This window comes from Inquilinus sp. Marseille-Q2685, from assembly GCF_916619195.1.
In the GTDB taxonomy this organism is placed as follows: domain Bacteria; phylum Pseudomonadota; class Alphaproteobacteria; order DSM-16000; family Inquilinaceae; genus Inquilinus.
This window is the reverse complement of record NZ_CAKAKL010000002.1, coordinates 55,336-113,006: the sequence shown is the minus strand read 5'-3', so window position 1 is coordinate 113,006 and position 57,671 is coordinate 55,336. Positions and strand designations below refer to the sequence as shown.

General features: G+C 64.6%; 52 protein-coding genes and 1 pseudogene (2 of these 53 only partly in view). 30 read left to right on the top strand and 23 right to left on the bottom strand.

Annotated features, from left to right (window positions below):
• The 4 genes in view from LG391_RS09435 to LG391_RS09420 are tightly spaced (at most 35 nt apart) and all read left to right on the top strand, a layout consistent with a single transcriptional unit that may run on beyond the window.
• On the top strand, positions 1–2,381 hold the 3' portion of the coding sequence (locus tag LG391_RS09435) for a PAS domain-containing protein (protein ID WP_225767757.1). Its footprint begins 1,243 nt before the window's first position; only the last 2,381 of its 3,624 coding nucleotides appear in the window; the start codon falls outside the window, past its left edge; it ends in the stop codon at positions 2,379–2,381.
• Positions 2,378–3,022: a response regulator transcription factor gene (locus tag LG391_RS09430; protein ID WP_225767756.1), complete on the top strand. Its 645-nt coding sequence runs from the start codon at positions 2,378–2,380 to the stop codon at positions 3,020–3,022. Before LG391_RS09435 ends, LG391_RS09430 begins: the two co-directional genes overlap by 4 nt.
• A gap of 20 nt (positions 3,023–3,042) precedes the next feature.
• Complete coding sequence (locus tag LG391_RS09425; protein WP_225767755.1) at positions 3,043–3,399, top strand: response regulator; 357 nt, start codon at positions 3,043–3,045, stop codon at positions 3,397–3,399.
• Between the two features lie 35 nt (positions 3,400–3,434).
• Positions 3,435–4,115 (top strand): response regulator transcription factor, encoded by a 681-nt coding sequence (locus LG391_RS09420; RefSeq protein ID WP_225767754.1) that lies wholly within the window; start codon positions 3,435–3,437, stop codon positions 4,113–4,115.
• 59 nt (positions 4,116–4,174) lie between these two features.
• Here LG391_RS09420 and LG391_RS09415 read toward each other — a convergent pair whose 3' ends face one another.
• The 3 genes from LG391_RS09415 to LG391_RS09405 form a co-directional block, all read right to left on the bottom strand.
• On the bottom strand, positions 4,175–4,822 hold the full coding sequence (locus LG391_RS09415; protein ID WP_225767753.1) for a response regulator transcription factor: 648 nt from the start codon (positions 4,820–4,822) through the stop codon (positions 4,175–4,177).
• A gap of 14 nt (positions 4,823–4,836) precedes the next feature.
• Complete coding sequence (locus LG391_RS09410) at positions 4,837–5,373, bottom strand: Rrf2 family transcriptional regulator (protein ID WP_225767752.1); 537 nt, start codon at positions 5,371–5,373, stop codon at positions 4,837–4,839.
• Between the two features lie 85 nt (positions 5,374–5,458).
• Positions 5,459–6,970 (bottom strand): cyclic nucleotide-binding domain-containing protein, encoded by a 1,512-nt coding sequence (locus tag LG391_RS09405; RefSeq protein ID WP_225767751.1) that lies wholly within the window; start codon positions 6,968–6,970, stop codon positions 5,459–5,461.
• A gap of 580 nt (positions 6,971–7,550) precedes the next feature.
• On the opposite strand from LG391_RS09405, the gene LG391_RS09400 reads away from it, so the two are divergent.
• Together LG391_RS09400 and LG391_RS09395 are read left to right on the top strand one after the other, a co-directional pair.
• Complete coding sequence (locus LG391_RS09400; RefSeq protein ID WP_225767750.1) at positions 7,551–8,843, top strand: site-specific integrase; 1,293 nt, start codon at positions 7,551–7,553, stop codon at positions 8,841–8,843.
• Positions 8,844–9,275: 432 nt separating this feature from the next.
• Entirely contained in the window at positions 9,276–10,451 is a 1,176-nt protein-coding gene (locus LG391_RS09395) for a Fic family protein (RefSeq protein ID WP_225767749.1), read from the top strand.
• A 65-nt stretch (positions 10,452–10,516) separates the two neighbouring features.
• On the opposite strand, the gene LG391_RS09390 is transcribed toward LG391_RS09395, so the two are convergent.
• The 4 genes from LG391_RS09390 to LG391_RS09375 form a co-directional block, all read right to left on the bottom strand.
• Positions 10,517–12,154 (bottom strand): recombinase family protein, encoded by a 1,638-nt coding sequence (locus LG391_RS09390; RefSeq protein ID WP_225767748.1) that lies wholly within the window; start codon positions 12,152–12,154, stop codon positions 10,517–10,519.
• Positions 12,151–12,426, bottom strand: coding sequence for a hypothetical protein (locus LG391_RS09385; protein WP_225767747.1), 276 nt, complete (start codon positions 12,424–12,426; stop codon positions 12,151–12,153). The genes LG391_RS09390 and LG391_RS09385 overlap by 4 nt, the downstream gene beginning before the upstream one ends.
• A gap of 161 nt (positions 12,427–12,587) precedes the next feature.
• Positions 12,588–12,995, bottom strand: coding sequence for a hypothetical protein (locus LG391_RS09380; RefSeq protein WP_225767746.1), 408 nt, complete (start codon positions 12,993–12,995; stop codon positions 12,588–12,590).
• Positions 12,996–13,224: 229 nt separating this feature from the next.
• Complete coding sequence (locus LG391_RS09375; protein WP_225767745.1) at positions 13,225–13,587, bottom strand: helix-turn-helix transcriptional regulator; 363 nt, start codon at positions 13,585–13,587, stop codon at positions 13,225–13,227.
• Between the two features lie 76 nt (positions 13,588–13,663).
• Between LG391_RS09375 and LG391_RS09370 the strand changes: the two genes are divergently transcribed.
• Both LG391_RS09370 and LG391_RS09365 read left to right on the top strand, forming a co-directional pair.
• Positions 13,664–14,302, top strand: a complete 639-nt coding sequence (locus LG391_RS09370) for a hypothetical protein (protein ID WP_225767744.1) — start codon at positions 13,664–13,666, stop codon at positions 14,300–14,302.
• 37 nt (positions 14,303–14,339) lie between these two features.
• Positions 14,340–14,873, top strand: a complete 534-nt coding sequence (locus LG391_RS09365; RefSeq protein ID WP_225767743.1) for a GIY-YIG nuclease family protein — start codon at positions 14,340–14,342, stop codon at positions 14,871–14,873.
• A gap of 96 nt (positions 14,874–14,969) precedes the next feature.
• Here LG391_RS09365 and LG391_RS34690 read toward each other — a convergent pair whose 3' ends face one another.
• The 5 genes from LG391_RS34690 to LG391_RS09345 all read right to left on the bottom strand — a co-directional run bounded on the left by LG391_RS34690 (position 14,970) and on the right by LG391_RS09345 (position 20,264).
• Positions 14,970–15,092: a hypothetical protein gene (locus LG391_RS34690; RefSeq protein WP_255646508.1), complete on the bottom strand. Its 123-nt coding sequence runs from the start codon at positions 15,090–15,092 to the stop codon at positions 14,970–14,972.
• 132 nt (positions 15,093–15,224) lie between these two features.
• Positions 15,225–15,962, bottom strand: a complete 738-nt coding sequence (locus tag LG391_RS09360) for a PaeR7I family type II restriction endonuclease (protein WP_225767742.1) — start codon at positions 15,960–15,962, stop codon at positions 15,225–15,227.
• A 21-nt stretch (positions 15,963–15,983) separates the two neighbouring features.
• Positions 15,984–17,708, bottom strand: coding sequence for an Eco57I restriction-modification methylase domain-containing protein (locus tag LG391_RS09355; RefSeq protein WP_225767741.1), 1,725 nt, complete (start codon positions 17,706–17,708; stop codon positions 15,984–15,986).
• Positions 17,709–17,997: 289 nt separating this feature from the next.
• On the bottom strand, positions 17,998–18,516 hold the full coding sequence (locus tag LG391_RS09350; RefSeq protein WP_225767740.1) for a hypothetical protein: 519 nt from the start codon (positions 18,514–18,516) through the stop codon (positions 17,998–18,000).
• A 2-nt stretch (positions 18,517–18,518) separates the two neighbouring features.
• Positions 18,519–20,264 carry an SIR2 family protein gene (locus tag LG391_RS09345; RefSeq protein WP_225767739.1) on the bottom strand — a complete coding sequence of 582 codons (1,746 nt, stop codon included), beginning with the start codon at positions 20,262–20,264 and terminating at the stop codon, positions 18,519–18,521.
• 1,112 nt (positions 20,265–21,376) lie between these two features.
• Here LG391_RS09345 and LG391_RS09340 point away from each other — a divergent pair.
• On the top strand, positions 21,377–22,399 hold the full coding sequence (locus LG391_RS09340; RefSeq protein ID WP_225767738.1) for a GNAT family N-acetyltransferase: 1,023 nt from the start codon (positions 21,377–21,379) through the stop codon (positions 22,397–22,399).
• Positions 22,392–23,075 carry a class I SAM-dependent methyltransferase gene (locus LG391_RS09335; protein WP_225767737.1) on the top strand — a complete coding sequence of 228 codons (684 nt, stop codon included), beginning with the start codon at positions 22,392–22,394 and terminating at the stop codon, positions 23,073–23,075. The genes LG391_RS09340 and LG391_RS09335 overlap by 8 nt, the downstream gene beginning before the upstream one ends.
• Positions 23,076–23,108: 33 nt before the next feature.
• Here the strand turns inward: LG391_RS09335 and LG391_RS09330 are convergent, their stop codons facing one another.
• Positions 23,109–23,636 (bottom strand): GNAT family N-acetyltransferase, encoded by a 528-nt coding sequence (locus LG391_RS09330; protein ID WP_225767736.1) that lies wholly within the window; start codon positions 23,634–23,636, stop codon positions 23,109–23,111.
• Between the two features lie 432 nt (positions 23,637–24,068).
• On the opposite strand from LG391_RS09330, the gene LG391_RS09325 reads away from it, so the two are divergent.
• The 4 genes from LG391_RS09325 (at position 24,069) to qatD (ending at position 28,783) form a co-directional block, all read left to right on the top strand.
• Positions 24,069–25,937: a P-loop NTPase fold protein gene (locus tag LG391_RS09325; RefSeq protein WP_225767735.1), complete on the top strand. Its 1,869-nt coding sequence runs from the start codon at positions 24,069–24,071 to the stop codon at positions 25,935–25,937.
• Between the two features lie 226 nt (positions 25,938–26,163).
• Entirely contained in the window at positions 26,164–26,769 is a 606-nt protein-coding gene (gene qatB / locus LG391_RS09320; RefSeq protein ID WP_225767734.1) for a Qat anti-phage system associated protein QatB, read from the top strand.
• Between the two features lie 110 nt (positions 26,770–26,879).
• Entirely contained in the window at positions 26,880–28,043 is a 1,164-nt protein-coding gene (gene qatC / locus LG391_RS09315; RefSeq protein ID WP_225767733.1) for a Qat anti-phage system QueC-like protein QatC, read from the top strand.
• Positions 28,040–28,783 carry a Qat anti-phage system TatD family nuclease QatD gene (gene qatD, locus LG391_RS09310; RefSeq protein ID WP_225767732.1) on the top strand — a complete coding sequence of 248 codons (744 nt, stop codon included), beginning with the start codon at positions 28,040–28,042 and terminating at the stop codon, positions 28,781–28,783. The genes qatC and qatD overlap by 4 nt, the downstream gene beginning before the upstream one ends.
• Before the next feature lie 1,242 nt (positions 28,784–30,025).
• Here qatD and LG391_RS09305 read toward each other — a convergent pair.
• A complete protein-coding gene (locus LG391_RS09305) occupies positions 30,026–30,592 on the bottom strand; it encodes a glycine zipper family protein (RefSeq protein ID WP_225767731.1) in 567 nt (188 codons plus the stop codon).
• Positions 30,593–31,057: 465 nt separating this feature from the next.
• On the opposite strand from LG391_RS09305, the gene LG391_RS09300 reads away from it, so the two are divergent.
• The 10 genes and pseudogenes from LG391_RS09300 to LG391_RS09255 all read left to right on the top strand — a co-directional run.
• Positions 31,058–31,519, top strand: coding sequence for a hypothetical protein (locus LG391_RS09300; RefSeq protein WP_225767730.1), 462 nt, complete (start codon positions 31,058–31,060; stop codon positions 31,517–31,519).
• Positions 31,520–31,695: 176 nt separating this feature from the next.
• Positions 31,696–32,598 (top strand): sterol desaturase family protein, encoded by a 903-nt coding sequence (locus LG391_RS09295; RefSeq protein ID WP_225767729.1) that lies wholly within the window; start codon positions 31,696–31,698, stop codon positions 32,596–32,598.
• Between the two features lie 136 nt (positions 32,599–32,734).
• Positions 32,735–33,250, top strand: a complete 516-nt coding sequence (locus LG391_RS09290) for a sigma-70 family RNA polymerase sigma factor (RefSeq protein WP_225767728.1) — start codon at positions 32,735–32,737, stop codon at positions 33,248–33,250.
• A gap of 17 nt (positions 33,251–33,267) precedes the next feature.
• On the top strand, positions 33,268–33,702 hold the full coding sequence (locus LG391_RS09285; RefSeq protein WP_225767727.1) for a hypothetical protein: 435 nt from the start codon (positions 33,268–33,270) through the stop codon (positions 33,700–33,702).
• Positions 33,699–34,175, top strand: a complete 477-nt coding sequence (locus LG391_RS09280) for a periplasmic heavy metal sensor (RefSeq protein WP_225767726.1) — start codon at positions 33,699–33,701, stop codon at positions 34,173–34,175. The genes LG391_RS09285 and LG391_RS09280 overlap by 4 nt, the downstream gene beginning before the upstream one ends.
• 134 nt (positions 34,176–34,309) lie before the next feature.
• A complete protein-coding gene (locus LG391_RS09275) occupies positions 34,310–35,110 on the top strand; it encodes a DUF4410 domain-containing protein (protein ID WP_225767725.1) in 801 nt (266 codons plus the stop codon).
• Positions 35,111–35,237: 127 nt separating this feature from the next.
• Positions 35,238–35,498 (top strand): cysteine rich repeat-containing protein, encoded by a 261-nt coding sequence (locus tag LG391_RS09270; RefSeq protein ID WP_225767724.1) that lies wholly within the window; start codon positions 35,238–35,240, stop codon positions 35,496–35,498.
• A gap of 364 nt (positions 35,499–35,862) precedes the next feature.
• Positions 35,863–36,669 carry a class D beta-lactamase gene (gene blaOXA, locus LG391_RS09265; protein ID WP_225767723.1) on the top strand — a complete coding sequence of 269 codons (807 nt, stop codon included), beginning with the start codon at positions 35,863–35,865 and terminating at the stop codon, positions 36,667–36,669.
• Positions 36,670–36,722: 53 nt separating this feature from the next.
• A complete protein-coding gene (locus tag LG391_RS09260) occupies positions 36,723–37,571 on the top strand; it encodes a LysR family transcriptional regulator (RefSeq protein WP_225767722.1) in 849 nt (282 codons plus the stop codon).
• An 18-nt stretch (positions 37,572–37,589) separates the two neighbouring features.
• A pseudogene (locus tag LG391_RS09255) lies at positions 37,590–37,807 on the top strand (IS5/IS1182 family transposase); the annotation flags it as partial.
• A 48-nt stretch (positions 37,808–37,855) separates the two neighbouring features.
• Here LG391_RS09255 and LG391_RS09250 read toward each other — a convergent pair.
• The 3 genes from LG391_RS09250 to LG391_RS09240 all read right to left on the bottom strand — a co-directional run bounded on the left by LG391_RS09250 (position 37,856) and on the right by LG391_RS09240 (position 42,949).
• Positions 37,856–41,029, bottom strand: a complete 3,174-nt coding sequence (locus LG391_RS09250; protein ID WP_225767721.1) for an efflux RND transporter permease subunit — start codon at positions 41,027–41,029, stop codon at positions 37,856–37,858.
• A 16-nt stretch (positions 41,030–41,045) separates the two neighbouring features.
• The gene (locus tag LG391_RS09245; RefSeq protein WP_225767720.1) at positions 41,046–42,248 is read right to left on the bottom strand and encodes an efflux RND transporter periplasmic adaptor subunit; all 1,203 of its coding nucleotides are present in this window, start codon (positions 42,246–42,248) and stop codon (positions 41,046–41,048) included.
• A gap of 185 nt (positions 42,249–42,433) precedes the next feature.
• Positions 42,434–42,949: an SH3 domain-containing protein gene (locus LG391_RS09240; RefSeq protein ID WP_225767719.1), complete on the bottom strand. Its 516-nt coding sequence runs from the start codon at positions 42,947–42,949 to the stop codon at positions 42,434–42,436.
• Between the two features lie 590 nt (positions 42,950–43,539).
• Between LG391_RS09240 and LG391_RS09235 the strand changes: the two genes are divergently transcribed.
• Entirely contained in the window at positions 43,540–43,911 is a 372-nt protein-coding gene (locus LG391_RS09235; RefSeq protein WP_225767718.1) for a hypothetical protein, read from the top strand.
• Between the two features lie 59 nt (positions 43,912–43,970).
• Here the strand turns inward: LG391_RS09235 and LG391_RS09230 are convergent, their stop codons facing one another.
• Positions 43,971–44,876: a LysR family transcriptional regulator gene (locus LG391_RS09230; RefSeq protein ID WP_225767717.1), complete on the bottom strand. Its 906-nt coding sequence runs from the start codon at positions 44,874–44,876 to the stop codon at positions 43,971–43,973.
• Between the two features lie 115 nt (positions 44,877–44,991).
• Between LG391_RS09230 and LG391_RS09225 the strand changes: the two genes are divergently transcribed.
• From LG391_RS09225 to LG391_RS09215, 3 genes are all read left to right on the top strand, one after another.
• Positions 44,992–45,447 carry an ester cyclase gene (locus LG391_RS09225; protein ID WP_225767716.1) on the top strand — a complete coding sequence of 152 codons (456 nt, stop codon included), beginning with the start codon at positions 44,992–44,994 and terminating at the stop codon, positions 45,445–45,447.
• Between the two features lie 8 nt (positions 45,448–45,455).
• Complete coding sequence (locus tag LG391_RS09220) at positions 45,456–46,379, top strand: NADP-dependent oxidoreductase (protein ID WP_225767715.1); 924 nt, start codon at positions 45,456–45,458, stop codon at positions 46,377–46,379.
• Between the two features lie 122 nt (positions 46,380–46,501).
• The gene (locus LG391_RS09215) at positions 46,502–47,500 is read left to right on the top strand and encodes an MBL fold metallo-hydrolase (RefSeq protein WP_225767714.1); all 999 of its coding nucleotides are present in this window, start codon (positions 46,502–46,504) and stop codon (positions 47,498–47,500) included.
• Positions 47,501–48,007: 507 nt separating this feature from the next.
• On the opposite strand, the gene LG391_RS09210 is transcribed toward LG391_RS09215, so the two are convergent.
• The 5 genes from LG391_RS09210 to wrbA form a co-directional block, all read right to left on the bottom strand.
• Positions 48,008–49,402: an IS1182 family transposase gene (locus LG391_RS09210; RefSeq protein WP_225767713.1), complete on the bottom strand. Its 1,395-nt coding sequence runs from the start codon at positions 49,400–49,402 to the stop codon at positions 48,008–48,010.
• A gap of 344 nt (positions 49,403–49,746) precedes the next feature.
• On the bottom strand, positions 49,747–51,051 hold the full coding sequence (locus LG391_RS09205; RefSeq protein WP_225767712.1) for a cupin domain-containing protein: 1,305 nt from the start codon (positions 51,049–51,051) through the stop codon (positions 49,747–49,749).
• Between the two features lie 18 nt (positions 51,052–51,069).
• A complete protein-coding gene (locus LG391_RS09200; protein ID WP_225767711.1) occupies positions 51,070–52,116 on the bottom strand; it encodes a class I SAM-dependent methyltransferase in 1,047 nt (348 codons plus the stop codon).
• Between the two features lie 83 nt (positions 52,117–52,199).
• Positions 52,200–54,107, bottom strand: a complete 1,908-nt coding sequence (locus LG391_RS09195; RefSeq protein ID WP_225767710.1) for a hypothetical protein — start codon at positions 54,105–54,107, stop codon at positions 52,200–52,202.
• Positions 54,108–54,183: 76 nt separating this feature from the next.
• Entirely contained in the window at positions 54,184–54,819 is a 636-nt protein-coding gene (gene wrbA / locus LG391_RS09190) for an NAD(P)H:quinone oxidoreductase (RefSeq protein WP_225767709.1), read from the bottom strand.
• Between the two features lie 365 nt (positions 54,820–55,184).
• On the opposite strand from wrbA, the gene LG391_RS09185 reads away from it, so the two are divergent.
• Both LG391_RS09185 and LG391_RS09180 read left to right on the top strand, forming a co-directional pair.
• Positions 55,185–56,237: a class I SAM-dependent methyltransferase gene (locus LG391_RS09185; RefSeq protein WP_225767708.1), complete on the top strand. Its 1,053-nt coding sequence runs from the start codon at positions 55,185–55,187 to the stop codon at positions 56,235–56,237.
• Between the two features lie 16 nt (positions 56,238–56,253).
• Positions 56,254–57,671, top strand: partial view of an SUMF1/EgtB/PvdO family nonheme iron enzyme gene (locus LG391_RS09180; RefSeq protein ID WP_225767707.1) — the 5' portion only. It continues 556 nt past the right edge of the window; 1,418 of the gene's 1,974 nt are visible here — the first part of the coding sequence; the start codon lies at positions 56,254–56,256; its stop codon lies beyond the right edge, outside the window.

Genomic DNA, 57,671 nt, shown 5'->3' with positions numbered 1-57,671 from the left:
GGGACCAGGACGGGCGCATCGTCCAATGGTACGGCCTGTGCCACGACATCGACGACCAGGTGAAGGCCGAGGAGGCGGTGCGGCGCAGCGAGCGGCAGCTGCAGGAGATGATCGACGCGGTGCCGGTCCGCATCTGGAGCGTGGCGCCGACGGGCGGACCGCTCTACTTCAACAAGCGGTACCAGGACCATCTCCGCTCCGTCATCGCGGACCCCGAAGCCCTCGAGGAGCCGCGCATCGAGACGATGCTGCAGGAGCTGATCCATCCCGAAGACGCCCCCGCGGTGCAGCGCACGTTGTGGGGCTGCTTCGAAACCGGCAGCGGCACCGCGATGCGGTTCCGCTGGCGCGAGAAGGACGGCGCCTATCGCTGGGCGGAGTGCCGGGTGGAGCCGCGGCGCGATGAAACCGGAAACGTCGCGCAATGGTACGGCGTTTCCCTGGACATCGACGACGAGGTGCGCGCGCAGGAGGCGCTGCGCGACCGGGAGCGCGAGCTCTCCCAGCTCGTGGACATGGTCCCCGTCCAGATCAGGCGCCTGACGCCGGAAGGCGAGCCGATCTTCTTCAACAAGCGCCTGCTGGATTTCTTCGGCCTGAGCGACCTGGCGCAGCTGGACAAGCCGGAGATGAGCCGGCTGGCAGCAGCGATACGGGGTCTCGTCCATCCCGAGGATGCGACCCGCCTGCTGGACACGGTCCGCCGCGCCCTCGTCACCGGCGATCCCTTCTCCATGAAGTATCGCATGCGCCGCTGGGACGGCGTGTACCGCTGGGTCGACAGCCGTGCGGAACCGCTGCGGGACCAGGGAGGAGCGATCGCGCAATGGTACGTGATCTCCCTCGACATCGACGACGAGGTGCATGCGCAGGAGGCGTTGCGCACCCGGGAGCGGGAGTTCTCGCAGCTCGTCCACATGGTTCCGAGCCTGCTCTGGCGGCTGAACCCGGAGGGAGAGCCGGTCTTCTTCAGCAAACGCATGGTCGAGTTCCTGGGCCTGGACGTCGGGGATTACGACAGGCCCGGGATGAGCGGGCTGGCGGCCGCCATCGCGGCGTTCGTCCATCCCGATGATGCCGCCCGGCTGAGGGAGGCGCTCGACCGCTCCATCGCCACCGGCGAGACCTTCTCCCTGACCTATCGCCTGCGCCGCGCGGACGGGGTCTATCGCTGGATGTCGGGCCGCGCCGAGCCGCTGCGGGACGAGAGCGGACGCATCCTCCAGTGGTACGGCCTGTCGCACGACATCGACGACCAGCTGCGCGTCGAGGAGGCGCTGCGGACCAGCACGCAGCAGCTGCAGCAGATGATCGACGCCGTGCCCGTCAACATCCTGAGCTTCGGCCCCACGGGCAAGATCACCTCCGCCAGCAGACGCTATCTCGAGCAGGTCGGCGCGCCGCCGGAGCACATCGAGGACTTCGAGGCGCTGGCCCGGCACCTGGCCCACCCCGACGACCTTCCGAGAATGCTCGAGAGGGCCTTGGACGGCTTTGCGACCGGACGGCCTTTCGTGAACCGGTTCCGCCGCCTCGACAAGCGCGGCCTCTATCCCTGGATCGAGGCGCGCGCGCAGCCGCTGCGCGATGCGGACGGCACGATCGTGCAATGGTATATCGCGTCCATCGAGATCGACGACGAGCTGCGCGCGCAGGAGGAGCTGCGCCTCGCCCGGGAGACCCTCGCGCGCGCCAGCCAGGCGGCCAGCCTCGCCGAGCTCTCCGCCTCCATCGCGCATGAGGTCAACCAGCCGCTGGCGGCCGTCGTGGCGAACTCGCATGCCTGCCAGCGCTGGCTCACGGCGGATCCGCCGAATCTCGAGCGCGCGCAAAGGACGGTGGAGCGCATCATCCGCGACGCCAACGGCGCCGCCGACGTCGTGAGCCGCATCCGCGCCCTGTTCAAGCAAACGGTCGAGACGAGGCATGCCACGGCGCTGGGCAGCGTCGTCGCGGAGGCGCGCGACCTGATGGCCGGGGAGGCGGCGCGGCGCCACATCCGCCTGGATGTCGAGGTCGACGGGGAACTGCCCCCCGTGGCGCTCGACCGCGTCCAGATCCAGCAGGTCCTGATCAACCTGATCCGCAACGGCCTGGAGGCGATGGACGCCGTTGCCGATGGCGGGGTTCTGCGGCTGCATGCGCACCGGACCGGGACCGCGGTTCAGATCGAGATCAGCGACCGCGGCCGGGGCGTCGAGTTTCCAGAGAGGATATTCGAGCCGTTCTTCACGACCAAGGAACACGGGATGGGCATGGGGCTCGCGATCTGCCGCTCGATCGTGGAGTCGCATGGCGGGCGGCTCTGGGCGGAGAAGAACGAGCCGCATGGATCGACCTTCATCTTCACATTGCCTGTCGAAGCGAAAGCGATGTCATGACGACGGACGACCATATCGTCTTCATCGTGGATGACGACGCGCGCATCCGGGAAGCGCTCGGCGAGCTGCTGGAGTCGCACGGCATGCGCGCGATCGCGTTCGGATCGGCCGGCGACTATGTCGGCGCGCCCAAGCCGGACGCCCCTGCCTGCCTGATCCTCGATGTCGAGCTGCCGGACATCAACGGCCTCGATCTGCAGGGGCAGATCGCGGAGGGCGATCATCCGCCGATCGTCTTCATCACCGGCCATGGCGACATCCCGTCCTCGGTGCGCGCGATCAAGCACGGTGCCGTGGACTTCCTGACCAAGCCCTTCAGCGATGCGGACCTGATGGCCGCCATCCACGCGGCGATCGCCCAGGACCGGACCAACCGATCGGAGCGCGCCGAGCTGCGCGCGCTGAGACAGCGCTATCTCGACCTGACGCCGCGCGAGCGCGAGGTGCTGCCGCTGGTCGTGAGCGGCCTCCTCAACAAGCAGGCCGCCGCCGAGCTCGGGATCAGCGAGGTCACGCTGCAGATCCACAGAAGGAACGTCATGCAGAAAATGGCCGCGGCATCGCTTGCCGATCTCGTGCGCATCGCGGAACGACTGGAAATTCCGATCACCCATTCGCGGCGACCGGGAGGGATCGAGTGAGCAAGCGAAGAAGACCCGTCGTGGCGATCGTCGACGACGATCCGAGGCTGCTCGAATCGGTGGAGGAGCTGCTGGAATCCGCGGGCTATGCGGCCCGCGGATTCCCGTCGGCGGAATCGCTGCTCATCGGCGGATTGGCCGAGCTGGACCTGCTCATCACCGACATCGGGATGCCGGGCCTGGACGGCTTCGAGCTTCGCGACCTGGTGAGGAGGGTGCGCCCGGAGCTGCCGGTGTTCCTGGTCACCGGCCGCCACGAGATCGCGGACCAGGACCGGGCCCAGAGCATCAGCGGGTTCTTCCGCAAGCCCTTCGATGCGGATGTCCTGCTCACGGCCATCGGAGACGCCTTGAACGATCGAGAACATGGAGGGTGAACATGAGAGTTGACCAGCCGCTTCCACGAGGTTCGGTGCCGTCGTCATCGCAGCGCGGGAGCGAGGCGGAGCAGCCGCTCGTCATCATCGTCGACGACGATGCCCGCGTCCGGGAGGCGCTGTCCGAGCTGATCCTGTCGGCGGGTCTCCGGCCGGCCTGCTTCGCCTCGACCCAGGACTTGCTCGACGCCGACGTCCTGGCGGGCCCCGGCTGCCTGATCCTCGACGTGCGCCTGCCGGGAACGAGCGGCCTCGCCCTGCAGCATCATCTGGCCCAGAGCGGCAACCCGAAGCCGATCATCTTCCTGACCGGGCATGGCGACATCCCCATGACCGTCCAGGCGATGAAGGCGGGCGCCGTGGACTTCCTCACCAAGCCCGTGCGGGACCAGACGCTGCTGGACGCCGTGAACGCGGCCGTGGCGATGGATGCCGAGCGGCGGGCGAAAGCCGCGGTCGTCACGCGCAATGTCGGACGCCTCGAGACGCTGACATCGCGCGAACGCGAGGTCCTGCAGGGCGTGGCCCGCGGACGCTTCAACAAGCAGATCGCCTTCGATCTCGGCATCAGCGAGGTGACGGTCAAGCTGCATCGCAGCAACGTCATGCGCAAGATGGGCGCCGCGTCGCTCGGCGAGCTGATCCGGGCATGGGAAACGCTGCCCGCGCCGATGCGCGAGACCGGCGAAGCCCGGACCGGGGCCCGCCCGACCTGAATCAAGCCCGTCGACGGAGACGGTGATGGCGCGTCGCCGACGGACCCGGCGTTTCGTGCCTAGGCCGGCTCGCCGTCGCGCAGGTCGGCGGGAAGGGCCTCCCACGCCCGGATCAGCTCGCCGACCGAGGTCGCGTGCATCTTCTTCATCACATTGCTGCGATGCAGCTTGACCGTCACCTCGCTGATGCCGAGGTCGTAGGCGATCTGCTTGTTGAAGCGCCCCAGCGCCACGGCGCGCAGCACCTGGCGCTCGCGGCGGGTCAGGCTCCTGTAATGGTCGACATGCAGCCGGGCGATCCGGGCCTGGGCCCGCTGGGCGACGTCACGCTCGATGCCGGCCGAGACGGCGTCCAGCAAGGTCTGGTCGCGGACCGGCTTGGTCAGGAAATCGATGGCGCCGGCCTTCATGGCCTGGACCGTCATCGGAATGTCGCCATGACCGGTCAGGAACACGATCGGCTTGTTCCTGCCGGTGGAGGCGAGCTGCTGCTGCAGGTCGAGGCCGCTGGTCCCGGGCAGGCGCACGTCGAGGACCATGCATCCCGAGCGGTCCGGCAGCGCCGCCTCCAGCAGCTCGCGCGCCGAGGCGAAGCCGGCGGCATCGAGGCCCACCGACAGCATCAGTTCCTGGAGCGCGGACCGGACGGCCTCGTCGTCATCGACGATCAGCACCAGGGGGCGCTCCGTTGCGGCAACCGTTTTCATGGGCGAATCCGGTTCTATGAGGCGGTTGAGGCAGCGCCGGATCTGCGGCCGCGGCCGCCGACCCGACGGTCGATCCATTCCTGCAGCTCGCCGGCGAATTCCGACGGCGCCTTGCGGTAGACGGCCGTCGCGATATCGGCCAGGGACTGTGCGGCCAGAGAATCCCGCATCGCCTTCTCCGCCCGCAGCATCACGGCGTGGATCGAGCAGGTGCCGGCCAATGCCCAGCCGGGCGGGCTGGCCCCGAACACGGCGCAGCGGCCGCGGATCTCCTGGCAGTCGAACAGCGGCTTGCGCCCCTCGACCGCATCCACCACCGCGAGGACGCTGATGTCCCCCGGCGCCTTCGCGAGCGCGTAGCCGCCGCGCACGCCCTCCGTGGCCCGGACGATCCCCGCCTTCTCCAGCTTGGCGAAGATCTTGGCGAGGAAGGTCGGCGACAGGCCCTGGAGGTCGGCGAGGTCCCGGCTGCTCAGCGGGGTGTCCGCCTTGTCGATCAGCCAGAGCAGGCAGTGCAAGGCGTATTCGACGCCGGCCGTCACGTGAGCCATAACTCGGACTCTAACCGTCCGAGTAGCGAGCCGCAACGGCAAACACGGACAGATCCTGTCTTAGTTCAATTCGACATAGGTCGCTTCAGCCGGCCGGTCGCTTGCGGAAGACGGTGTGGATGGCCCCCAGGAAGAAGTGCGGGCTGCGGCCATGCGCCGGCCCCTCGCCGGCATGCGCCTGGGCCTTCCCGGCCCGCGCGGACAGGCTGAGGGCGAGATCCTCCGCCAGGGCCGGACGGTTCTCGATCAGCGGCCCGAAGGCGGCCTGGTCGATCTCGTAGACGGTCACGCGGGTGAAGGCCTCCAGCGTGCAGGCCTCGCCCATGCCGGCCAAGAGCCCGGTCTCGCCGAAGAAGTCGCCGGGCGCGAGCCGGCCGGCCTCCCTGCCGTCGCGGCGCATGACCACGACGCCGGCGCGGATGATCATCAGCGAGGACAGCGAGTCTCCCTCGCGGACGATCACGTCGCCCTTGCGATAGTCCCGCGGGACGGCCGTGCCGGCGAGCGCCCGCCTCTCCTCGCGCGTCAGCGCGGCGAAGATCGGCATCGCCTCCACCAGCTCCGCCGGCGAGACCTGCGGCGGGCGCGCCGTCTCCTCCGCCGGCAGGTCCCGGGGGGCGATCCCGACGCCCGGCGGCAGCGCCAGCAGCAGCCCGGCCGCCTTGCAATGGCGGTAGACGAGGTCGAGGACCTCGTTCCGGGCCTGCGTCCGCTGCGCCGGACTGGCGACCCGGAAGCTCAGCTCGATCTCCAGCGCCGCCGCGTCCAGCCCCTTCAGCGCGACCACCGGCGGCGGCTCCTTCATCACGGTCTCCGAGCTGAGGAGCGCCGATTGCATGACGTCGGCGATGACCGCCGGCATCCGCGTCGGGGCGAGGCGCATGACGAGCGAGACCGAATGCGATTCGTCGGGGCGGCTGACATTGGTCAGGCCGAGCCCGGCCAGGACGCTGTTCGGCAGCACGACGACGTTGTTCGAGCCGGTCAGCAGATGGGTCGAACGCCAGGTGCTCTCGACCACCCGCCCTTCGGTGCCGTCGCTGAGCACGATCCAGTCGCCGATCGCGAAGGGCCGGCCCAGCGTCATGGCGATGCCCGAGAAGACGTCGCCCAGCGTGTTCTGCAGGGCGAGGCCCAGGATGATGGCGATGACGCCCGAGGTGGCGACCAGCGTGCCGACCGGAATGCCGAAGACGAAGGCCAGGATCGACAGGCCCACGCCGAGATAGACGGTGCCGACGACGAGGTCCTGCAGCAGCCGCGCCTCGCGCGGATGCCGGTCGAGGACGAGAGTGATCCGCACGAAGCCGATGACCGCCCAGGCCAGGTGCACCCACCACAGGAGCCGGGCGGAGACGACGAGCAGGGTGCCGTCCTCCGCCGTCCGGTGCCCTTCGACGATGAAGGGGGAGGCGCCGCTGCGCAGGAGGATCGCGGTCATCGCCGCGAAGAAGCCGATCTGCACCACCAGCCGGGTGTTCGATCGCCGCCGCGGGATCAGATGCCACACCAGGATCCCGGCGAGCCCGACCAGATCGAGATGCGCGAGCGGGGACGCCCAAAGCGCCGAGGCGGACATCAGATCCATCTGCCGCATGCCCTGTTCCGACGCCCGCGTCGCCCGCGAGCCTCGGGAAAGCCTATCGCGCGGCCGCCGCCCGGGGCGATCCGCCCGAGAGGGAGGTCGGCCGATACCGCGGCATAGGTCGACCAGGCCCCGAGGGCGATGGACCGCCGGCCGCCGTGGGACGACGTCGGCATCAAGGCGCGCGCAGCTTGCATCCAGCTGCTTCCCCGCTTCGTGAAGCGAGGCCGGGGAAGCAGAAAACGCCCTTACGGGCGCCTGCCAAGTCTCTGATCGTCCTGGAAGAAAATGGAGCGGGCGAAGGGATTCGAACCCTCGACCCCAACCTTGGCAACGGGTCCAGGCCGTTTTCGCCGCTCCCTGTCTTTATACGCCAGAGCGCGAAAAACCACTACGAATCAGTCGGTTACATTGACAGGCGGGCCGCCGGCGGTACGCTAGAAAAACCGCTGATTTCCGTTCAACTGCTTCCCCCCTGCTTCCCCGCCCATGCTGCACCTGCGTGGGGAAGCAAATCAGGCTTCGCGCAGCCTCCTCCCCTCACCCATCGGACTGATTTCAAACGCGAAATCCGGATGAAGGGCGAGCTGAGATGCCGAAATTGACCAAGCGAATCGTCGATGCACTGCAACATGACCCTCGGCGCGACGTGTTCCTCTGGGACACCGAACTGAGAGGCTTCGGTGTCCGGGCGAAGCCGTCCGGCACCAAGACGTTTCTGATCCAGTACCGCAACGCGGAGCGCCGCACGCGCCGATTCGTCATCGGCCAGTACGGTGTGCTCACCGTCGAACTCGCCCGTGACCTGGCGAAGAAGAAACTCGCCACCGTGATCGACGGCGGCGATCCATCCGCCGAGCGGCGTGCCGCCCGCGAAGGGATGACGGTGGCAGAGATCTGCGACTGGTACCTCGTAGAGGCCGAATCGGGCCGGCTCCTCGGCCGGAACAGACGGCCGATCAAAGCCTCCTCGGTCTCTGGGGATCGGAGTCGCATCGAACAGCACATCAAGCCGCTGATCGGGACGCGGGTCGTCAGCCATCTCCGACTCGCCGACATCGAACGGCTGCAGGCAGAGATTGCGGCCGGCAAGACCGCTCGCTCACGACGGCCGGGACGCGGAGGCCAGACGGCAGGCGGCGCCGGCGCCGCGGCACGCGCGATCAGCACGCTCAGAAGCCTGCTCAATCACGCGCGCCGACTCGGGCTGATCGAACAGAGCCCGGCCAATGGCGTGCGGGTGATCGCCTCCACGAAGCTCAAACGGCGCCTCAGCGCCGGAGAGGTCCGGCACCTCGGAAAGGTGATGCTGCAGATGGAGCGCGAGGGCGAGCACCCGACGGGCCTGGCTGCGATTCGAGCCCTGTTGCTGACCGGCTTCCGGCGGATGGAGGTGCTCGGCATGCGCAAGGCGTGGATCGAGCAGGAGGGCAACTGCGTCGCCTTCCCCGACACGAAGTCGGGGCCGCAACTGCGGGCCGCCGGAGACGCCGCAATGGCCTGCCTCATCGAACAGGCCGGCCGTAGCAACTCGGAGTTTGTGTTTCCGGCCGACTGGGGCGACGGCCACTTTGTCGGCCTCGTCCGGGTGCTCGATCGGGTCTGCGGGAGGGCTGGGCTGACCGACGTCACGCCCCATACCCTGCGGCACACCTTTGCGAGCATCGCGGCCTCCCTGGGCTTCAGCGAGCTGACGATCTCGGGGCTTCTGGGGCATGCGCCGCGCGGCGTCACCCAACGGTATGTGCATCTCGACACGGCGCTCGTGATCGCGGCCGATCAGGTTTCCGCGGAGATCGCGCGGCTCCTCGGCGGTGGACAGGTTCTGTCGGTGCAGGAAGCCAAGATCCTTCGCGCGAAGACGCTGCTTTCGGTTCCTTTGTAGAAGGTGCGAGGCGAGGAGGGTTGCGACTGCCGTCGTGCCCTCCTTGTTGCGCTCTCGTCTGCCCATTCAAGCGGAACATCTCTAACGGCATCCGACGCTGTGCCAGGGAAATTGTAAGCTTTGTGCGACATATTCAGCCAATCGGCAGTGCGAAGATGACAATGGTTGCTCCCCCACAGTCCTCCTGCTGCCGTGCGCACGCGTTGCGCAAGCTCTGGGCGGACATCTACTCCGCGGGAGGGTTGTCGCCTTATCGCCAAGCCCTCTCGCCCAGGAGCGGGAACGTGCCTAGCCAAGCCTGCTAGGAACGACTCCTTGACTAACAGCCACAGCTAGTAAAGACTTCGTTACTACTCGGACCGACAGGGAACGTCATCGTGCCTTGCCCATAGCCGTCGGAACGATGTCGTTCCTGAGTTGAGCCGCCGAGAGATGCCGAAACGCGCCACGGGCCGATACGAAAGCGTTGCCGCCGGCGGGGAGGCGGTCGACGCCTTTATTCCCTTCGACCTGCCGCCCACCCGGCCGGCGCTTGCCATCAACGGTACGCTGGAGCGTCGCCTCCGAGAAGCCGAGCAGGCGCTGCTTCGGCTCGACCTGGCCGGCGAGATGGTGCCTTCGCTCGACTGGTTCATCTACGCCTTCGTGCGCAAGGAGGCGGTGATCTCGTCGCAGATCGAGGGCACACAGGCTTCGCTGGTCGACCTCCTCGCCTTCGAGGCCGAAGAGCAGCCCGCCCCCAATGCCGATATCGAGGAGGTCACGAACTATCTCGACGCGCTCGCCTACGCGCGCGGCCAGCTCGCGTCCGAGCGCGGCCTGCCATTGTCCATGCGGCTCTTGAACGAAGCGCACAAGCGGCTGATGCGCGGCGTCCGCGGCTCCAACAAGCAACCCGGAGAGGTGCGCCGCAGCCAGAACTGGATCGGCGGCAGCCGACCGGGGAATGCGATCTATGTTCCGCCGCCACCGGACAAGCTCCCTGGGCTCCTCAGCCAACTCGAGAAATACATCCACGCGGATGATCCGTTGCCGAAGCTGGTGCAGGCGGGCCTCCTGCATGTGCAGTTCGAAACCATTCACCCCTATCTCGACGGCAACGGGCGGATCGGACGGCTCCTGATCGCGCTGCTGCTGGAGCAGTGGGAGCTCCTGAAGGCTCCCCTGCTCTATCTCAGCCTGTTCTTCAAGCGTCACCGTGAGGAATACTACCGGCGGCTCAATCTCGTCCGGTTGGAGGGGGATTGGGAGGGCTGGACCGACTTCTTCCTCGACGGGGTTGCCACGATCGCCGACGAGGCTGTCGCCTCGGCGCGCGAGTTGTTCAACCTCGTCAGCGCGGACCGGGCGCGGCTGCTCGGCGCCGAGTCCGCTTCCGTCTCGGCCCTACGGCTGTTCGAACAGCTTCCCCGTCATCCGATCGTGACGGTCGCCTCCGCCATGAAACTGATCGAGGCGAGCAAACCGACCGCGACCCGCGCGATCGAAGCGCTGGCCGAGGTGGGAATGCTTGTGGAGACCACGGGAAAGAAGCGCGACCGCAGCTTTGCCTACCGGGCCTATATGGAGCGTCTGCGGACCGGAACGGATTTGGACAGCCGCGGCTGAAGAGGGCAGCATGGATGGCGATCGGACTGGCGGCAGGCCCAACCCATTGTCTTCGCAGGTTCAAATCAGGGACCCGCAACCGCGGTTGTTATTACTTCAGGTCGGGGCGCCGGCCGACGACCTGCCGCGAAGTCGAGGATGGCCATCAACTCGCCGCTTAGGCGGGCCTTGACCGCTCCCCTGCCCTCTCCCGGCGTCAGGACCACCTGCCCCACCAGCGACCGGATCGCCTCCGCCGCCTCGTCCCGGGTCTCCGGATGCGCCAGCGTCTCGGTGAGTTCCCGCACCTTCCGCCGGTAGATCTCGGCCACATTCGGATGCACGTCCGGGATGTCGGCCGGCGCCTCGTTGAGCCGGGCCTCGATCTCGGCCTTCTGCCGCTCCAGCTCGTCCATCCGTGCCTTCATCGACGTCTGGTACATGCCGTCCTCGATCGCCTGCATGATGCCGCGGATGCCGCGCTCGATCCGGACCAGTGCAGCGCGGTCGGCCTCCTCCCGCGCCCTCCGCTCATGGTTCTGGTGGTTGAACCGCTCGACGCAGGACCGCACCGCCTCCGCCACCGCTTCGGGCGAGACCAGCGTCTCGGTGAGCCCGGCCAGCACGCGCTGCTCAATCTTCTCTCGTGTGATCGTCCGGGAGTTGTCGCAGCGCCCACGCCGGAAGTGCGCGAGGCAACCATAGCGGCCCGCGGCCATGATGCCGTACTTGCCGCCGCAGCAACCGCAGATGAGCAGGCCCGACAGCAGGAAGGCCGGACGGCGCAGGCTGTGCATCGTCTTCGCCCGCGCCTTGCGCACCGCGATCGTGGTCGCCTCGAACTGCTTCGCCAGGACTGCCTGCCGCGCCTTCACCGCCTGCCAGAGCTCATCATCGACGATACGCAGGGCCGGCACTTCGGTGCGGATCCACTTCGCCTCCGGGTTCGGCCGCGACACCCGCCGGCCGGTGGTCGGGTCCTTGACGAAGTGAAGCCGATTCCAGACCAGCACCCCCGCATAGAGCTCGTTGTTGAGGATGCCGGTTCCGCGGGAGACATGGCCCCGGATGGTGGTGTCGGCCCACTCCCGGCCGAGCGGCCCGGGAATGCCGTCGGCGTTCAGCCCGGTCGCAATCGCATGCGGCGAGCGGCCGGCGGCGAACTCCCGGAAGATCCGCAAGACCACAGCGGCCTCGGCCTCGTTGATCCGTCGCTCGCCACGGAGCGGGTCGCCCTCGGCATCGGTGCGCTTGACCACGTCATAGCCATAGCAGAGACCGCCGCCGGACCGGCCCTTCTCCACCCGGCCGCGGATGCCGCGGTGGGTCTTCGCTGCGAGGTCCTTCAGGAACAGGGCGTTCATCGTGCCCTTGAGCCCGACATGCAGCTCCGTGATCTCGCCTTCGGCCAGGGTGACGATGCGCACGCCAGCGAAGCGCAGGTGCTTGAAGAGGATCGCCACATCCGCCTGATCCCGGCTGATCCGGTCGAGAGCCTCGGCCATGACGACCTCGAAGCGGCGACGCTGCGCCGCCTGGAGCAAGGCCTGGATGGCGGGCCGCTGGATGATGCTGGCGCCGGAGATGGCAGGGTCCTGGTAGGTGCAGGCGACGACCATGCCCTCACGCTCGGCCTGCTCCCGGCAGATGCGAAACTGGTCCTCGATCGAGGCGGCGTTCTGGCTGTCGTCGGAATAGCGGGCGTAAAGGGCAACCTGGGTCATATCTCCTCTCTCCCCTGGTCTGATGCGTCCGGCCGGTTGTCATTGACGGCTTGGGGCCGGAGCAGTTCCCGCGCGATCTGCCGGCCGATGGCCCTGGCGATCACAAGCAGGCGTGGATCAATCCTGCCGGCTCGGCCGGCATTGTCGTTGGCGGGCGGTGCGTGGCCGGCCCGTTCCCAGTCCGATTCCATCGCCGATCTCCTGCCGCAGCTCGGCATCAGGCGAACATCGAACCGGGAGAACAGCCGGTCAATACGGCTGCCGGCCTTCATGGATACTCAACTCCGCGATCATGCATGATGATAGCAGAAGATCGCAGATCGACGCGCAATCGGCTGAATACTTTCCAGAATATATCCGAGAATGCATCGGTGAATGCATCCGCTCTTCTACCTGCCGGGCCACGCCGAGCGCGGCGCGGCAGCATCGATCTTCACCACGGCGCCTCGGCATAGCCCGGCAGCTTCGTGATCAGCGCCCGAGCTATCTGGGAGCCGAAGTCATAGGCCAGACTCTCTTTCCAGTCATCGCATTCACAGGCCTGATACTCGAAGCAGGCGAAGCGCTTGGCAGCACGACCGGGCGGCACAGCGCGCCAGGTGAAGCGGTAGGCCTCGATAGCGGCCTTGTACTCCGCTGCCTCCTCGGTGCCGGACAGTCGGTAGCGGTGGATGACGGAGCGGACGTTCTCGGCCCAGAGCATCCGGCCGAAATCAGTGGCGTTCTCGTGGCTCACTTGCCGATAACTTCGGTCGGTCGCGAGGCGGGCGCGGATCTCCAGGTCGATGGCAGCCGAGACCAGCTCGTCGATATGCTCCTGGTCGACGACAAAGGCGGACATTGGCAGTCTCCCCTTGCTTCGCGGCAGCGGGTTGATGCCGCTGCATCAACCCCTGCCCGTCCGGCGAGGACCGGGGAGTGGGGGCAAGGGCGGCCGTCAGGCCGGGACCAGAGCCACGCGCAGCCGCACGCTTTGCGGCGAGCATGGCGAGGACCCGCCCCTTGCGGGGCGAGGGGCAGAGCCCTTCGCCCCTCCTGCGCTTCGGAAGACTATGTCGCTCGATCCGCCGCTACGGCTGGTTCGGCTTCTTCAGGCGAACGCCGGGAACATCGCCATTGGTGAACTCGATACCAGCTTGTTCCAGCGCTGCTCGGATCCGGGCTCGCATTTCGCCGCTGACCTTGAGCGCCTGGTCACTGTCACTTTCGCTACGCTTGATCGTGGGAACGGACACGCCAGCAGCACGGGCCAATTCGGCCTGCGAGAGCCCAAGGAAACCACGCGCCGCACGGATCTGACCAGGTGTCGTCAATTTTCTCTTGATCCCAAAAGGATCAACGGGCATGATCCCGTTGGTATCAATCCCGTCATATGGCAGAAGCGCCGTGTGAGCAACAGCTTGCGCGTGCTCGTCGGGCGGATTGACCAGCAAGACTTGAGAGGCGGCCGAACGAGGTGCGGGAACACCTCGCCGGCCTGACCACCATCCAGCTTCTGGGAGCCGGACAATGGCTGACTCGGACGATACCACGACTTTGCCTGCGCTCAGCCGCCGTGACCTGCTCGGCGGCGCGACCGTCATACCGATCGGCGCCGCCGATACCCGGCGCCGCGGCGCTCACTCCGATCCCGTCCTCGACCTCTTCCGTGAATGGCGCGCGCTCGACGCTGAGCTAGATGCTTGGCAGGACGATTGGCAGAAAAAGGAAGGTGTTCTGCTCCGCACCGTCGGCATGCCGCGGGTGCTGGTTCCGGTGCCGGGCGAGGCCGAGCCGGTCTCGGCCTGCGAGCCGGCCGAGATCGACGAACTGCTCGAAGACCTCCCGGGAACGGAGGAGCTTCGGCAAAGGCTGCACCGCGAGTTCGCGGCGCACCGGCGCCGCTGGGAAATGGCCGCGGCGGCGATCGAGCTCGGTCCGGTGGAGGAGCGCGTCAATCAAGCCTGGGACCGCTGGGATTCTCTGACGGAGACGGTATGGCAGGGGCCGGCCGGCACTGTGGCCGGTGCCGTCGCCAAGCTCGCCATGGTGCTCTCCATAGGCCAATCGCGCTCGGATGATGACGAGTTCCCATGGCCACCCTTGCGCTCAATCCTCGCCGATCTGCAGCGGCTCGTAAGCGTGCCGGTGAGCCTGGACCCGGCGTGACCGCAGTGGAGTGCGGCGCCGCACCGGAGAAAAGCCGATGTCCGATCCGCTCGAACATCCATGCCGGCGTTGCGGCGCCGCTGCATACCGGCCTTGTACTGATCGCGCAGGGCGTATCAGACACGAAGTCCATGCCCGCCGAAGGCATACCGCGCAATCAGCCGCGATCGAGTGGCTTCATCACGTCGACAACGCGAGCCTGTGGCGCGCCGACGAGTTGGCAGCCGGGCTCTACGTGACCTACGGGATCCTCGATCCGCGGACCGGCGGGTTCGTCTATGTCGGCCAGAGTGGCAGCTTCGCAGGGCGAATCGCAGCTCACCTAAAGCCACGAATGGAACGGCCACATCACCGCTTCCGTCCAATCCGGGCTTGGATTTGGGACTCGCTCGCCACAGGGAATACACCCAGCTTCAGAGTGCTCGACGTCTGCGAAACCAAAGAGCAATCGCTTGCCTCAGAAGCGCTCTGGGTCGAACGCTTGGCCGCGCAGGGCAACGAACTCCTGAACCGCTGGCAGGAACATCGGTCGCTGATTCAAAAAATCACGCAGGTTCGGCGATCACCGTGAACCTGGAGCAATCCGATCGCACCGCCGGCTCCGGCCTCGAATCGGCTGGCTCCGCTGCCTTACCCAGGTGATCAAGCGCGTCGTAGACCTGAGAAATCAGACGGGCAGATTCGCCGACGCAATGCAGTTGTTCGAGCCGTCCGCCGGTACGATCTGTGCGGTGAGACGGCGCGCCTCATCGAGGGTCTCGGAAACTGTTGCCGAGCGGAACTCGCTCACCCGATGACTCCACTGTCAGACACGCTCTCAATTATTCGACTTCTCACACATACCCCTTAATCCAATATCCCGAGGATCGGCTTTGCCTCTGATTTGGTTGAGCCGCCCTGCCCGGACCGCTCCGGGCTGATCTCAAGACCGCGCCGCCTCCGCCGCGACGTGCCCCGCGAACGAAGTGACGAACGTCTTGAGCCCTGTCATCTCCGAAAGATCGGCGTAATCGCCGGTCTGCGCCGCACTGCGCGGCGAAGCCATGATCGACGCGGTCGTATAGAGTTGCTCCTGGACCAGCCTCTGACAGAGGATGTCGTAGCGCTTGAGGTAGGAAGCGCCCTGAAACTCCGGGAAGACACGGAAATGAGGCGACCGGTCCCGCACCGGGGCGCGGGACTCCTTGGCGTCCTCAACCATCATGAGCCAGCCGACGAAAGGGCGCGGATGTTGGCCGAACGCACCTTCCCTGTATGCCGTCCAAAAATCGTGGGCGGTACCGATCGCTTCCTCGGTCCGGTTGTTGAAGTTGTTGCCGAATGACGGCCCAACCTGGCTCTTGAGCTCGATGGCGGCCACCAGCCTGCCCTCGTTGATGACGAGGAGGTCCCAAAGCTTCGTTGGACGAAAGAATCCGGGAAGCGTCACGACCGCCCGCTCGCGATGAATCTGCGCGTGCCCAAGACCGTTGGCTTTGACGATGTCGATTACAAGGGCGATGAAGCCATCCATGTTCTTGCCGGCGGTGACGCCAGCCCGCTCGCCTTGATCGACGTTGCCGGACTCGATCTGCTTCTGTCTTGCCCTTTCCCTATTTCCCCAGAAAGCCTGAACCGCCTCGCGCGCTTTTCTTTCATAATCGACAAGATCTAAAGACACTTTTCCCCCACATTTCGTGGATTAATTGCCATTTCCCCCGAGGGCCGACCGCTCTTCCGTCGACAGCCCATAGAGCTCGAATACTGCCCGATTGCAGGCGGCAACATCGCCGCTCTTTGCGGCGGAGATGAGAGCGCGCTTGAGCGTCGAGGACACATCGTTCCACCGCGGCAGACGGATCCGCCGGAGATACTGCGCCTGAAACCGCAGGTATCCGCCGCGCATGCGTGTCGAGTATGTCGCAACGAAGAGGCGCGCTATTCCGGACATCAGCACGGCCTGAAGCGCGTGGAGATCCCACTCCTCGGAGGTTATGAAATACAGATTGTGATGCGGGTAGAGCTTTCCGCCCTCGTACACAATGTGTGCTTCGCCCTTAATATCCGGGATCAGGAGTTTGGGCTGACTTGTGAGCTCGGGATAGATCCGGTCGATCGTCCTGTACCAGTTGGCGGGGGCCTTCTGCGCGATATGGCGTTTCGCGATCTGGTCCTTGCGCGCCTCTAGGTAGCGACGCAAGCGAGGAAACTTTCGAAGATCGACAAGGCCTCCAGCATCAGCGAACGGATTGACGATTCCGAGGCCGCGCCACCGCACCGATCCAGTAAGGATATCCCGAGTCGTGGCGAGGGGCAGCTTGCGGTCGTCCTCCACGTCCAGTTCGTCGAACGGCCCGATGAAGGCGTTGTCCGCTCCCGTGGCGACGCCGATGCCTACCCTGCAGCCAGCTTCCTCAATGAGGGGAAAGTCCCTCTCCAGGCGACGGACAAGCGCGAGCTGGTCCGAAGAGTCGAGGATCCAGGGCTCCGCGCCGGCGGCAACGCCGGCCATCTCCTTTACCGGCCCCACCGGATCGGGGATATCTGCGCCGAGCAGGTCCCTGGCAAGGCTCTTCAGCGTAGCGCTGCCAATCTCCGGTCGGTGCGCGATACGGGTCCGTCCGGGCTTTTCCCTCGTGATGACGGTAATTGCCGGGTACGCGATCACGTCGGAGTGGAAAGCGGGCGTGTCGTACATGTCGACATAGATCTTCAGATGGAAGCGATCGGCCACCATCTGTCGCAGCGGCCCGCCATATCGGTTCTTCATCCATCGGTCGGCGCAGATGAAGCCGAGCGCCCCACCCTCTTCAAGAGCGGTTAGCGAGCGCTCTATGAAGGGGATGTAAATGTCGGCGCGGTCGAAAACCGTACTGTATCGGGCGCGGTATTCGGCGATCAAAGCGTCCGGGATCAGCTCCTGTCGGACATAGGGCGGATTGCCCACGACGTAATGGTATTTTTCGGCAAAGGCCGCGAGCAGGAAGTCGCCCCGCGCAAGCCAGGCTGCCGCCAGTTCCCGGGCTTCCGCCAACGCTATCCCATGCTCGAGCAGACAGGCGATAACCCTTTGCCGTGTCTCATTGAAAGACGAATGGTGCAGCTCGACAGCGTGGATACAGGAAGTTAGCGTGAGCGCCGAAACCTCGGGCGCATGGCTCTTCCACGCAGCGACTAATCTCTCGATCGCGGCGATAAGGAAGTCGCCATGGCCGAAGGATGGCTCGAGCAGGCGCTGTTCATGAAGTTTGCGGTCTGCCGTGTAGCCAACCAGATCGAGAATGAAGTCGACGACTTCCCGCCGCGTAAAGACGGCGCCGCGCTCCTCGATGCCGGCCGCCGCGAGCTGTTCAAGCGCGTCCTCGACGGGGCACATGCCCGGAAAGGACGCCTGACGCAGAGACTGGCTACGGAGTGGCTCAGCCATTCCAGGTGCCTCCGGCGGAGCTATGACGCGCGCGGCCAGTCGCAAGCGCATCGGCGCGAGTGCCCCATGATGCGGCGGTGTCTTCGTGCCGCGTCAGCCCTTCGACTGCCGCGTCGTCACGATCGACGATTGCGGATATCCGCTTCATGGTCCTGGGGCTTCTTCCGGTCCGGCATGCACACTGGCGCGAGCACGGCCCGCGCTTTCACCACCTTATCTGGGCCCGGCCAAAAGGCAACCCGCAACATGTTGGAATCCGCAGGCCTGCGGAGCGGGACGCCCGTCCGGTTTAGCCCATCGCTGCCTCGACCTGCTCGGCTGCGTGTCGGAACTCATTTGTCACGTCGCGCACGTCCGGCAGATCGAGGACCTGAGGTCGGAGGTAACAGCGCCAGTACCCCTCGCCGTGAGGTGTGGAAATGGCGACGACCCGCTCATAGGGAATGAGGGCTGCCCGGAAGATCGAGAAGTCCTCATTGAACAGAACGCCGATGGCAGTATCGAACTTCCTGTTCGGGAGATTCTTGAAACTTCCGAGCTGAAGCGACGGATTGGCACGGGTGACGTGCCGGGCTTTGACCTGGTACCGGTGACCGTCAGGCCCCTCGGCGTCGTGGCCGGCGTTGGAGTTGTTCGTCAATGTAAGGCCGAGGGACAGCTTTGCCAGCAGCTCGCCGTAGTCGCCGACCGCGTTCTTCGTCCGGATGACCCCGCGGCGCCGGAGCTCGGCTATGGCGGCCAGTTGCAGCGATAGCAGCGCGCGGGGCGACTGGATCGCAAGGTATGCTGCCAGGTCACGGTCGCTCATCGTTAGAGCCGCCCCCGAGTCACCTCTTCGTAAAATGCGGACACATTGTCGGCGACCTCTTTCGCCGACTCTGGTGATCCACCCAGCAGACCGGCCCGCAGCTCCGGTGACTCGGACGTCAACGTGCGCACGCGATCGAGGCGATCTTTCATTAGGTCACCCTGACGTCGCCAAACGAAATGGCCCACTGGCACCCAAAACCAAAGCCTCTTCTCTTTCACCAATGGGAGCCGCTCGACCCCCGTCTCCATCGCAATCATGAACTCCGCATCATCCCAGACCCGCTCGGCTTCGTCTTTGCCGATGACGATGTCGCGGGCATCAGCTAGGAACACCCGCGAGAAATAAACGCTATGGGGCGCGTAATAGCGCTCATGGCCATCCAGTACTTGCCAATCGACCGATTCCAGGGCCGCGAGGGCCAGTGTGGAGACAGCGGGCAGGTTTCCACGGTTTGGGGCACGGATCATCAGATGCATGATCCTGTGCACCCGGACATAATCTTCGCGCAGGAGTGCCGCCGACACCGCCCAATGGAAGCACAATGACGCGGCCAGCTGGCGCAATGAGACCAGCAAAGTGAAGCCCGCCCTGTCCATGTTCGGAAATGACAGCGCTTCAATGGCGCGCAGCGTAGTCCGAAACGTCTCTTCGTTTCCCCACCTGACGCCGACCAGAACGAGCCGGCGAAGCGCTTCCGACCGCGCGATGATTGTATTAACCAGTGTGTTGACCAGCGGCTTTGTCGGCTGCACTCGCGGATAATCCGCACCCCCGATATAGCTGGAAAATCGCTCGACTTCCCGCGCTAGCAAATCCGACCAGTCGGGAGCAAACCGCTCATCCCGGCAGAACCGCTTCCCTTCGGCGACCGTGAGCGCAATTGACTCAGGATGGGCGCGCTCCATCGCGCCGAGCGCTTCGACTTTGCTGAGGAGTTCAGCGAAGAAGCTGTCCGCGTCCGCGATGCTGATCTCGCGGCCGCCGCGGTGCACGAGCAGATCGCGCCCCCTCGCCGACAGGCTGCCGCGCGCCGCCCAATAGAACGGATATCGGCGGCTGCCGGAGCGCAGGACCGCGTTCCGCAGAGCGGCGTCCCAATCTCCCGACCAGCCGGCGATGATGAGTCCATATTCATCTAGCACCCGGTCCAGCAGCTCATCCATCGTAGGCGAATAGCGCTCGAGCTCGTCTTCGGTGTTCTTGATGCGGGCATCCATATAGTCGCCGTGCAGCTTGATCACCGTGCAGCGCGAATGGACCAGGGGCGTCGCGCCGGCGAGCGCGTCATCGGATGCGATCACGGTCGGCTCGACGCCGGCCTCTCGAAGCGCGCTCTCGAGCAGCCGATCGAAATTCGTGGTGACGATCACGCGCACGGCGCCAAGCGCGACAAGCCGGGCGATCGCGTTATGCGCTTTTGTCGGCTGTCGGTTGTCCTCGCCGTCGCGCGCCTCGATATAACCATGGATGATCGAACGCCGCTCCGCCGGCGTGCTGGCGACGGCGTCGAGGATTTCTGAGTAGCTGGGCTCCTTCGAATATCGGGTCCGATACCAGGACGCCCAATCCGATTCATCGGCAACCCCCTGGACGCTTGCGAGTCGCCGGATGAGATCAAGGGTGATTTCCCAGCCTGTCGGAATTCCGGCCGGCCTCGAAATACCACTTCCCAGGAGCATTGCCTGCACACCCGGGGAGTGATGCACGGTGAGCGCCAGGGCATGCATTGGGTCGAGCTCAATCACGCGTTTAATCCTATAAATCTGTCAAAATTTCTGCCAATTCACAATTCCGCAGAGATTTAGTCAATAGTCGCTTCGCAACAATTTCCGGCCGTGGTGCGGGCTTCAAGCTGCCCTGGGGAAAAGGTGCAGCATCCGAATGGCGATCTCTTCGGCCACCGGAAGCGATCCACGCGCCGAACACGCGGTAGCGCGGCGCCGCGCGGCCCCACCACGAAGCCGGCGTCGGGCCGGCGTGTCCGCGCAATCAACACAAGCGTCTGCAGCGGCGAGGGCCCGAGCTGATGGAGGCTTACTTGCATGTAGCCAAGGAACCGCGGTTATGTACGCTCTATTCGGAGCGCTTCCGCGTCCGTCACGGTGCAGCCGGCGCCAAACTGCGGTTCGACCCTGACGCCGATCAACGGTCAGCCGCCGACGTCGACACCGGGAACACAGCCCCGGTCGCTGCTGGTGATCTGACTGGGCCTCATCGTCGTCACGGCCGGACAGCTGATTCGAGTAGGATTGGCTCACCATCAGCGCTGCCGACTTTCATGAATGCGAGGCTGAGGCGTTGGCCGACCTTGAAGAGCACATGGTGCCGGAATGTCCCATGGCCGAGGCACCTGGCACCAAGAAAAACGATGTGCAGACAATGGCATAGACGAAAGTGTGTGCCAAACCTTTATCTTGCCCTCAGAAAATTAACTGCCCCGCACCCCGACGAAATACTCTCAAGCGCGACCTCATACTACACCACAGCGCGCATATTGGCCATACGAAGTTCGGAAACTGTGTCGCCGCGGGACCTCCCTACACGGAAATTGGGCGCGATTTTCTGCTTCCTGGTGACCGTTCCCCGGCTCTGAAATAGGGTCAATTCAGCGACTTTTGACGGCATCGGAAACGTTTCCGAAACTCGGAGTTCCGGCTCCTGATCGGCGATCCTGACGAGAAAATTGCCTGCCTCGCGAGGAACCCGACGCGGTCTGTGGCAGCTCGGACGGTGGATCTTCGGCCGAGCCGAGCATCGAATGTGCGGACGTAGAGAGACCTTCCAACCGTGCGTTCCCTCCCCCTTGGATCATCCGACCGTGGCTGGAATTATGGCCCATGTCGCTGCGGAGTTCGTCATGGCTGAAGGGCTCGATCCTCGGAAACGTCGCACGATCGAGGTGGTCGACTACGATCCGGCCTGGCCGGCGCTGTTCGACGAGATCCGGGCCGGGCTGGAGCAGCTGCTGGAAGGGCTGGTCCTCGAGATCCATCACATCGGCAGCACTGCGGTGCCCGGGCTCTGCGCCAAGCCGAAGATCGACATCGACATCGTGCTGCACTCCGCTGCAGCGATCCCCGAGGCGATCGAGCGGATGCAGGCGACCGGCGACTACATCTATCATGGCGACAAGTATCGCGACGGGATGTGGACCTTCACCACCGGCCGGGGATCGCGCGGGCTGCGCCTCTATCTGTGCGCGCCGAGCACGGCGACGCATCTGCGCCGGCTGCTGTTCCGGGACCATTTGCGCTGCCATCCCGAAGCGGCGGTGGCCTACGGCGCGCTGAAGCGGAAGCTGGTCTCCGAGACCGCCGACGATTGGGACTACTACACCGGCAGCAAGGGACCGTTCGTCGCCGGGACCGAGCGCCGGGCGTTGGCCGAAAGGATCGAGAGCGTCATCAGCGGACGCGACGAGATCTGCCGGGCCATCGTTGAGGACCTTCCGGAATGGTTCGGCATCCCGGCAGCAAGGGAAGCCTATATCACGGCCGCGACGGCATTGCCGATGCTGGCCTGCATCGCTCCGGACGGGTCGGCGCTCGGCTTCGCCTCCGTGCAGGTCCTGACCGCCGCGGCGGCCGAGATCCACGTCCTGGGCGTTCGGCGTGACTGGCACCGCTGCGGCATCGACCGGGCGCTGGTGGATGCGGCCGACCGGTTCGCGGCGGGCCAGGGATGCCGGTACCTGACGGTCAAGACGCTTTCGCCGGCGAGGCCAGGCCCGGCATACGAGGCCACCCGGCGGTTCTACGATGCCGTCGGATTCGTCCCGATCGAGGAGCTGCCGATGCTGTGGGGACCCGACAATCCGTGCCTGCTGATGCTCCGTCCTGTCCGATCGCCGGCAGGGTCGCAGGAGCAGTCCGATGTATGATTGCGAGGCCCGGTATCGGCGCCTGCGGGCCATCGGGATGCCAGGCTGGGCCGGTCATCAGTACCAGCGCGCGCTGGCCGGGGTGACAGGCACACTGGATAGACTTGAGCAGCAAGGCATCCTTCCGCCGCCGCCCGGCCGGATGCTCGAGCTGGGTTGCGGCAACGGCCTGTCGTCCCTCGTGATGGCCGGCCGGGGCTACGAGGTTCATGGCGTCGATATCGCCGGAACGGCCGTGGCCTGGGCCCGGGAGCGGTTCGCGGCGGCCGGCCTCGCCGGCTCGTTCCACGAGGGTAGCGTCTGCAGCATGCCGTTCTTCGACGACGAGGCATTCGACATCGTATTCGACGGCAGCTGCCTACACTGCTTGATCGGTGACGAGCGTGCTCTGTGCCTGGCCGAGGTCCGCCACATCCTTCGGATCGACGGGGTGTTTGTGGTCAGCAGCATGTGCGGCGAACCGAAATCCGATGACGCCCAAGCCCGCTTCGATCCGGAGACCAACTGCCTGATTGAGGACGGTGAGCCATACCGGACCTTGAAGCCGTTGCCGGAGTTGGAGCACGAGCTGGCGGATACCGGTTTCGAGGTGCGAAGCCGCAGCATCCGCGTCAATCCGTGGTGGGATCACACCACCTTGGTTTGCCGCCGAACCAGCCACATCGACCCGGCATAGTCGAAACGCTCAGCGGACCGGAACGCCTCCCGGTTACATGCTTCGGAGATCGTCCCATGCATACGCGATCTCAGGGACCGTGGCTGATCCCAGCGTGATCGGCCGCTGCGCAGCTTGTCTTCCACCGAGCCTTTCATAGAAGCCGCGGTTGGGATTGTCGGCAAGAACCCAGACGAACATGCCCTCCCGTTCATGTCGTCGATGTTCGGCGACCACCGCTCGAAACAGTCGCTTGCCGATGCCCCGCCCGTGATAGGCGTCGCGAATGTAGATGGCGTAAAGCTCCCCGGCCTGAGGCAGAACTTTCTGCCGGCTCGGCCCGCCATTCGCAAAGCCGACGACCTCGAGTTGCGGTTCGACGACGGCGACGAAGTACGACGTACCGGGTCGGCGCATCATTCGCCCGTGCCGATCCTCCTGATGCGAATAGGACATGCTGTCCAGAAACTCGTTCGGCAGTCGGCCGCGAAAGGTGGTTCGCCACGTATCGACCAAAACTCTGGCGATTGCGCCCAGGTCCTCCTCGATCGCCGTTCGGATTTTGAAGCGCTCAGCGTTCATAGACGCAGATTATCGCGGGCTTGTGCCGGGTCCAGCCGCCTTTGTCCCCATTGCTGATCTTAGGAGCCCTTCTGGCCTGCGCCGAAGCGGACACCATCGGCCACCCAGCGAACGCCGAAACCGGACGCAAGAAGCCGTTAGGCGATCAGTTCCACTGCAGCTGGTCAGCAGCGGCCCCGTTGCCCGCGTGGCGAGCACTCGCCGATTGACTAACCCCGTCGAGTGGCGTTCAAATACCTGCAATTTGCAATGAAACTGTTCAGATTGGGATTTGATGCCGATTATCACGCTGGCGGTTTCCGCCATCCCTCTTGGCGCCTGTCCACCCCAGGGCAACATCGCTCCCGCAAGGCACCGCTGAAGCCATTCAGTACGTGAGCGCCGATGCTGAGGTAGCCGGAGTCGCCGCCAGGAGAGGAATAGACCGAGCCGATGTGGCCCGATAACGAGACCGAACGAGACTTCCTGAACTTCTCCGGGGTCGCCGATACCGTGGCGGAGATCATCGTCCAGGCGCGTGGGCGACCGATCTCCATCGGCGTATCTGGTGCCTGGGGTATCGGCAAGTCTTCGATGATCAAGCTCACTCAGGCATCGTTGGCTGCTCAGCCACGCAAAGAAGGTGAGCGGGAATTTGTGTTCGTCGAGTTCAACGCCTGGCTCTACCAGGGTTACGACGACGCGCGGGCTGCGCTCATGGACGTGATCGCGACTAAGCTGGAGGAGGAAGCAACAGCGCGCGAGACGGCCATCGACAAGGCCAAGGCGCTGGTGAAGCGCGTGAACTGGCTGCGCGCAGCCAAGCTCGTCGTTGGATCCACGGTCGCGATGTCGCTCGGCCTGCCGCCGACCGGGCTGATCGGCGACGTGTGGAGCCTAGGCCATCGCTTCTTTTCGGGCGGCATGGACGCCAAGCTGATCGAGGAGGCAACGGGCAAGGCGGGCGAGGTTACCGAAACCGCGAGCGGACTCCTGAACCCGAAGGAGGGGACGTCGCCACCGAAGGAGATCCAGGCGCTCCGCGACACCTTCGAGGAGACATTAGAAGAACTCGGCGTCACTCTCGTGGTGCTGATCGACGATCTCGACCGCTGCCTGCCCGAGACGACAATCTCGACGCTTGAGGCGATCCGGCTGTTCCTGTTCCTGAAGAACACCGCCTTCGTGATCGCCGCCGACAACGACATGATCAAACACGCCGTTCGCCGGCACTTCGAGGGCGTCCCGGACGATCTCCTTGTCACCAACTATTTCGACAAGCTGATCCAAGTGCCGATCCGGGTGCCCCCGCTGGGGACCCAAGAGGTGCGTGCGTACATGATGCTGCTGTTCGTCGAGAACAGCGGGCTCGATGAGGATGTGAAGGAGAAGATCCGAAAAGGCGTCGTCGCCCAACTCCGGCAGACTTGGGCTGGCAAGCGCGTCGATCGCGCATTCGTCCAATCGCTGCACGAGCCCTTGCCGGCCGAACTGATCGGCCGCTTCGACACGGCGGACCGCCTCGCACCCCTCATGACGACTGCGTCGGGCATCCTCGGAAATCCACGCCTCATCAAGCGGTTCCTGAACGCGCTCGCCATTCGCATGGCGATTTCAAACGCGCAGGGCGTCGGGGTGGACGAGGCCGTTCTCGCCAAGCTCTTGCTGTTCGAGCGGCTCGGAAGCCCCAAAGCGTTCGCCGAGCTCATGGCACAGGTTAGTGCCAGTGACACGGGCAAGCCTATCTTCCTCGCCGAATGGGAGGAGAAGGCGACCGCCGGCAAGGATCAGACCTTTCCAGCGCCGTTCGACGACCCGTTCTTCGCCGAGTGGCTGACGCTGCCACCGGTGCTCGCCGATACCGATCTGCGCGGTGCGCTGTATGTGAGCCGTGAGCACGCGCCGCTAATCACACCGGAGGACCGGCTTTCCTCGGAAGCGGCCGAGCTTCTGACCGCGCTCCTTCAGCACCCGGAGATGGCGTCGAGTTTGAAGGATCGACTTCTCCGTGTGCCGCGGACCGAAACCACCATCATGATGGACCGACTGCTGGACCGCGCCCGGCAGGAGCAGGAGTGGGGCGTGCCAGCCATTCTGGAAGCCTGCCTTGCCGTGGCCGAAGCCGACCCGCCGCAGGGTGCAAGGCTCGCCGCCTTCCTCGGCGAGCGCCCGGTCGCACAGATCCAAGCGAACATCGTCCCGAAAATCGGTGACCAGGCATGGGCGAGTGGGGTTTTCGACGTATGGGATCGGGAGCAGGTTTCACGGCCTGTCAAGACGGCGATCAAGAGGCAGAGGGAAAGTGGGCACATCGCAGTCTAGCGGAGGACCGGGCAGCGGCGTCCCGATGGTGCCCTCAGGGACGCCGGACCCGCCAGCGGGAGAGTCGCCTGGTGGTGAGCTGGGTGCCGACGACGCGCCCGCCAATACCGAGCCGGCGGCCCCGAAAGTCGCACCGCGCACCCCAGCGCCGCTGGCGCCGCCCGCTCGATTCCTCGGCGCACGCCGCGCGCTGGGTGACTTCGCGAGATCGGGCGATGGTCGCGACATGCGGCGCAGCCTCGGCCATTACATCCGAACCGGGTACGGCGGCTCGGCAACCGCGACGCGCCGTTTCGGCGGCACCGCCGCAACAGCTGATGCGCTCGGCGGCGCATTGGCGCGGGTTGCATCCGGGCAGCCTGCCGCGCCGGGCAGTCCGCTCGATCCGGCGCTTCTCGGAGGCCGTAACGTACAGGAGGTGATGGACGCCGTTGTCGAGGCGGTCCGGCCCGTTGACGGCACTCAAGACGCCGAAGCGGAGCGAGTGGCAATCCGCGACGCGATGTCCGAGCTTCTCACTCGGTTCCCGGATGCGGATCTCCTGAATCTCGACCCGGAGCAGCGCACCTTCGCCATCGAACGATTTACGGCGATTGACGTGTTCCGACGCTTCGAACTCGACGTGGGCAAGACGATCGTCGAGAAGGCGCCCAGCGCTGTGACGGCCCTCTCGCGGCTCAAGGAAGTTCGGGAGTATGTAAAGCAGAGCGTGGCGGCGTCATTTCGCAAGCTTCGTGATGCCGGGCGCGGCATCACGAGCGACCGCATCAGCCAAGTGGTCCGAGACGCCCTGAGGGAGACGTTCGAAGTGTTCGAGGGCTACGCGGAATGAGACTGGCTTGCGCCCCGAATGGAGCAGACCTGCCAAGCGGCGATGGCGTCCTGCGCGTCGTCCTTTACGGTCAGCCGCGGCGGGAGGGAGAGGGAAGCGCCGGAGACGCCGTGAAGGCGGAGATTCAACGTCGGCGGCTTAACCCGGCACCACGAGCGTGGGATCTCCTTTCCATCGCACTCAGCGTCGTCACCGCCGATTTTGCGGCCCGACGGGATCAGAGCCCGGACGGGTGGACGCGCGAGATCGAGATCGACATCGCCGTTGCGGACGCTCCGTTCTGGAGCGGACAAGCCGCGGCCCTCGCCGAAGCGCTGGCCTTCCTGACAACAGACCGCTGGACTCTGCGCTTTCACGAAGGTGGGTTCCTACCGACTCCGCCGCGCGAGACGGTCCGACCCACAGATGACTGCGTCGTTCTCCTTTCCGGAGGGCTCGACAGTCTCGTCGGGGCGATCGACCTCGCAGCCAAGGGCCGCAAGCCCTTCGCGATCAGCCAGACGGTGCGCGGGGACGCAGATAAGCAGGTGGACTTCGCCGCGAAGATCGGCAGTGGTCTTGTACACCTACAATTGAATCATAACGCGAACACGCCGGGCATTCAGGAGACGTCCCAACGGGCGAGATCGCTAATCTTCATCACGTTCGGGGTGCTCGCCGCCACCGCTCTCAAGGCCTATCATGATGGTCAGGAGGTGCCGCTCTTCGTCTGCGAGAATGGGTTCATCGCCATCAATCCGCCGTTGACAGGCGGGCGCCTGGGAAGTCTCAGCACTCGCACGGCGCACCCGGAGTTCTTCGCCCGCCTGCAGGATGTGCTCGACGCCGCTGGCGTACGGGTGAAGCTCACCAATCCGTACGCGACGAAGACCAAAGGCGAGATGCTCAAGGCGTGTGCGGACCAGACGTTGCTTCGCACAGAGGCGGCTCGCTCGACGAGTTGTGGTCGATTTCAGCGGTTCAATTATCACCAATGCGGGCGTTGTGTTCCCTGCCAGGTGCGACGGGCGGCGTTCCTCGCATGGGGCACCGTCCCGGACGCAACCGACTATGTGTACAAGCCTATCGGAAAGGACGATGCGGAGCACGCCGGCTTCGACGACGTTCGTTCAGTGGCGATTGCGCTTGCTGCTGTAAAAGCCGACGGGATCGATAGTTGGCTTGGGCATGCGCTCGCATCGCCCTTCATCCAGGATCGCGCTGCCCTGCTTGGGATGCTTGAGCGCGGGCTCGGTGAGCTTCGCGCGCTTCATCAAACCTACGGGGTCAAGTGATCGACTTCCACGCGCACCTGGATCTATATCCGGATCCGCAAGCCACAGCTCGCGAGTGTGTGGCCCGGAATCTCTATGTTCTATCGGTTACGACGACACCGTCCGCGTGGACCGGCACGGCTGCGCTGTCAAAGGACGCCCCTAGGATTCGCACTGCGCTTGGGCTCCATCCTCAGATCGCGCACGAGCGGAAAGGTGAGCTGCCACTGTTCGAGCGCCTGCTTCCTCAAGTGCGATACGTCGGCGAAGTCGGGCTGGACGGCGGCCCGGAGTTTCGGCGACATTGGCCAGATCAGGAGCAAGTGTTCTCCCAGGTGCTCGATCTGTGCGGGCGGGCGGGCGGGCGAATAATGACAATCCACAGTCGGCGCGCGGCGACGCCGGTTCTTGATGCGCTAACAGCGTGGCCCGCCGCCGGCATTGCCATCCTGCACTGGTTCTCGGGAACGCAGAAAGAACTTGCGCGCGCAATTGACCTCGGCTGCTGGTTCAGCATTGGGCCGGCGATGTTGGCTGGTGACAAGGGCCGAGCCCTGGCGGCGAAGATGCCGCGCGACCGCGTTCTAACCGAGTCGGACGGTCCTTTTGCACAGGTCGACGGAAGAGCAGCATGGCCGTGGGATGCCGATCGAGCAGTGGAAGCGCTAGCGCAGATTTGGTCTGAACCCGTCGATGAGGTACGCCGCCAATTACTCAACAATTTTCGGCGGCTGATTCAAAAAATCCCCGCCAGGAGCTGATCTTTCGGAATTCAGGTCAGAGTCGTCCAAGGGTGACCGGGAGTGGCCCGGCACCGAGCAAGGTGAGACCCGCGATGAAGGTCTTCTTGACCAAAACCTGGGGATTCGACGAACCATGCGGTCCTCTGCAGTTCGGCGATTCAGGTCGAAGGGAGTCGGCTCGAAGGGACCTCCGGACGGGTGACCTTGTCGTGATCGTTGGCACGAAGGGGGAGCCAACGGCAGAGCGCGATCGGGGCATGGTTCTCGGATTGATGCAGCCATCTACGATCCCCGTCCCGTCCAGTGCCTACCGTCTCAGCGTTCGGCAGATCGACTTGGTCGGCGACCGGTACCGCTGGCCATTTGCGCTGAAGATTCATCGGGCATGGAGGTTCGACGAACCACGCTGGAAATTGGAGGATATCACAGCGAGGCGATTCAACATGGATGCCGCCAGCGGCATCGTCGAGCTCGAACAGGCTGAGGCTGCTGCCATACTGGCCTTGCCGCGGACTGAGATTGAGGTCATGCAGGAAGGCGCCGTAGACGATCACCCGATGGGTGTCGCGAGAAAGCGAGCCCCTCCTCCGTGGACAACGCGGCGTGGAGTGATGCATCTGCGCAATTCCAGAGCGTTTACCTATCTTATGAGCGTTACTACACACCGGTCCCTGGCTTTTAAAATTGGCTGGGCTTTCGATGTGGCGCTCCGCGTGCGCCAATTTAACCGGGCCTCGATGCCCTCTCTCGGTGGGGCAGCGTATAAGGCAATTCTGGCATGCGAGTGGCCAAGTGCGCGGAGAGCTTTCCACATGGAGCAGACACTTTTGAGACGCTTCGACTCCAGGAGGCATGAGCATAATTCGGAGATTCTGCATCCTGTTACACACGGTGACATCATGAGAGCTTGGATTGAATATGAGAGATCCCCGCCTCCATTAGCGTTCTAGATGTCGGGCGACACGTAAAACTGGATGCCTCTCGCCTTGAGGATCTGGCCCCTCCTCCAGCGCGAGGAGGTTCTGATGGACGAGGATATGATGAGGTTCTGTCCCGATCACTGTGGATCGGGGGGAGCAGGTGAGGGAGCCGGACGAGGGCTGGCTCACCGAGCGTCTCCGCCAGCACCGGGGCAACGCCAGCATGGTGCGCCAGGAGTTGATGCGCGAGCACGGCCTTGTCATTAGTTTAGCAACGTCGCACCTCGAGCTGGCCCCGGCGGACGGTGCAGGGCCAAGGATACGGCCCTGCCCTGTCCCGTCAGTATCGCCTTGCATAGACAGCCCCAAAGGAGACGGTCGGCGCCGGCGCATAGACCGGGGCGTAGGCATACGGATAGGCCGGCGCGACGTAGACCGGGGATGCGTAGACGGGGGTTGGCGGCGGGGAAGACGGGCCTTGGACCGAATTGCCCTTCGCCACCATGCATTGGGTGTAGGCGATGTCGTACCGGTTCTGGAGGTCCGCCGCGGAGGCGCGGTTCGCCTGCCCTCCGAGGACCGATCCGAACAGCAATCCCGTGCCGGCGCCGACGGCTGCACCATCTCCGGCGTTGCCGCTGGCCGAGCCCCGCAGCGCGCCGGCCGCCGCCCCAATCCCGGCGCCCGCAGCCGCATGGCCCAGGCCGCTGCTCTTGACGGCTTGGTTCGGGTCCTGCGGCGTTGTCCGCTGCTTGGCGAACAGACGGCACGTCGTGTCGTCGTTCTGGAACTGGGCGAAGCTCTTGCCCTGCGACGGCAGCGCAAGAACCTTCGGGCCTGCCGGAGGCGCGACGGCGCAGCCTCCGAGCAGGATTGCCCCCGTCAGGGCGCACCAGCGGGCATTCATCTCCAGACGACCGGTCCCCGGACGACAACGCCCGGCCGGACGGCAACGGGCCGCCGGTAGACGACCGGCGGCCGGGTGACCACGACGGCAGGCCGCGGCACGACGACCGGCAGGGGCGCGACCACGACCGGCGGACGGGCAACTCCCACGGTCAGGCTGACCGAGGGCGCCGCGACAACGGCCGCAGGCACCACCAGCGGCGGCGGAGCGACAACCATCGGCGCGGGCGCCACCACGGCCGCCGGAGCTGGGACCGTTGCCGTCACCGATACGGCCGCCGCGGGTGCCGGCGCCACGACCACTGGCCGCGGGCGCGGAACGACCACGGCCGGCGGCGGAGTGACCACGACCGCGGCTGGTCCGCCATACAATGGCGGTGCCACGACACCGCCCCTGACGACGACGGAGCCGTCGGCCGGGCCGGTCACCACGCCCGCGTGACGACAGACACCTCCGGCGCAGCCGGTGACCCCGGTGGTGGAGACCGTGCCACCGTTCGGGCCGGTCAACGTCCCGGAATTGGTGAACCAACGCGGCGCCGTCCGTGTCACGGTGCCGGAGTGGCTGACGCTTTGGCCATCCGGGCCGGTCACCGTGACGTCGCGCGTGCAGCTGCCGTCGGAGCAACTGGTGCTGCCCGAGCGCGAGGCGGTGTTGCCGTTCGGACCCGCGATGCTGCGCGAGGACGAGATCTGGCCCGGCGCGGTCCGCGTGATGCTGCGTGTGCCGGTCGCGGTGCTGCCGTCGGGGCCGGTGACGGTCCGGACGCCTGAGCAACTGCCCGCGGCGCAGCTGCCGGAGCGGGAACCGGTGAACCCACCCCTCCAGGCTCCGACCGCGCCGTGGGTCTCCCAGGCGCTGGCGCCCGGCATCGTCAGGAGCGTGATACCGACCAGCCCCGGCACCAGAATGCCGAATCTCATCTGAGCAACCTTTCGTGTGGAGGCGCCTGGCCGATCGGCCGGCGGGATCCCTCACACGCTGGTACGGGCCTCGGCCCGGAAGTTTCCGCCCAAGACCCGATCATCGCGACGAACACTCCCGCCGGGCGGTCCGTATCAGGTGGGACCGGGCCGCATCGGACCCGGGACCAGACAGGGCTCATGTCCATGCATGTTGTTGAGTCACTGCTTCCGTTCAGGCTGTACTGGCTCGTTCTCGCGGCGGTCGCCATCGAGATGATCTGGTATCTGGCCGTGCGCCGAAGGGCCTATCCGTGGCGGGAGTTGCTGGTTTCCGTCGGCGTGATGCTGATCCGGATCCCGGGGCGGCTTCTCCTGCCCATCGTGGTGTTGCCGGTGGCCTTCTTCGTCTACCAGCATCGGATGGCGACGGTTCCGGTCGACACATGGTGGGCGCTGGCGCTGCTCTTTTTGGGCGTCGAGTTCTGTTACTACTGGGCGCATCGGCTGGGCCACGAGGTCCGCTGGCTGTGGGCCTCCCACTCGGTCCATCATTCGCCCGAACATCTTCACCTCGGCAGCGCGTTCCGGCTCGGCGCGACCGAGGTGATCTCGGGCGGCTGGCTTGTCTTCCTGCCGCTCTACCTGCTCGGGTTCCATCCGCTGGCGGTGGCGGGGACGATGGCCCTCAACCTCTTCTATCAGTTCTGGATTCACACCGACCTGGTCGGCCGGCTCGGACCGCTCGAATGGGTCCTGAACACGCCCTCGCACCACCGCGTCCATCACGGGAAGAACGAGATCTATCTCGACCGCAATTTCGGGGGTGTGCTCATCATCTGGGATCGCCTCTTCGGCACCTTCACGGCCGAGCGTGACGACACCCCAGTGACGTACGGCCTGTTGGGCGTCCCGGCCAGCAGCAACCCGGTCAAGGTCACCTTTCGGGAGTGGCTGGAGATCGCCCGGGATCTGCGCCGGACGCGCGGATGGCGGCAGCGCCTGCGGCTGGTGATCGGGCCTCCCGGCGCCACCCCGGTGACCGCCGCGCCCGACGGCGCCGACATCCGCCCGCAACCAGTCCGGCCGATGACGGCGCTATGACGGTCAACCGAATAGGTGGTTCGTGGAGAAAGGGTCATGATCAAACCGACATCCAGGGTTCGGCCCGCCGATGACGACACACTCTGCTCCCCTTCTCGCCACGGCGGAGCCGGAGGCGCCGGACGACGAGGCGCTGATGGCACGGGTGATCGCCGGAGACGAGGCCGCGTTCCGGTCCCTGGCCGAGCGGCAGTTGGGCCGGATCCTGAGGCTCGCGCAGAAGATGCTGGGATCGGCGGCCGACGCGGACGAGGTCGCGCAGGAGGTGTTGCTGCGGGTCTGGCTCAACGCCCGACGCTGGGATCCGCGCAAGTCGCGCCTGTCGACCTGGATCTACACGATCACCTATCGGATCTGCCTCGACCGGCTCAGGGGCCGGCGGACCGAAACTCTCGACGAAGCCATGGACATTCCCGACCCGACACCCGGCGTCTATGACATCCTGGCGCGAAAGGCCGATTTGAACCAACTGCGCTCGGCGCTCGACGCTTTGCCGGCGCGCCAGCGTGCGGCGCTGATCCTCTTCTACCATGAGGAGCTGAGCGGACAGGAGGCGGCGGACATCCTCAACGTCCGGCTGCGCGCCTTCTGGTCCCTCCTGCACCGCGCCCGGCAGGCCGCCGAACGCTTCCTGAAACCATCCGCACCGTGACAGAGGGGCTTCGAGCCATGGACCTGGATGTCTTCACGCACCTGATCAGGCAGCACGGACCTGAGCTCGAAACCTGGCCCGACAAGTACCGGCGCCCTGCGCTACGGCTTCGAGACGAGTCCCCCGAGGCGCGGACGATCTGGGAGCAGGCGATGCGCGCCGACTACCCGTTCATGCCCGATCACGATCACCCGGTGGACCCGATCCGCGCGAATGCGATCGTCGACGCCGCTCTGCGCCGGATCCGCAACGAGACTCCGTCGGTCCGGACCTGGGGCTGGCTGCTGTCGCGACCAATCGGCGCCGCCTTCGCCGGGATGCTGGTCGCGGGCTGGTTCACGGGCTACGTCCTGATGCCCTCACCTCGGCCGCAGAGTCCGCCGGGCACGACCTCTCCGCTCGTGGCCGTGCTCGACGCTTCCGCCGTCGACATCACGTGGTTGATCCAATGAAGCCGTTCTTTACCCAGGGGCGGGTCGTCAAGATCGCGCTCGCCGCATCCCTCGCCGTCAACGTCTTCTTCGTGGCGTTCGTGGGGGCCCAGCTGTGGCGTTCCCGAACGGATCTGCCGTCCTTCGTCGGCGATTCCGCGCAGACACCCGGGCTTGCGATTGCCCAGATGGCTCTGCAAAGAGCAGCCGACGCCCTGCCGGCGAACGACCGCGCTGCCCTCCGGCAGGCCCTCATGGCCCGGCTTCCGGTGCTCCGGGAAGCACAGGAGCAGTACTTGCAGGCTGCCGAGGCGGCGCGGAAGGAGGTCTCCCGAACACCAATCGACCCGGGTGCGCTCCGATCCAGCATCGACGCGGCGGTCGTCGCCCGCCAGAAGATCGCACCGATCGTCGGTGATCTGCTCGCCGATGCCATCCTGCACATGTCCGATGAAGGCCGGCAGAGTCTGAGCACCTATCGTCCCAAGCAGTGAACACGCTCCCCGGCCGCACTGTCGCAAGAAGGGAGAAACAGCCGCCAGGGCCGGAAACTCCGTGCTGACGGGCCCGTATCAGGGGCGCCATCGCCCGATGGCTGGCGAGATTTGCTCCAGCACGGAAAGAAACCATGGAAACGCAAGTCGAAGGGCACGCCCCCGCGGCAGCGTGGCTGCATGCCGTCCGGCCCTCTTGGCGGAGGGAGGGGCACGGCCTGAAAATCCGACGATCGTCGGGCCGCGTCCTACCCAGCCCGATCATCCTTCTCACCCTGCTTCTCGCGGCGTGCGGCGGGGCTCGCGTCTCCGATATCCAGTACGGCGCGGTCCAGCCAGCTCGGCAGCCGGAACAGGTCCTTGTCCGGGCGAGCGTCGCCGAGACCCCAGGAGAGGCTGCCAGCGCGGAGGCGGAGGAGGCAGCGAGGAGTCTCGCCCGACAGATCGCCTCCGATCTCTGCAATTCGGGAGTGCCGGCAGAGCCAATCGGCCACGGGGCCTCTCCCGTCAGCGCGGCCATCCTGGACATCAGCCTGACACAGCTCGACCAGGGCAGCACGCTGCAGCGGATCGTCGTCGGCTTCGGCATGGGCCAGTCCAAGCTCCAGGCTGCAGTCAAGCTCGTGCTTCCCGATCTCATGGCTCCCGAGCCGGCGGTTGCGTTCGACACCAGCGCCGACAGCGGCCACAAGCCGGGCCTGCTCCTTCCGGCTGGAGTCGGATATGCGACCGGCAATATCGTGAGATCCGCAATCGCCGGGGGCGCCGGACTCGCTCTCAACCTGCGGGGAGGATCGAGCGCCGATATCGAGCATGCGGCATCGGCCATCACCGAGCAGGTCCAGGACTATTTCCAGGACGTCGGCTGGTCGCAATGGCCGCCGGCGGCTACGCCAGCCGGCAGCTGTGCCGCCGGGGCGGCCGCGCGATCATGAGGCGCCTGTCGAGATAATACCCCCGCCATCCGAAAACTCGACCGCCTCCCCCTCGTATCAGGATCGGTGACCGAGTGGATCGACAGGATCGGCGTCACCTCGCAACGACCACCAAGGAATCGAACCAATGCCTTCTTGGAGCCATATCGCGGCCGCCTACCTGGCCCTTACCGTTGTCATGATCGGCGCTGTCGCGGCGCCGGGCGCTGCCATGGCTCAGCAGAGCCCTGCGGCCCAGCAGGCGATGCAGGCCTGCCGTGCTGACTATCAAGCCTTGTGCTCCGACGTCCAGCCGGGTGGCGGCCGGGGCCTCGCCTGCCTCCAGCAGCACGCGGACAAGGTGTCCGACGGCTGCAAACAGGCGCTGGCCTCCCTCAAGCAGAAGTGACGCCCGCCGCACGGCAAGCTACGCGCATTGACGGACAGGAGCCGTCTGTGATCGCCGATTGAGAAGGGCGCACCGGCGCACCCCGACCGGCAACTGTTCCTGCCCGCGCATCATCGGGACCGTGAGCTGCCAAACGGGGCTGAGCCTGTTGGCCCTCTGAAAGCCGGCCGGGCGCCCTGCGGCACCCGGCCGGAGCGCGGTCAATAGAGTCGACAGGCTGCATTGATGGGAAGACGGCCATGCCCCTTCGGGCCGGCGGCCGCGCCTCACTATTCCAGCTTGCGCTCGCGATATTCCCAACCCGACTTGGACGGCTCGTCTACCCCGCGGCTATGGAAGGAGACGCACCACGCCGGACAAGCCGATGAAGCAGGTTCTGTTTTCTCTCTCCGCATTTCTTTCTCTGCTCACCCTCCCGTCTTGGGCGGAGACGCGCACGATCTGCACGATCGTTCTGACGGCGGAGACAGGGGAAGCCGTCGTCGATCAAGGCGATTGCGGGCGGCGGATGTCGCCGGCCTCGACCTTCAAGATCGCGATCAGCCTCATGGCCTTCGATGCCGGCATCCTGACCTCGCCGAGCCGGCCGGAGCTGCCGTTCAAGGAAGGCTACATCGACGCATGGCCCGAATGGCGGCGGCCGACGACCCCGGCGACGTGGATGCGGGATTCCGTCATCTGGTATTCGCAGCAGGTCACGCAGCGGCTGGGGGCGGACCGGTATTCCGCCTATGTCACCGCCTTCGACTACGGCAACCGCGATCTGGCGGGCGACCCCGGGGCCCGTAACGGGCTGACCCACGCCTGGCTGAGTTCGTCCCTGCAGATATCGCCCGCCGAACAGGTGGCGTTCCTGCGCAAGCTGCTCCGGCACGAGCTGCCGGTCAGCGACGCCGCCGTCGAGAACACGGCGACGATCATGGACCAGGGCGTCCGGCCCAGCGGCTGGCATGTCTTTGGCAAGACCGGCGCCGGAGCATCGCGAGGCGCCGATGGCGAGCCGGCCAGACCCTTCGGGTGGTTCGTGGGTTGGGCGGAGCGCAACGGGGGCACGGTCGTCTTCGCGCGGCTGATCCAGGACAGCGAGCGCCAGCCCTCGCCCCCGGGCTTTCGCGCCCGAGATTCTTTGCTTGATGATCTATTCTCGGAGAACGGCATTCTGAGCCGGTGAAGCCGTGCCGGGCAACCAATGTCCCGGCCGGGAAAGCCGGGATACGACACGACATGAATATCGAGCTTCTGCGCGACTTCCTCTGCGTCTCCGAGAGCATGAGCCTGACGCGGGCGGCAGAACTGCGGAACACCACGCAATCGAACCTGAGCAAGCGACTCCGCGCTCTCGAGATGTGGCTCGGCCGCGACCTGATCGACCGCCGCGGCAGGCCGCTTGCGCTGACGCAGGCGGGAGAGGACCTCGTGCCCAAGGCCCGCGGCATTCTGGCGGAGCTCGACGGGTTCCGCGGCGCTGATCTCCCCTGGAGCGTGAAGGACGGCGCGGTGAGCATCGCAATGCCGCACAGCGCGACCGTAAGCGTCTTTCCGGCTTTCAAGAAGCGATTGCTGCGGCGCCTGCCCAAGGCGAGCTTCGCGCCCCGCATCGCCAATCACGACATGGTGGCGAGGATGCTCACTCGATCGGAGTGCGATCTTGCCCTCGTCACGCGTCACCCCCGGGTGCCGCAGGCCGACGAGTTCGCCGTATTCCGATCCGTCGATATCGCCCGCGATCGTCTCGTGCTGGTCGCGCCTCCCGGTGCGAGCAAAGACGAACCACTGCCGCTTCATGTGTCGGATTCACGGACCTACATCGGCCAGATCTGGCAAGCGTGCAGAGTCGCCGTCCCTGCGACCAAGGAGGTGGAGCACGGCATGGCGGCCGACATCCGGGCGCACTGTCTCGCGGGCGACGGACGCGGTGTGCTGCCGGAAACTATGGTCGAAGCCGATATCGCCTCCGGCCGGCTTGTCGTGTGCGACTGCCGGGAGGATCTCGGCTACGACGTCTCGCTGTTCTGCGCCCCGAAAGCCAGCCCTCAGGCAAAACGGATCTGGGCGCTTGCATCCGCTATCTGAAGGCGAGCTCCATCCGGAAATAAGGCCGCCTACCTCGACTTCGTGATCGAGGTCGTCGTCGCATCAGCCGCGAGCCCGACTTCAGAATCCGGCCGCGGCGCTGGGTCGCCGAGCGGACCATCGGGTGGATGACATGATGGCGACGGCTGGTCCGCGACCACGAAGCCCGCGTCGCTGTCTCCAAGGCCATGATCCACGTCGCCATGGGCTGCCTCCTCCTCCACCGAGTCTCTCATAAAGCTAAGCTTCCAAGCGGTCTCCAAGGTCGCGCGCCGATTAACACCTCACCCGTGGTCGATCGGGAGTCTCGCGGTGGAGGCGGATCTGACCGCAAGGCGCCGCAGGGACCACCACTCCTCGATCGCCCGCAGCACGATGAAGAAGGCTGGGACGACAAAGACGCTGAGCACCGTGGAGATCAGCATCCCGCTGACGACCGAGATGCCGATCGATCGGCTGGCGTTGGCGCCCGCGCCCGTCGCGAAGACGAGTGGAACCATGCCGAGGATGAAGGCGATCGAAGTCATGATGATGGGGCGGAAACGGAGCCTGGCGGCTTCGGCGGCCGCTTCGACCAGCGGCTTGCCTTCCTTGATGCGGAGATCACGGGCATACTCGACGATCAGGATTCCGTTCTTGGCCGCCAACGCCACGAGCAGGATCAGGCCGATCTGGGTGTAGAGCGTGTTCGGCAATCCGAGCGCCAGCAGTACGAAGACTGTGCCCAGGAGGGCGAGCGGCACCGACAGGATCACGGGGATCGGCCCGAGCCAGCTTTCGTACTGCGCCGCGAGCACGAAATAGACCAGCACCAGCGCCAAGCCGAAGGCGATGTAGACCTGGCCGCCGGCCAGTTTCTCCTGAAAGGAGATGCCGGTCCAATCATAGCCGCTTCCGGCCGGCAGCGTTCGTGCGGCGACCTGATCCATCAGTGCCATGGCTTCACCCGAACTCAGGCCCTCCTGCTGCCGTCCGATCACTGTTGCGGATGGATACAGGTTGTAGAGGCTGATCAGCGCAGGCCCGGCCTTGGCGCGGATCTCGACGAGGGTCGCGATGGGCACCGAATTGCCCGATGCATTCCTCACCTTCAACGCACCGATATCCTGCTCGATCCGCCGGAAGGAGTCGTCAGCCTGTGTATAGATCTGGAACGTATGGCCGAAACGCGTGAACTGATTGACGTAGCTCGAGCCCAGATAGCCCGACAGCGCACTGAAAACATCATCGACGGATGCGCCCATTGTCGCCGCCTTGATGCGGTCGACGGACAGTTCCAGCTGCGGAGCGAGGGAACCGGAGGTCATCTGGACCTGCTGAAGCCGGGACTGGGAGACCGCGTTTGCGGCAAGCGTCCTGCCGAGCTCGTTGAGCTTGGCGAAATCGAAACTGCCGTCACGGAGCTCCACCTGCATGTTGAAGCCGCCGACATTGCCGATGCCTTGAATCGACGGCGGCGGCACGACGATCGCCAGGCCGTCATCGAGCGATGCGAGCTGACCCGACAGTGCCTGATAGGTCTGGAGCAGGCCCTCCGCCTTGCCGCGCTCATCCCATGGCTTCATCACCACATAGGCGAGGCCCGCGCTCGACAACGATGCATTGCCCTCCAGCGCCGACACGCCGGCGATGGTTATGACATCCGCCACGCCCGGGATCGTTCGTGCAATCTGCGACACGCGCTCCAACGTCTTGTCCGTTCGGGACAGTGCCGCGCCGCCGGGGAGCTGGACGGCGACGAGCAGATAGCCCTGATCTTCAAGCGGCAGGAATGCACTCGGCACCCTCGTTAGTCCGAATCCAGCGACACCGATGAGGACGAGGCCTGTCGCCGCACTGAGCAACTTCATACGCAGCACGTGGCGGAGCGCGCGCTCGTAGCCTCGTTCAAGGGCACCGAATGCCCGCTCGAACCCTCGAAAGACGATACCGCGCCGGGCCAGGGGCTTTGGTGGCCGCATCCACAGAGCGGCCTGGGTGGGTTTGAGGGTCACGGCGTTGATCGCGCTGATGACGGCGGTCGCCGCGATGACCAGCGCGAACTGCTGATAGAGGCGGCCCGTCAAGCCGGGCAGGAAGGCGGCCGGGAGGAAGACGGCAACCAGAACAAGCGTGATGCCGACGATCGGGCCAAAGAGCTCGCCCATCGCCTTCTCGGCCGCGGCCGGACCCGACAGGCCACGTTCAAGGTGCCGCGCGGTTCCCTCCACGATGACGATCGCGTCGTCGACGACGATGCCGATCGCCAGCACAAGCGCGAACAGCGTCGACATGTTCAGGCTGAAGCCGAGCATCGCCATGGCGGCGAATGCTCCGATCAAGGTGACGGGAACCGTCGTCGCCGGGACCAGCATCGCCCGCCAGTCCTGAAGAAAGAGCAGGATGACGGCGAGCACGATGAAGCACGCCTCGATCAGGGTCTTGTAGACCTGGTGGATCGCGGCATTGACGAAGGCGGTCGTGTCGAAGGGGATGCTGTAGGCGATGCCGTCGGGAAAGCCCTTGGCGAGTTCGGCCATCTTTGCGGCGACGGCATTGGCCACGTCGAGGGCGTTTGCGTCCGGCAGCTGGCTGATGGCGATCGCGGCTGCCGGCGTGCCATTCATCCGGAAGATCTGACCATAGGATCTGGATCCGAGCTCCACCCGCGCGACGTCGCGCACGCGGGTGATCCTGCCGCCCGCGTCGGGCTCCGACTTGACGACGACATTCTCGAACTGAGCGACCTGGTCGAGCCGTCCGGTCACGTCGATCGTGTATTGGAATCCCTGGCTGGCTCCGATCGGGGGCATGCCGAGCTGGCCGGCCGAGACATCCCGGCTTTGCTGGCGCAGCGCCGCCACGACGTCGCTCGGCGTCAGACCGCGCGCCTGCAGCAGGCCCGGATCGAGCCAGATCCGCATGGCATAGTCGCCCGCGCCAAAGATGCTGACGTCGCCGACGCCGGGCAGGCGTGCGAGCTGGTCCACCATGTTGATCTTGGCGTAGTTCGCCAGGAAGAGGCTGTCGAAGCGATTGTTCGACGAGGTGAGAGCGACGAATTCGAGAATCGACGTCGATCTCTTTCTGACCGTGATGCCTTGCGACTGCACGGCATCAGGAAGCTGCGCCTCCGCCGCGCTGACCCGGTTCTGGACCAGGATCTGTGCCTGATCGGGATCGGTGCCGATCTCGAACGTCACCACCAGGGAGTAGACACCATCGCTCGCGCTGGTGGACTGCATGTAGAGCATGCCGGGCACGCCGTTGACCTGCTGCTCGATCGGCAAAGCGATCGTGTCCATGACGGTGCGTGCGCTGGCACCGGGATAGCGGACCGTCACCTGCACCGTCGGCGGCACGATGTCGGGGTACTGCGCGACAGGAAGCTGAAGGAATGCAACGCCGCCGATCAGGAGCGTGACGAAAGCGATCACATTCGCCAGGACCGGCCGCTCGATGAAGAATCTGGAGAACATCGGATTGTCCGATCCATCAGTGCTCGGCGGCCGCCGAGACCGCAATGGGTGGAGCGTCCTGCGGCGCGACCTTGCTGCCGGGCACGGCCCGCTGGATGCCGCCGGTCACGATCCGATCCTCGGCGCTCAGTCCCGAGGTGACGATTTGAAAGCCATCTTCGCCGCCTGATATCTCGATGTGACGCTGCTGGACCACGTTGTCCTTGTCGACGACGAGCACGTAGGATCCTTGCTGGTCCGTGCCGACCGCGGCATCCGGCACGCGAAGGGCCCCTTTGATCACATCGACGGGAATGCGGATGCGGACGAAGAGGCCCGGCAACAGTCGTGCATCCTTGTTGTCGAGGATCGCCCGCGCCGCAAGCGTGCCAGTTGCCGCGTCGACCAGCGGCGCCACATAGTCGAGCGTTCCTCGATGGGGATACCCGCTTTCGATCTGTGTACCGATCTCCACTGGGATGCGGCCAAGGTCGACGAGCTTCTCCTGCCGCTCGCGCAGCTGGCGACGGATCCGCAACAGGTCGATCTCGCTGACGGTGAAGACGACATGGATCGGGTCGAGTTGGACGATCGTTGCAAGAGTGGTCGGGCTCCCAGATCCCACCAGCGTTCCAATGTCGGCCAGATGATCCGTCACCGCGCCGTCGAACGGCGCCGTGATCCGCGTGTATCCGAGATTGATCGCGGCGATCTGCCGGTTCGCCTCCGCCGCCTCCAACTGCGCGCGCGCCGTATCACGGTCCGCACGCGCCGTATCGACATTGGCTACTGCTGCCGCCTGACGCGCGACGAGTCGATCCTGCCGGTCGAACTGCGCTTCCGCGTTGGCCAGGGCCGCCTTCGCCTGTGTGATGGATGCCTCGGCCTGCGCCAGTTGCGCCTTGTACTGATCGGGCTCGATGACAAAGAGCAGATCGCCCTTCCTAACCCTGGCCCCGTCCCTGTAGTTGATTGAGGTCAGGAAGCCGGGGACACGCGCGACGAGAGCCACACTGTCGACGGCAGCGGTCGTGCCGGTGAGATGCAGGTAACGCGTCACATCCCGAACCTCAGGATGTGCGACGCTCACCTCGGGCGGCGGCGGGGGCGCGTAGGTGTTGCCCTTGTCGTCGCAGCCGCTCAAAACCAGCGTCGTCCCGAGCAGTAATGTGGCGATATGTCTGCGGACATTCTGCCCGGATGCTTGCACGCGTCCACTGAACCGTGGCGGAATTGACATGCAGATCTGCCTCTGTTTGGAAGAGACGGCAGCCGACGACCTGAATCGAACAACTCTCGGCCCGCTGTGCAGTCGCCTCAGTGGAAGGCGTCTTGCCTGCGAACTGTCCGCTCATGACGCTTCCGCAGGACCGCCCCGGGAAGCCACACCGCCGGATCGGGACGCTTGGCGACGCACCGGACATCTCAATCCCGCTCGATCACGCCATGATGGGTGGTGGTGCCGAGCGGACCGCGTCGGACCGTGCCGTAGCGGCAAGCCTCCGATCCACATACGACGCCGCCTGCCCGCTGCGTCGTCGTGCGGTGGTAGTCGCCCCATCGACCGTACCACGGCCGCCCGACATAGTGGGCCTGCCAGTATGCGTGGTCGAAATTGACGATCGTCAGACTGATGCGGGGGCCGGCCGCCGGGGTGACGATCACTGGGCTGCCCTGATAGGTGACCTGAATATAGCCGGCAGCCAGCCAGCCTCGGTTAGCGCCCCACGAGACGTCGCACCAGGAATAGTCGGAGAGGCATCCGTAGGTGGTCATCGGTACGCCGGCCGGCACCGTGGTGATCATGGGATAAGCGGTTCCCGGCCCGGCTCGCATGTTGACGTTGGCGACGGCGACAGCCTGACTGGCGGCATGAGCGGTCGCGACGGCGAGGACGGTCAGGACCGCTCCCGAGACCGCGGCAAGAATTCTCTTCGGCAACAGTACCTCCTTGTTAGGAAACCACACCCGCAGGAAGCCCGGACCGCCACAAGTCCGATCGGATGGCGGGCCACATCCCTCACGCGCTGATACGCGCCACGATGCGAAAGTGTTCGGCGCGATCCCATGCTGCGCGAACGAACACTCCGGCCGTGTGGCCCGTATCAGTTTCCGATCCGGTCACGACAATGGTGAGGCTTGGCGGAGAGGTTATGGTCGCGGTTCAATCACTCGTCCCATTCAAGTTCCGTCTCGCTGGCGCTGGTCGCGACCGGATTCGAGGTCGGGTGGCACTTGGCCATGCGCCGGCAGGCCTCCCCTGGCGGGAGAAGCTGATCTCGGCCGGTATCCTGCCGCTTCGAGTCTCGGCAGGATGCTGCTGACCGTCGTGGTCATACTCGAACCACAGCCGGCTGACGGGCAGCGGATGACGGTGCGGCTCATCGCTCTGCTTTCTGACTTCGTTGAATAGGCGCTGCGTCGAATTCTCCATGCCGACGTGGCGCCTCCCCCGGGGGCGTTCCCCCCACGCGCCCCCGGGGGCCCGTGCCAGGGTTTCACGTCATCCAGCATACCGATCGCAGTTCGGCGTGGTGGAGTGTCACGGTCTCGAACCGCGAACCCACCCGGCGCAAAGCCCTGGTGTCGGCGATCCGCCCGGCCGCGCCCTGGCCGATCCGCCTGCCGACGATCTCGCGGAGATCACCGCGGGCGATGTCGACGCGATCCTCGCCTGCATCGCCGCCCCGTCGGGCCGGGGCGGATCCATCCCACAAAGCGACCCGACCGGCATCGCCGCCATGGCGGGCGCCGCAGTCGGCGCCTTCGCGGCAGCCGGCATCGTCGGCAGCGTCCCGGTCGTCCACTTCGAGCAGACGACGGGCATGATCTCGCCGCGCGGACTGTGGTTCCAGGAACTCCTCGGACTGCCCGCCGGGCTGATCCTCGACGGCGGCATCTAGCCTCAAGAAGGCTCGCCACGCAGTTGCCGTAAGGCCCTTCCCCAGCAGTGCCGGTCCGATCACTCGGGACGGCGCTCCGGCTCGGATGGAAACAGCGCGGCAATGCAGTCACGGAACCATCGCTGCCCCGGATGTGCGTCATTGCGGCGATGCCAGGATAACGAGAACTGGACCGCATCGAGGTCGAGCGGCGGCTGCAGCACGCAGAGCCGGTCGGCCTGGCCAGAAGCTGTCACCACCCCTGTCATCAAGGTGGCGATCATGTTGGACGACGCGATCAGCAGCGGCGCCGCATACATATACGGAAGCGTCACAGACAGCCGTCGCTTCAGGCCCTGCTTGGCGAGCGCGGCGTCGACCACGCCGGACCTCTCATTCTCGGGGGATACCAACAGATGCGACAGGGAGAGGAACGTCTCCATGTTCAGCGGTCTGTCGGCCGCCGGATGATCCTTGCGCACGATGCTCACGAAGCGCTCCTCGAAGAGCGGGCGCGTTAGAATCCGGCCGACCGGGCTCGAAGGCACACCGATGGTCATGTCGGCTTCGCCCGCGTCAAGCATGGCGATGGCGTCGTCGCGATTGGTGAAGTTGCGGATGTTCAGCGTGAGGCCCGGGGCTTCTCCCCTGAGCGCGACCAACAATTGCGGCAGCAGCACGAATGTCGGATGGTCGGATAGCCCGAGCTTGAACGACGCCGTGGAAGTCGCCGGAGTGAACTCCTGGGTGAATTCGAGCGTGCGCTGAATCTCGGCAAGCGCGTGCGCCAGCGGCTCGGCGAGATCGAGAGCCCTTGGCGTCGGCTCCAAGCCGTTCGGGCCGCGCACGAATAGCTCATCACGCAACAGCGCGCGCAGGCGCGACAGCGCGGCGCTCATGGCCGGCTGTGTGCGGCCGATCCGTATTCCCGCCCGCGTCACACTACGCTCCGCCATCAGCGCGTCGAAGGCGACCAGCAGGTTCAAATCTATGCCGTATAAATCCATCACATGGATGGTTGCGTATACCGCATATCGATTTCAAGCATGTAAGCCCGATTGGCTAGTTTTGGGGCATCCGCCTTCCGCATAGGACGCCCGCATGATTGACACAGCCACCCCGCCGAAGGTGTTCGGCCTGACGCCAGTGGAGCGCCGCGCGGTCGAGACGCTCTACCGCGCCTTCAACGAGGCCGATCCCGATCTTCTCGACACGGCCGTCACCGAAGACTGGCAAGACACTCCGCTGGCACCCCATCAGAAGCCGGGACGGGATGGAATGAAGCCGCTGATCGGCGAGTTCGTGGCGGCCTTTCCGGACGTGAGGATCACGCTTTTCGAGATCATCGGCGCCCCCGGCCGTGCGGCTGTGCGCGGCCGCATCTCCGGTACCCACACCGGCGAATGGTTCGGCATCGCGCCGACCGGCAAGCCGTTCGAGATGCCGATGCACGAATTCCACCACATCGCCGATGGCAAGCTGACCCACACCTGGCATCTCGAAGACTGGTTCGGGTGGCTCTTCCAGGTCGGCGCGTGGCCGGCCGGCGCGCGGTAGGCCGCCCGATGAAAGCTGCCCGCATCACCGGCTACAATGCCGTTCCAATGCTGGAAGACATCGCCGTGCCAACACCCGGCGCCGGCGAGGTCTTGGTCCGCGTCACGGCCGCCAGCATCAACCCGCTCGATGTGAAGCTGCAGCGGGGCTACATGCACCAATTCTTTCCACTGGTCTTCCCCTACACGCTCGGCACCGATCTCGCCGGTGAGATCGAGCAGGTCGGCCCACAGGTCGAGGAGTGGAGGCCGGGCGACAAGATCGTCGCGCGCACCGATCCGACCGCGGGCGGCGCGTTCGGCGAATATGCCGTGGTGCCTGCGGCCTATCTGGCGAAGCCACCGTCCACCATCTTGCTCGACGAGGCAGCTGGCATTCCGACAGCGGCCGGGACGGCTTGGCAGGGCCTGTTCGAAACGGCCAGCTTGACGCGCGGCCAGACCGTGCTGATCCACGCCGGCGCCGGCGGTGTCGGCAGTTTCGCAATCCAGTTCGCTCGCAACGCTGGCGCCCGCGTCATCGCCACTGCATCGGGGGACGGTCTCGATATTGTCCGTCGGCTCGGTGCCGAGAAGGGCGTCGACTACCGCTCCAGGGACTTCGCCCAGCAGGTGTCGGACGTCGACGTCGTGCTCGACACGATCGGCGGGGAGACCCAGCAGCGATCCTATGGCGTGCTACGCGCTGGCGGCGTGCTGCTCGCAACCTCTGCGCCGCCTGATGAAGCGCTTGCCAAGGCACACAATGTCACCGCCTCGTTCGTCTTCCACTCCTCAGAAGCCGGGCGGCTACAGCGGGTGACCGAGGCGATGGACAAGCATGGAATGAAGGTCTTGCTCGATCGCAAGACGACACTGCGCAGCTTCGACCAAGCCTTTGAGCATCAGGCATCAGGTCGCGCCCGCGGCAAGATCATCGTCGCTCTCCGATAGTGCTCCTGACAGGCAGCCGGCGCCCGCGCCGGCTGCCGGCTCAATCGCGATATTGCCTGTGAGCAGCCTTGGCTCGGTGACGTTGCCTGCCGTCTGAACCGCCAGCCGCGAGGAAAGGTCCCATGGAAATCGAGGACATCACCAGCGCCGACAGACGGAAGCTGCTGAAACTGCCAATCTTGGCCGGACTGGTCGGGGCGCTGCCCATTGAGGCCGCAGCACAGGAACAGAAAGCGGATCCCCTCTTGACCGCACGGCCTATGCCGACCGTCGATGCCCGCTTCCCAGCCGAGATGGCGCCGGGAGTTTTCATCCTGCCGGACAAGCGGATCCCGCTGGTGCCCAATATCGGCATCGTTGTCGGCACGCAGGCCGCGCTGGTCGTGGACTGTGGTCTGGGCATCGACAGCGCCGAGAACGTCCTTCGGCTGACGCGCGAGCTCGCGCCAGGCCGGCGGATCATTCTCACCGTCACACACGCCCATCCCGAACATGGCTTCGGCGCTCAGGTGTTCCGAAACGATGCCCACATCTACTACAACGCGGCTCAGCGCGACTACCTCATGCGCTCGGGCAATGGCATGCTCGATGGGTTCAGCGCGAGCGTCCTTCCACCCGCGCACAGGCATCTGCTCGACGGCATAGAACTGACGCCGCCGCACGAAACCTATGACGGGTCTGAGGCTGCGTTCGATCTCGGTGGCCGAGAGGTCCGGCTGCGGACATGGGGGACCGCGCATTCTCCAGGCGACCAGATCGTGTTCTTGCCACAGGAGCGCATCCTCTTCGCCGGCGACCTCCTCGAGGAACGCATGTTTCCGATCGTGCCGTTCTTTCCGCCCATGATCGGCGCCGACGACATCGACGTCGCGAAGTGGGAGGTTGCCCTGAACGGCATATTGCGGCTGCAGCCTCGCCTCATCGTGCCCGGACACGGCAACCTCGGCGGCACGGAGATTCCAGAAGCCGTGCTCGGCTACTTCAAGGCGGTCAGCAACATCCTCGCCCAGACCGGTCAGCAGAACAGGGATCTCCGGCCGCTCATCCGCGCGCGGTATCCGACATGGGAGAATCCCGAGTTCATCCCGCCGGCGCTGGCGTATTTCCGCCTGCGTGCCTGAGAAGATCGGCCGGCACGCTCACGTCAAAGAGCGACGCTGCAGCTCGCTCGGAGATCAGCGGAGAGATGGCCTCCACAGCCTTCTGAGCTTCACCGACGGCGGCAAACAGTACAATCACATCGCATACGCTCGCATTCGGCATGGCGGAAACCACGCCGCTGTTCGGCATCGCCTGTAGAGATCTCAAGTGGCTGCAAATCTTCTGACGCTGGCGACGATTGGCTTTGCTCACTTGCTTGCGGTCGTTGAGCCCCGGCCCAAGCTTTCTCATCGCGGCAGGAACTACCGTTGGGCAACCACGAAGGCACCAGCCGACCTGGCCCGACCTTCCGGCGGCGAAGGTGTGGTAGGGCGTGCGACGTGCGCTACTCCGGTACTGGCCTCCGCGCTCGGACCAGGCTTAGCCTTACCTCTGAAAGCTCGGCAGAAAGCGGAAAGCCCCGCCTTTATGGGAGGCTGTGTGGAAACGGTTGGAGGCCCTGGTTTCACCGGGGCCTCCTTTTTGTTTCAGAGGGCCGCTGGCTTGGCGATGTGGATGGCGCGGAGGATGTTGTAGGCGAGGACGGATAGGGCCATCTCGGTCCGGGTTCCGTCGAGGCCCCGGGTGAGGAACCGCCCGCCGGCCATCATCCTCTTGATGGTTCCGAAGGGATGCTCGACGGCGCAGCGCCGGGCCCGCATCATCTCGGGCGTGGCGCGAGCGGCCATGCGGTTGAGGGCGTCGTCGTCGAGATGGCGCTTGACCAGGCGTCGCTCGGCGGCGGTGCAGCGCGCCTTCAGCGTACAGCCGGAACAGTCCGGCGAGATATAGGTGACGTTGCGCTTCTTGCGGTGAAGCTGCTTGCGGACGAGCGTGCGCCCCGCCGGGCAGACGAGCGTGTCAGTCTCGGGCTTGTAGATGAAGGCGGTGCGGTCGAACAGCATGCCGTCGCCCTGGTTGTTGACCGACCGTTGGGACGGCACACAGGCGACGATCCCGTCCCGCTCGCAGGCGCTGGCATGCTCACCGTTGTCGAAGCCCTTGTCGGCCACCACTGTCATCGCATCGAGGCCGAGGTTCTGCTTCGTGGCGCTGGCCATCGGGTACAACTGGCGCCGATCGGTCGGTTCGTCAGTCACGTCGTGATGAACGATCAGGCCGGTGTCGGTATCGACGGCGGTCTGCACGTTATAGGACGGCGGCTTGGGACCATGGCCCAGCCCCATCGGGCGGGCGTCCTCCTCGCCGTCCACGAGGGTCGCGCGACCTTCGTCGTCGAGCCTCGCCGCCAGCCGATCCAGTTCGCTGCGACGGGTGCGAAGGGCGGCAAGCGCGGTCTCGACAGCTTCCGGCGCATCGCCGGGCTCGGCTGCATCCGCCTTGTCCAGTCCAGCGAGATAGACAGCGATCTGAGCGTCGAGACAGGCGGCTTCCTTCGCGATCTCCCCGCGGCCGACGACCTTTCTCGCACTGGCCGCCGCACGGAACTTCGAGCCGTCCAGCGCGACCAGACGCGCCGAGAACAACCCCGCGTCCCGGCACAGCAGCACGAACGCCCGGCAGGCACCGACGATCGCCGCTCCGTTGTCGCGCCGGAAATCGGCGATCGTCTTGAAGTCAGGTGCAAGCCGACGCATCAGCCACATCGCCTCGACGTCGCGACAGCAGGCCCGCTCCAGCCGCCGCGACGAACGCACCTCGTTGAAATAGCCCCAGACATAGAGCCTCAGGAGATCACGCGGATCGTAGCCGGGCCGCCCCGTCGCCGCAGGCACCGACCGGCCGAACCCCAGAACCGACAGGTCCAATCCATCAGCGAACGCGTCGATCACCCGAACCGCCGCATCGGCCGCAACATAATCCTCCAGCCGAGCCGGCAGAAACGACGCCTGCGCCCGATCCTCCCCGACGATGTATCCCATGAATATGGCCGCCCCGTTCCCGAGGCGGCCATTCTAAACAATCGGCCCGGCTTTCCACACAGCCTGTTTATGGGGCGGGGCTTTGTGTCAGACCTCGATGTGGATCGAGTTATAACAAAGGTGGTTGCGGGGACAGGATACCACCGATACCCCTACAGGCTGGCTATCGCCGTCTGAGCCTACGGCCAAGAAAGCCTCGCAGTCGTCCAGCCGACCTACAGCTCGCGCTCAGCAAGCCAGCTCGACCAAGCGGACTCGGGCCTTTCAACTCGGGCCATCGGGGGCTCCTGTCTGGTGATGGGGCGGCTCTCAACCACCATCGTCCCAGGCAAGAGACTCCGCCTTCACCGTCTCCCAAATCCCCCACCAGCGGGTTCGTTCCATCCCCCGTCCAATTCCACGTTCAACGAATTTGCTCTGGCGTCTCCACTGGAGCCCTCGACTAGCGACGCTGTCGGCTCCAACGACGTACCAGATCGGATCAGATGCGCAATACCATCGTCGAGTAGAATCCTAATGCCTTCTCGGGCGAGTTCGAGCGATGGAGCTTCGACGGCAGCGCTCAGCAAATTCCGAACAGAATGGACCTTACCGTCCCACAGGAGCCTGAGGACTGGGATCATCCAGTATGGGTATCTGCGCCGAGCGCCGGCGCGCTGCACATCCACACCGTTCGGGTGCTCATCGATCACATCAGGGAGGGCTGGACCGCTCAATCGGATCTTCGAATTGTCTGGCAGAGAGGCTCGATCGGTCCGCGCGAGGTCTGGCATTGATAGGTATGTCCGCTGCGGAATCCGTGCCACTTGGTCGCGCAGAAACTGATCGAGACCAGCAAGGGTAACCCGGGCAAGCACGGTGCTGGCGAGCGCCTCTACATGCGCCCTCCGCATCTCAACAGACTGGAATCGTGGCAGATCCTGGCGAAACAGCGGTTCATCGCGGACTTGCCGGATCAGCCAATCCATGAAGTGCGCGCCTGTCCTGTTAATGCCGCCGATCGTCAGGTGAAGCGAGGGCTCGTTAACGGCGCGGACGTCGTGCCATGTCCCGCGGGGCATGTATAGGACATCGCCGCTCTCAAGGAGGCCATCCCATGCAACCTCTTCAGGACAGCGGTCGCCGTGCGAAGAGTTGGGGCCGAACAGGGTCCAGTGTTTGCGGCCCGCGACCTGCACAATGAAGACGTCATGTCCGTCCCAGTGCGCACCGAAGCTTGCAGAGGATCCAAATGACGCGAAGAGGTTCGCCTGGAAGTGACATTTCAGGTTTCGGGTGAGATCCTCGCACAGAGCGCGGACCGGGGGATGCATCTCGTCCATCCCATTGACAGCAATGGTGGCACCCTCCCGCAGCTGCCGCTGGAGTTCGGCAGGATCGAGCCACGGCATGCGCTCGCCACGTCGCTCGTGGAGGTGGTCGGGAGTCGTCCGGGGATCGGACACCACACCGTCCTTAACCAGTCTGAATCGCGGCGGCTCGAGCAGATGCGTCTCGAGGATAGAATTCAGAGCATCCCATGACACGAGATTCCGGAAGCGATCACGCAGACCGGACATGGGAACGAATCTCGTTCCATAGATTGTGCTTCGAAACGCCTCAGGATCGTGAGGTCGTATGATTTCGTCGTAGGTGAGGGGCGTCATCATCCACCTGATCGTCAAGCTTCACGCCGCGCAGGAAGCCCGCGCCGGCTTCCGCGCAATGATGACAGTCTTGTCCGATCCGATGCGCCGGCTCTCGATGCCTTCCAAATCGGCCTCTGCAAGCATTTCATGAACCTCCTCATCGCTTTCCAGGTACCCACCGTGCGAGTTGAGATAAACTTTCAGCGCAAACATTGAGGTGCTTGCAGTATCGTCGGCGTCCCGAAGACGCCGGAACTTGGAAATGGCGAGTATGCCGCCAGGCCGCAAGGCCTTGATGCAATTGGCAATGATCCGGCGTTTTCCTTCAGCGTCGAACGAATGCATCATGTCACTCGTCATGATGCCGTCGAACTCGTCGCGTGAGGACAGCAAGAGCGCGTCCCCGGAGCGCAAATGGAGACGAGCCCGATGTGGATTCTTGGCCTGGAGCCGATCGCACACCTCAATAGCCTTTGGAAGGTCGAGCAGGGTGACCTCAGCGGAAGGGAGCCGGTCCAGCAATAGGACAGCGTGTTCCCCGTGACCGCCGCCGAGGTCCAGCACGTTGGCAGCGCGTGGAAGATGCGCCACCACAAGGTCGATAAACCCCGCCATATCCGGCGCGTTCACCGATCTGACCATCTTGAGGTAACCGTCCATGTGGTCGCTCGCGAACAGAATGGACTCGTAACTCTCATGCGGTCGCTCGGCATTGCCTCGAAGAATGTCGGCCATCCCGAGCCAAGCGGGATTCTGCGCTTTGTGCTGCAGCAGTTGGTCGACCACGGAATGCTCCCCAGCGCCGAGGAGCTCCTGAATCGACGGCTCAGCGTAGAATCGCCCTTCGATCTTTTTAAGCAACCCGACTCCGACCAGTCCGTTCAGCAGTAAGGTTGCGGGGAGGAGATCGAGGCCGATTTCCGCTGCAAGCTGCTCCGCTTTAGCGCCGTCTTCCGATAGACGAGAAAAGACTTGAAGCTCCAGCGCGGCGTATAGCAAGTGCGACTGCCGATAGATGGTGGCCATCTTCGTTAGCGCACGCCACGCCTCGTCGCGCGCGCGAGGCTGATCGCCGACGGTCATCATGCTGATCTTGCTCCATCACAGGATTTTGGGTCAGGACCCGGCGCCGAAGCGCCGGGTCCATTGGACTCAGAGGTCGCCGTTGATCATTGTGACCTCCCTTGCTGCGCCACGGGTCCACTGGTGGCAAGGGGGCCATGACAGACGATACGATCATCGTGGACCCGAAAATGATCGGGATATCCATCACGGCCGAACACAATGAAGTCTCCGGGATAGCGCGCGAGGTCTGTGCCGTTATTTAGGAACAAGACGCCTTTCGAGTAGTCGATCCCGTTTCCGGTCTTATCCAGGACCGAGCCCGTTTTTGGATCGCAAAGGAAAACTTGTCTTGTATAGCTGACGACGGCAAGAAAATTCTTGTTCTCGTCCCAGTCAAAATCCTCAACGGTGTTGCCGAGCCTGACCACGAAAGGCGAGTGAGCGTCGTCCGAGAGCTTATACCGCCAAATATTGCCGCCACTTCCGAAGAAGAGCGTGTCGTCGTCAAACCAGCGCATCCGCTTGTTGAACCGCATTCCTTGCGCAAATTCACGGCGGGTCCCGTCGTCCAGGTTCAGGAGCTCGGCAGAGAGGATACGTTGCCCGACGGCGAGGAGATTGCGGGTGGGGTGCAAGGCAAGGCACCAAATCGGTCGATCGGCTTGAAGCAGCGTTTCGCTCTGGCCATCACTGATCGACACGGACCGAACGGTGCCATCTTCACACGCAACGAACAGGCGTTCAGACCCATGGTCGAAGGTCAGATCGCGCACTGCTTCCCCAATATTGCACAAGAGAGCAGGTCCATTGCCGCGGTCGAGAAGGACTTCGCCGCTGGTAAGCCCCAAAGCGATCATTCCGGTCGACGCATCTCTGAACGCTCGCTTGACGTAGCCCGTTGGTTCGGCGTCAAACGGCACGGACTCTGCGGAAAAGAGAGTACGACGGCGAGACCGGTCGACAGCGGTAGCCCGATAGCGGTTGACCTGTCGGCCCTCGCCGTAAATCAGAATCGAGTCTTGATTGATCACCCCTGTCCAAAGACAGTCGGGCGTCTCCTTGATCCGCGCCAGCACCCGTTTCTGATCGACATCGATCTTATAGAGGGCGCCGTCGCGACAGTTCACGATCATGGTGCTTGGAGAGCGCTCAAGCGTCTTGATCCACCGGAGCTTGAAAGGAGCGTTCCAGATCACGGCTAGGCTCTCACATGTGGTCTTGTCGATCTCCTGAACCCGCCGATCGAAGCTGCTGATGAACGCCCGTCCGGAGGTTCGATTAAGGGTGACGTGTTCCAGATGGTCGCGGGCAATCAATGGCCCCAGCACTGCCGGCTCGCGGTCTTCGACATCAAACCGGATCACTTGCTGTCCGTCACTAGCGACGAGGTATTGGCCGGGCGCGCCCACCGGCTCGAACCAATGGATCACCTGGCGGTTGTTGTGACTGCCGAAATCCCAGCGCTTGAGCACCGCGCCCTCCTCGACGAGCGCGACCTCCCCTCTCACCGAAGCTGCGAGCATTCGATCGCTGTTCGGCAGATATCGCACCGTTATGAGGTCGTCCTCGGCGAATGGTCTCGTGCAGCGGACCACTCGCCAGCCTGTGTCGTCAAAGTCGATCTCGAACAGGCCCGCATTGCCGCTGTGGCCAGCAATGCGGCGGCCATTCTCGTGAAAGGCCAGTGCCTGTGATGTCGATGGGAATGGTAAGATCAACTCCTTGTCGCTGTCCGGGACGGTGTCGCGCACATTGATCGAGTGCAGCAGTTCGACGGCGCCTTCTGTGGAAAATCGCCAGACTGTGACCAGCCTGTCGTTACCGAGCGTCGCGAAATATGGGAGCGATGCGTGCCGAGCAACCGCCTCGATCGATCCGAAATGCGCCTGCTTCCGCTCGATCACTTCGAATTTGTCAATCGCGATAACCTGAAGCTCTCCGAGCTTCGTACCGGCGAACACGAATTGTTCGGTAGGATCGACGCAGAATGCGTTGATATTATTGGCGCCCATGTCGGCCTACTCCTATTCCACTTCATGACTGACAAAATGAATAGAACTCGAGTGCTCGGAGAACCGCGGATTCTGGTTACTCCGCCGCCATGTCCTGACCCAGAGCTGCCCGGCCCCGCACCATGGCGGCCGTTGTCGCCGCAGTGTGTAGCCCCTGGAATCTTGCGATCTCGACTTCGGTCACCGACGGCGCTCGGGCGCCATCCGGCCCGCAGACAGTGCTCGCGCCGTAGGGCGTGCCACCGCTGAGCTCGGTCATCGTTCCGAGGCCGCGAGCCAAGTAGGGCACTCCCACGACCGTCATCCCATGATGAAGAAAACTCGTGTGCAGCGCGCGCAGCGTGACTTCCTGACCGCCGTGCTGGGATGCCGAGGACGTGAACGCGCCGCCCACCTTTCCGACGAGCGCCCGCTGCTTCCACAGCGTGTTGGTTCGAGCAAGGAACTCCATCATTGGCGGCGAGATGTTGCCGAAGCAGGTTGGCGCACCCAACACGATCGCGTCGTAGGCTTTCAGCGAGTCGACATCCTTATCCGGATCGAAGATCTGGACCTCTGGGCCGCCGAGACCGGTCGCCTCCGGATCAGGCAGCCGCCGCAATTCGACACTCACCGACGGGAACTCGCCCGCCCCCGAGGCTATCGCCGCTCCAATTCGGGCGACGTGGCCTCGTCTGCTGTGAAAGAGGACAAGTATGGAAACTTGAGGCACGTCGGATCCCCTTATTGCCTGCCCATATGCCCTATTAAGCGGCTTCAGGATTGATCGAGTGCCGCTCAACAGAGCGGTGTCTCCGGTAAGCCGGCGTAGGATCGAAATCCGTCTACGCCGATCAAGATCAGACGCAGTCGGCTCGTATTGAAACCGAAAACGCTGAATACCCGTAATTCAAAAATATTGAGAAGACGAATCGTCCGACGCGCCCTTCAATGAGGAATCAATTCGCGCATTTGTCTGGCAAAATAAGACATCAAGCCCATAATATACTATGCACTTCGGCCGAAGCAAGGCCGAACGAGCTTGCGTGGCAATACAAAGCTAATTGTTGTTAGTGCAGCACAAGGAGGAACACCGAGGTGAATCTCGTGACGCCCCGTCCCGGTTCCGATGCGAGCCCAACAAATCAGCAGTGCAGAGACGAAATCCTTGGCGAAGCATGGCGCGAGCTAATCGGCCATATCACGGGATTCAGACGCACGGCGCTCCTCTTAGCCGCCACTGAACTCGGCCTCCTCCAATTGCTGACCGAACGATCGGCGAGTGCAGCGGCCGTTTCTGAATCGGTCGGTGTCTCCATCAGGGCCGCGGACATTTTTCTCAAAGCGCTCACCGCTATTGGCCTCCTAAGCTTGGAAGATGGCCAGTACCGCTTGAAGGCGAGCTTCCGAGCACTCTTCGAACCCGGGCCACAATCCGTAGTTCCGAATATTATGCTGTACAAGACGGAAGTAGAGGTTTGGTTCCGGATGTCGGGAATCATGCGTGGGACCGATTCATCGCCTATTCACTATAGTCGCGAGCTGTTTGATAGCAGACTACGCCTTTATTCTGGCATAGAAATGCTGAATCGCTTACACGCCGAACGGGTCCTGCAGGAGATCGAGCCGCAGGTCACTAGCGCAACTCGTATTCTCGACATGGGGGGCGGGGAAGGTTACTACGCAGGCCGGATCTTGGCGCTGAACCAGAATGCGAACGTCACGATCCTCGATCTCGAAGGCGGCTTTGAGGCCTGTCGAGAGCGCCACGAGCATCTCATCGAAGCTGGGCGCTTGGTCCTGGAGGTCGGGGACGCCAGGACGTACTCCACGGTGCGCGGCTATGATCTCGTTATGATGCACGAACTCCTCGAGATGTTCGACGCAGAGGAGAAGGGACAGATTGTTGCATCGGCGATGGCCGCCCTGCGGCCAGGCGGATGGCTCGTCATCACCAAATTCCGGCTTTCCGATGATGGTCTCGATCCCGCCAGCTCCGCGCTCTTCTCGATGAGGATGTGGATGAAGTTCCGGGAGGCCTACTTGGAGTCGGACTCCGAGACCGAGGACCTCGTCAAACAGCATCCTATCTCGGATCTTCGGCGCATCAATTCGAGCAAGACAATCATTGTGGCCCAGAAGGCCGGGTGAAGAGCGGGTCGCCGACATGACCGATGCAGCCCTCGGCGTGATGCCGCCGGATCTGGCGTTCTGCCTCGAGAGCGGAACGCTGCACCCGTTGTTCCAATACGAGGGCGAGCGAAACGCTGACGCCTATTATGCCAGGCGCTATGGACCGACGACCCCTGGCATCGCCGAGGGGGAATGGCTGAGCGTCAGAGACTACGGCACCTTTCTTGGAAAGTCGTCGGACAACCTCGACAGCCTGACTCTCGTCGTCCTCGGCTGTGGCAATCTCGCCCGGGAGAGCGCAATCGTCCCGCAGCTCGATTCGCCCGACAGGGTCCACCTCATCGGCGTCGAACTGTCGGACGCTATGATCGCAAGGGCACGAGCCGCGGCGTTCGCGTCCGGGCTATCTGCCGACATCATCAAGGCTGACATGTTCGCCGCGTCCACCTACGCGCGACTACGAGACTTCGGCCGAGCGCCGTTCCTGTTCAGCCTGCTCGGAGGAACACTCAACAACTTCGAGCCGCAGGTTGCTCTGTCCACTCTCGCCGCCAGGCTCGAGCCGGACGATCTGCTCTGGATCGATTTTCCGATCCGTCAGCCGGGCCCGGACGATAGCATGATCCAGCATATGCAAGGGCGGTTGGACGACACCGCTTTCGTCGACGAGCTGACGGCGCCGTTGAGAAAGGCAGCCATCGGTTTGGATGCCGGGCGGCTCGAAGTCACGACGCGGGCTCCGGCCTGCGGCGAGGGCGTTCGCTACCTCTATACGTTCCGATTTAATCGCGACTCCACCACCGAACTGCAGAGTCGGAGAGTCGAATTCAAGGTGGGCCAAGTGCTGGAGATCTTCGGATTCACCAGGCTCACAAGTCGAGAGCTGGAGGGCATGTTCGACGCTTGCGGCCTCCAATGCGTCGACCGCCAGATTGTACCTCGGCAGGGGCAATACCTGCTCCGCCGTCGGTCGATCGACGGAACCGAGGTGTCGCAGCTCAGAGGCGCCCGACACGCGCATTGGCCGGATCTCGGCCCGCGGCTCACGGCCGACATGTCAGACCGGTCGATGATGGGTTATCCCGATACCTACTTTCAGAGCGGACGGTGGAAGCGGTCCGGTGACGCGTTCAGGAGGCTGTCGCAACGAACCGCCGCGGACCTAGTCGCGATCGTGCAGTCCCCTTCCGTGTTCCTCGAGGAGCGTATCGCTGCAGGTCAGATCCTCGCCATCATCGGTGATCCACGGATTCAGGTCGATGATCCTGAGATGGTCGACATCCCAGGAGGTGAGGTCGCAATCGGCCTGGAGCAGTCGGAGGTCGACTATGTCCTCGAGCGATACGGCGGATTGGGCATCGAGAGGGCCTGGATCCTGAAGGAAGTCCCCCGTCATCTGGTGCGGCAGCGCCCTTACCGCATCGGGCGCTACCCTGTCACGAATGGAGAGTA

Coding starts and splice junctions, on each gene's coding strand:
- LG391_RS09430 (WP_225767756.1), top strand. CDS start 2,378: ATGACGACGGACGACCATATCGTCTTCATCGTGGATGACGACGCGCGC.
- LG391_RS09415 (WP_225767753.1), bottom strand. CDS start 4,822: ATGAAAACGGTTGCCGCAACGGAGCGCCCCCTGGTGCTGATCGTCGAT.
- LG391_RS09410 (WP_225767752.1), bottom strand. CDS start 5,373: ATGGCTCACGTGACGGCCGGCGTCGAATACGCCTTGCACTGCCTGCTC.
- LG391_RS09405 (WP_225767751.1), bottom strand. CDS start 6,970: ATGCGGCAGATGGATCTGATGTCCGCCTCGGCGCTTTGGGCGTCCCCG.
- LG391_RS09400 (WP_225767750.1), top strand. CDS start 7,551: ATGCCGAAATTGACCAAGCGAATCGTCGATGCACTGCAACATGACCCT.
- LG391_RS09395 (WP_225767749.1), top strand. CDS start 9,276: ATGCCGAAACGCGCCACGGGCCGATACGAAAGCGTTGCCGCCGGCGGG.
- LG391_RS09390 (WP_225767748.1), bottom strand. CDS start 12,154: ATGACCCAGGTTGCCCTTTACGCCCGCTATTCCGACGACAGCCAGAAC.
- LG391_RS09385 (WP_225767747.1), bottom strand. CDS start 12,426: ATGAAGGCCGGCAGCCGTATTGACCGGCTGTTCTCCCGGTTCGATGTT.
- LG391_RS09380 (WP_225767746.1), bottom strand. CDS start 12,995: ATGTCCGCCTTTGTCGTCGACCAGGAGCATATCGACGAGCTGGTCTCG.
- LG391_RS09370 (WP_225767744.1), top strand. CDS start 13,664: ATGGCTGACTCGGACGATACCACGACTTTGCCTGCGCTCAGCCGCCGT.
- LG391_RS09365 (WP_225767743.1), top strand. CDS start 14,340: ATGTCCGATCCGCTCGAACATCCATGCCGGCGTTGCGGCGCCGCTGCA.
- LG391_RS09355 (WP_225767741.1), bottom strand. CDS start 17,708: ATGGCTGAGCCACTCCGTAGCCAGTCTCTGCGTCAGGCGTCCTTTCCG.
- LG391_RS09350 (WP_225767740.1), bottom strand. CDS start 18,516: ATGAGCGACCGTGACCTGGCAGCATACCTTGCGATCCAGTCGCCCCGC.
- LG391_RS09340 (WP_225767738.1), top strand. CDS start 21,377: ATGGCTGAAGGGCTCGATCCTCGGAAACGTCGCACGATCGAGGTGGTC.
- LG391_RS09335 (WP_225767737.1), top strand. CDS start 22,392: ATGTATGATTGCGAGGCCCGGTATCGGCGCCTGCGGGCCATCGGGATG.
- LG391_RS09330 (WP_225767736.1), bottom strand. CDS start 23,636: ATGAACGCTGAGCGCTTCAAAATCCGAACGGCGATCGAGGAGGACCTG.
- LG391_RS09325 (WP_225767735.1), top strand. CDS start 24,069: ATGTGGCCCGATAACGAGACCGAACGAGACTTCCTGAACTTCTCCGGG.
- qatB (WP_225767734.1), top strand. CDS start 26,164: ATGCGGCGCAGCCTCGGCCATTACATCCGAACCGGGTACGGCGGCTCG.
- LG391_RS09305 (WP_225767731.1), bottom strand. CDS start 30,592: ATGAATGCCCGCTGGTGCGCCCTGACGGGGGCAATCCTGCTCGGAGGC.
- LG391_RS09295 (WP_225767729.1), top strand. CDS start 31,696: ATGTCCATGCATGTTGTTGAGTCACTGCTTCCGTTCAGGCTGTACTGG.
- LG391_RS09290 (WP_225767728.1), top strand. CDS start 32,735: ATGGCACGGGTGATCGCCGGAGACGAGGCCGCGTTCCGGTCCCTGGCC.
- LG391_RS09285 (WP_225767727.1), top strand. CDS start 33,268: ATGGACCTGGATGTCTTCACGCACCTGATCAGGCAGCACGGACCTGAG.
- LG391_RS09280 (WP_225767726.1), top strand. CDS start 33,699: ATGAAGCCGTTCTTTACCCAGGGGCGGGTCGTCAAGATCGCGCTCGCC.
- LG391_RS09275 (WP_225767725.1), top strand. CDS start 34,310: ATGGAAACGCAAGTCGAAGGGCACGCCCCCGCGGCAGCGTGGCTGCAT.
- LG391_RS09270 (WP_225767724.1), top strand. CDS start 35,238: ATGCCTTCTTGGAGCCATATCGCGGCCGCCTACCTGGCCCTTACCGTT.
- blaOXA (WP_225767723.1), top strand. CDS start 35,863: ATGAAGCAGGTTCTGTTTTCTCTCTCCGCATTTCTTTCTCTGCTCACC.
- LG391_RS09260 (WP_225767722.1), top strand. CDS start 36,723: ATGAATATCGAGCTTCTGCGCGACTTCCTCTGCGTCTCCGAGAGCATG.
- LG391_RS09250 (WP_225767721.1), bottom strand. CDS start 41,029: ATGTTCTCCAGATTCTTCATCGAGCGGCCGGTCCTGGCGAATGTGATC.
- LG391_RS09245 (WP_225767720.1), bottom strand. CDS start 42,248: ATGTCAATTCCGCCACGGTTCAGTGGACGCGTGCAAGCATCCGGGCAG.
- LG391_RS09225 (WP_225767716.1), top strand. CDS start 44,992: ATGATTGACACAGCCACCCCGCCGAAGGTGTTCGGCCTGACGCCAGTG.
- LG391_RS09220 (WP_225767715.1), top strand. CDS start 45,456: ATGAAAGCTGCCCGCATCACCGGCTACAATGCCGTTCCAATGCTGGAA.
- LG391_RS09215 (WP_225767714.1), top strand. CDS start 46,502: ATGGAAATCGAGGACATCACCAGCGCCGACAGACGGAAGCTGCTGAAA.
- LG391_RS09210 (WP_225767713.1), bottom strand. CDS start 49,402: ATGGGATACATCGTCGGGGAGGATCGGGCGCAGGCGTCGTTTCTGCCG.
- LG391_RS09205 (WP_225767712.1), bottom strand. CDS start 51,051: ATGATGACGCCCCTCACCTACGACGAAATCATACGACCTCACGATCCT.
- LG391_RS09200 (WP_225767711.1), bottom strand. CDS start 52,116: ATGATGACCGTCGGCGATCAGCCTCGCGCGCGCGACGAGGCGTGGCGT.
- LG391_RS09195 (WP_225767710.1), bottom strand. CDS start 54,107: ATGGGCGCCAATAATATCAACGCATTCTGCGTCGATCCTACCGAACAA.